Origin of the sequence: Pseudomonas sp. Z8(2022), assembly GCF_025837155.1 — a bacterium.
Taxonomy (GTDB): domain Bacteria; phylum Pseudomonadota; class Gammaproteobacteria; order Pseudomonadales; family Pseudomonadaceae; genus Aquipseudomonas.
On sequence record NZ_CP107549.1, the window covers coordinates 2,083,781 to 2,138,694 of the forward strand.

The following is a 54,914-nucleotide window of genomic DNA, read 5'->3' on the forward strand; positions in this document are numbered from 1 at the left end:
GTGGCGGCACGAACATCTGCAGCTTCACCGGCTCGCGCGGCGTCGCCTGGAACTCGACCTTGGCGTCGATGTTCCACAGATCATCGGTCTCGTCCTCGGTCACCGGGATGCCGAGAATGAAGATTTGGTATGCCGTAATCAGAACGCCCAGGGTCACCAGCAGGGTGATCAGGACTTTCAGATGCAGGTTCAGAGAGCGCATGGGAATTACTCGCCAGGGGTTGCGTCGTCGGTGCAGTCGGGTTTGCCGGCCGCGTATTTAAGGCTTGGATCGACCATGGCCTCGAAGTGCTTGAGCGCTTCGGAGCCAATCAGAAGCGGGTATTGGAATGCGCTTCGGTCGGTCAAGTTCACTTCGATAGTGCGCAGGGTCTGTCCCATGCACAGTTCAAGGTCGATTACCGGGCGTGCGGTGTAGGTCTTGTCTTCATCGGGATCGATGTCGCCCGCGCGCCGCTTGATCTTGCTGATGCGCGCCAGCGGACGTTCGATGGTCTGCTCGTTGGCGCCATTGATGGCCAGCACGAAACGCACCCAGGTTTCTCCGTCACGCTTGAAGCGCTTGATGTTGCGAGCACTGAGGGATGCGGTCTTGGCCCCGGTGTCGAGCTTGGCCGCTACCTGCAGGTCGAGCTCTTCTATATGAATGTACTCGTTCAGGCCATAGATCGACTTGCCCAGGGCCAGAGCCGGGCAGGACAGCGTCAGCAGGCAGAGCAACGAGCAGAAGGGTTTCAGTCTCATGTGTCCTTGAGGGGGTATTGCCAGGGGCGGGTGAGCGACAGCGTATGGCGGCATCCTGCCATGTAACTGTCTGTCGGGAAGTCTAGCAGGCATGGCAAAAGGCATAAGCCGGGCTTGAGTGCGCGGATTCTACCATGGGGATTTTCCGTGCTGACAGCGGGTTATGTAGCTTTATGCAAGTTGGCTCAAGTCTTACCTGAGTGGCTGCGCAGAAAATATTGTCGACAATACTTTGGTCTGCTTTGACGAGGGTGGCTTTATGGCGTAGTTTTGTCGGCATTGATCATTGCTGGTGTCGACAATCATGCTGCTCGAATCAGATGTAACCGCCACGCCGCAGGTGGATTCGGAGACGCTCTCCGAGCATGTCTTCCGTTTGATCCAGGCTGCCATCGTCAAGGGCGAGATTGCTCCGGGCAGCAAGATCTCCGAGCCGGAGCTGGCGCGAACCTACGGCATCAGTCGTGGGCCGCTACGCGAGGCGATCCATCGCCTGGAAGGGCAGAAGCTCCTGGTGCGCGTGCCGCATGTGGGGGCGAGGGTGGTGTCGCTCAATCATGCCGAATTGATCGAACTCTACGAGATTCGCGAGTCCCTCGAAGGCATGGCCTGTCGTCTGGCTGCCGAGCGCATGAGCCAGGCCGAGATCGACGAGTTGCGCCGGGTGCTGGAGCTGCACGAGCAGGACGCGGCATTCAAGGCCGGGGTCGGCTATTACCAGCAGGAAGGCGACTTCGACTTCCACTACCGGATCATTCAGGGCAGCGGCAACCGTACCCTGGCCAAGCTGCTGTGTGACGAGTTGTACCAGCTGGTGCGCATGTACCGCCTGCAGTTTTCCGCGACGCCCAACCGGCCGCGCCAGGCCTTTGCCGAACACCACCGCATTCTCGATGCCATCGCCGACCGTGACGGCGAACTGGCCGAACTGCTGATGCGCCGCCACATCGGCGCCTCCAAGCGCAATATCGAGCGCCACTACCAGGAAGCGCTCGCCACTCCCGCCACGACACGAGGTGAGTCATGACTCAGAACACCGCCGGCCAGCGTTTCCGCCAGGCCCTTGCAATCGAGACCCCGTTGCAGGTCATCGGCGCGATCAACGCCAACCATGCACTGCTGGCCAAGCGCGCGGGCTTCCGTGCCATCTACCTGTCCGGCGGTGGCGTGGCTGCCGGTTCCCTGGGCCTGCCGGATCTGGGGATCAACACTCTGGACGACGTGCTCACCGATGTTCGCCGCATCACCGATGTCTGCGACCTGCCGCTGCTGGTGGACATCGACACCGGCTTCGGCCCCAGCGCCTTCAACATCGAGCGTACCGTCAAGAGCCTGATCAAGGCCGGCGCTGCTGCTGCTCATATCGAAGACCAGGTCGGCGCCAAGCGCTGCGGTCACCGTCCCGGCAAGGAAATCGTTTCCACCGAGGAGATGGTTGACCGCGTCAAGGCTGCCGCCGATGCCAAGACCGATCCGGACTTCTTCCTTATTGCCCGTACCGATGCCATCCAGGCCGAGGGCGTGGACGCCGCCATCGAACGCTGCAAGCGTTATGTCGAAGCTGGTGCCGATGGCATCTTCGCCGAGGCCGCCTATGACCTGCCCACCTACGAGCGCTTCGTCAAGGAACTGAACGTACCGGTGCTGGCCAACATCACCGAATTCGGTTCCACGCCGCTGTTCACCCGTGATGAGCTGGCCTCGGTCGGCGTGGCCATTCAGCTCTATCCGTTGTCGGCCTTCCGTGCGGCGAACAAGGCAGCGGAAAGTGTCTACACCTCGATTCGTCAGAATGGTCACCAGAAAGACGTCATCAATTTGATGCAGACCCGAGTCGAGCTGTACGACCGTATTGGCTATCACGCCTTCGAGCAGAAGCTCGACGCGCTGTTTGCCGCCGGCAAGAAGTAAAACAAGAACAAGGATTCGAGGAGATAACCATGAGCGCCACCGAAACTACCCCGGGCTTCAAGCCGAAGAAATCCGTCGCCCTCTCCGGTACCGCCGCCGGCAACACTGCGCTGTGCACCGTCGGTCGTACCGGCAATGACCTGCACTACCGGGGCTACGACGTACTGGATTTCGCCAATCGCTGCGAGTTCGAGGAGATCGCCCACCTGCTGGTGCATGGCAAGCTGCCCAACGTCGCCGAACTGGCCGGCTACAAGGCCAAGCTCAAGGCCCTGCGCGGCCTGCCGGCCGGGGTCAAGGCGGCGCTCGAACAACTGCCTCCGTCGGCGCACCCGATGGACGTGATGCGCACAGCCGTGTCCGTGCTCGGCTGCCTGGCGCCGGAAAAGGATGACCATAACCATCCGGGCGCCCGCGATATCGCCGACAAGCTGATGGCGTCCCTCGGCTCGGCACTGCTGTATTGGTACCACTACAGCCACAACGGCAAGCGCATCGAGGTAGAAACCGACGATGACTCCATCGGCGGTCACTTCCTTCATCTATTGCACGGCGAGAAACCACGCGAGTCCTGGGTGCGTGCCATGCACACCTCGCTCAACCTGTACGCCGAGCACGAGTTCAACGCTTCGACCTTCACTTCGCGAGTGATCGCCGGCACCGGCTCGGACATGTATTCCTGCATTGCCGGCGCCATTGGTGCGTTGCGCGGGCCCAAGCACGGCGGCGCCAACGAGGTGGCCTTCGAGGTGCAGAAACGTTACGACAACCCGGACGAAGCCGAGGCCGACATCCGCGAGCGGGTAGGGCGCAAGGAAGTGGTGATCGGCTTCGGTCATCCGGTCTACACCGTGGCCGACCCACGCAACAAGGTGATCAAGGAAGTGGCCCGTGAGCTGTCCGTGGAGCAGGGCAACACCAAGATGTATGACATCGCCGAGCGCTTGGAAAGCGTGATGTGGGAAATCAAGAAAATGTTCCCCAACCTCGACTGGTTCAGCGCCGTGAGCTATCACATGATGGGCGTGCCCACCGCCATGTTCACTCCGCTGTTCGTCATCGCCCGTACCGCCGGCTGGTCCGCTCACGTCATCGAGCAGCGTATCGACGGCAAGATCATCCGCCCGAGCGCCAACTACACAGGCCCCGAGGACCTCAAGTTCGTGCCGCTCAAGGACCGTAAATAAAATGAACGACACCGTGAACAGCCAATACCGCAAGCGCCTGTCCGGCACTGCGCTGGATTACTTCGATGCCCGCGAGGCGGTCGAGGCGATCCAGGTCGGCGCCTGGAACAAACTGCCCTACACCTCGCGCGTACTTGCCGAGCAACTGGTCCGTCGCTGCGATCCGCAGGACCTTACCGCTTCGCTGGAGCAACTGGTCTATCGCAAGCGTGACCTGGACTTCCCCTGGTACCCGGCACGTGTGGTCTGCCACGACATTCTCGGGCAGACCGCGCTGGTCGACCTGGCCGGCCTGCGCGACGCCATCGCCGAGCAGGGCGGTGACCCGTCCAAGGTCAACCCGGTTGTGCCGACCCAGTTGATCGTCGACCACTCCCTGGCCGTAGAAGCACCGGGTTTCGACCCGGATGCCTTCGAGAAGAACCGCGCCATCGAGGATCGCCGCAACGAGGATCGCTTCCACTTCATCGACTGGACCAAGACCGCGTTCAAGAACGTCGACGTGATCCCGGCCGGCAACGGCATCATGCACCAGATCAACCTGGAGAAAATGAGCCCGGTGATCCAGGCGCGTGGTGGCATCGCCTTCCCCGACACCTGTGTCGGCACCGACTCGCACACCCCGCACGTCGACGCCCTGGGCGTGATCGCCATCGGTGTGGGCGGGCTGGAAGCCGAGACGGTGATGCTGGGGCATCCGTCGATGATGCGGCTGCCCGATATCGTTGGTGTCGAGCTGAGCGGCAAGCGCCAGCCCGGCATCACCGCCACCGATATCGTTCTGGCGCTGACCGAGTTCCTGCGCAAGGAGCGAGTGGTGGGGGCCTACGTCGAGTTCTTCGGCGAGGGCGCGGACAGCCTGTCCATCGGCGACCGCGCGACCATCTCCAACATGTGCCCGGAATACGGCGCCACCGCCTCGATGTTCTATATCGACGGCCAGACCATCGACTACCTCAAGCTCACCGGCCGCGAGCCGGAGCAGGTGGCGCTGGTAGAGAATTACGCCAAGACCCTCGGTCTGTGGAGCGATTCCCTGAAAACTGCCGAGTACGAGCGCGTGCTGCGTTTCGACCTGGGCAGCGTGGTGCGCAACATGGCCGGCCCGAGCAACCCGCATCGCCGTCTGCCGACCTCGGCGCTGGCCGAACGCGGCATTGCCGACGAAGCCAAACTGCAGGCCGGCAAGAGTGAGGAAGCCCAAGGGCTGATGCCCGATGGCGCGGTGATCATCGCTGCCATCACCAGCTGCACCAACACCTCCAACCCGCGCAACGTCATCGCTGCCGGTCTGGTTGCGAAGAAAGCCAACGCGCTGGGCCTGCTGCGCAAACCCTGGGTGAAGACGTCGTTCGCGCCAGGTTCCAAGGTCGCCAAGCTGTATTTGCAAGAAGCTGGTCTCTTGCCCGAGCTGGAGAAGCTCGGCTTCGGCATCGTCGCCTACGCCTGCACCACCTGCAACGGCATGTCCGGTGCGCTCGATCCGAAGATCCAGCAGGAAATCATCGACCGCGACCTGTACGCCACTGCCGTCCTGAGCGGCAACCGCAACTTCGACGGGCGCATCCATCCCTACGCCAAGCAGGCCTTCCTGGCTTCGCCGCCGCTGGTAGTCGCCTACGCCATCGCCGGTACCGTGCGCTTCGACATCGAGCAGGATGCGCTGGGCTTCGATGCCGATGGCAAGCCGATCACCCTGAAGGATCTGTGGCCGAGCGACGAGGAAATCGACGCCATCGTCGCTGCAAGCGTCAAGCCGGAGCAGTTCAAGCAGATCTACATTCCCATGTTCGATCTGGGCTCGGTGGAAGAGGCCAAGAGTCCGCTTTACGACTGGCGCCCGATGTCCACCTACATTCGCCGCCCACCGTACTGGGAAGGCGCGCTGGCTGGTGAACGCACCCTGCGCGGCATGCGCCCGCTGGCGATCCTGCCGGACAACATCACCACCGACCACCTGTCGCCGTCCAACGCCATCCTGGCAGACTCGGCTGCCGGTGAGTACCTGGCGAAAATGGGCCTGCCGGAAGAGGACTTCAACTCCTACGCCACCCACCGCGGTGACCACCTGACCGCACAACGCGCCACCTTTGCCAACCCGCAGCTGGTCAACGAAATGGCCGTGGTCGATGGGCAGGTGAAGAAGGGTTCGCTGGCTCGCGTCGAGCCGGAAGGCAAGGTGATGCGCATGTGGGAGGCCATCGAGACCTACATGAACCGCAAGCAGAACCTGATCATCATCGCCGGCGCCGATTACGGTCAGGGTTCGAGCCGCGACTGGGCGGCAAAGGGCGTGCGCCTGGCAGGGGTGGAGGTGATCGTCGCTGAAGGCTTCGAGCGTATCCACCGCACCAACCTGGTAGGCATGGGTGTGCTGCCGGTGGAGTTCAAGCCGGGCACCACGCGCCTGACCCTGGGTCTGGACGGTACCGAGACCTACGACGTGGAAGGCGACATTTCGCCGCGCTGCGACCTGACTCTGGTGGTCAATCGCCGCAACGGAGAGGTGGTGCGCGTGCCGGTTACCTGTCGCCTGGATACCGCGGCGGATGTCAGCGTGTACAAGGCCGGCGGCGTGCTGCAGCGTTTCGCCAAGGACTTCCTCAGCGGCGCGGTGGCCTGATGGCTGCCTCTCCCTTTTGCTGGGAGAGGCTTGGGGAGAGGGTGGCTCAGGCAGCTCGGAGCTTTCGAGTAGACCTTCTCTCCCTGGCTCCCCTCCCGTAAGCGGGAGAGGGGCGGCAATCGCATAGCCCGGATGCAATCCGGGGCAAGGTTGAATGATTCTTCCCGGAGCATCCGGGCTACTTTCAGGACTGCACTCATGGCCCATCTGCCGCAAGTGAGAATTCCCGCCACCTTTATCCGTGGCGGTACCAGCAAGGGCGTGTTCTTTCGCCTGCAGGATCTACCCGAGTCCTGTCGGGCGCCGGGCGAGGCTCGTGACAAGCTGTTCATGCGCGTGATCGGCAGCCCCGATCCCTATTCGGCGCACATCGACGGCATGGGCGGCGCCACTTCAAGCACCAGCAAGTGCGTGATCCTGTCGAAAAGCACTCGGCCGGATCACGACGTCGACTACCTCTATGGCCAGGTTTCCATCGACAAGGCCTTCGTCGACTGGAGCGGCAACTGCGGCAACCTGTCGACGGCGGCCGGTGCCTTCGCCATTCATGCCGGCCTGGTGAATCCTGCGCGGATTCCGGAAAACGGCACCTGCGTGGTGCGCATCTGGCAGGCCAACATTCAGAAAACCATCATCGCCCATGTGCCGGTCAGCAAGGGCCAGGTACAGGAAACCGGCGATTTCGAGCTGGACGGCGTGACCTTTCCGGCTGCAGAGATCGTGCTGGAGTTCCTCGATCCGTCCGACGATGGCGAGGAGGGTGGTTCGATGTTCCCCACCGGCAACCTGGTCGATGACCTCGACGTGCCGGGCATCGGCACCTTCAAGGCAACCATGATCACTGCCGGCATCCCGACGGTGTTCGTCAACGCCGAGGACATCGGCTATCGGGGTACCGAGCTGCGCGAAGACATCAATGGCGACCCGGTGCAACTGGCACGTTTCGAGCAGATCCGCATCGCCGGTGCGCTGCGCATGGGGTTGATCAAAACGGCCGAGGAGGCTGCGACACGTCAGCACACCCCGAAAATCGCCTTCGTCAGCCCGCCGAAGGATTACCGTACCTCCAGCGGCAAGGAGGTGAAGGCCACAGATGTCGATCTGCTGGTGCGTGCGCTGTCCATGGGCAAGCTGCACCACGCCATGATGGGTACCTGCGCGGTGGCCATCGGTACCGCAGCGGCGATTCCCGGCACACTGGTCAACCTGGCTGCCGGCGGCGGCGAGCGCGAGGCGGTGCGCTTCGGACACCCGTCCGGCACCCTGCGGGTTGGTGCGCAGGCCAAGCAGATCGATGGCCAGTGGACGGTGACCAAGGCGGTGATGAGCCGCAGCGCACGCATCCTGATGGAAGGCTGGGTACGCGTGCCGGGCGGAAGCTTCTGACGTGTGAAACTAGAAAAGGCTCGAAGTTTCGAGCCTTTTTCCTTTTAAAACATAGAGTTATAGGAATTACTTGAGGCGTCTTTCAACACCTTTCTCCACCAGAATCTTGGCCGAGATTTCCTCAACCGAGAAGTGCGTGGAGTTGATGAAGGCGATGCCCTCGCGGCGGAACAGGCTCTCGACCTCGCGCACTTCGAACTCGCATTGGGCGTAGCTGGCATAGCGGCTGTTCGGCTTGCGCTCATGGCGAATGGCGGTCAGGCGATCCGGGTCGATGGTCAGACCGAACAGCTTGTCGCGGTACTTCTTCAGCGACTCGGGAAGTTGCAGGCGCTCCATGTCGTCTTCGGTCAGCGGATAGTTGGCTGCGCGGATGCCGTACTGCATGGCCATGTACAGGCAGGTGGGCGTCTTGCCGCAGCGCGACACGCCGACCAGGATAAGGTCGGCCTTGTCGTAATAGTGAGTGCGTGCACCGTCATCGTTATCCAGGGCGAAGTTCACCGCTTCGATGCGTTCCATGTAGTTGGTGTGCTGGCCGATGGAGTGCGACTTGCCTACGGAGTAGGAGGAGTGCGAGCTCAACTCCTGTTCCAGAGGTGAGAGGAAGGTAGAAAAGATATCGATCATGAAACCATTCGCGGTATCGAGGATCGCACGAATATCGCGATTGACGATGGTATCGAAGATGATTGGACGTACACCGTCCCTTTCTGCGGCGCTATCGATTTGTTGTACCATTGCGCGCGCTTTTTCGACGCTGTCGATATACGGACGCGTCAGTTTGGTGAACTGAATGTTCTCGAACTGCGCGAGCAGACTCTGTCCCAGAGTTTCGGCCGTGATGCCGGTGCCGTCGGAGATGAAGAAAGCGGTTCGTTTCATTTGCGCCAAAGGCCTTAAGCTGAGTTCGATTCTTGGCTATGATAGGCCGCGTTTTTCGCCGGCCCCACGGGGTTCGGCATTGTTACTTATTCAAGGGCAAGGCCACAATCTTGCGGCAGTTCGTCGCCAGAGTATCCAGCCCCCAAGAATCTGTATGAGGCCGGCAGGCTGAAGCGTCGCTGGATTTACACAGATTCTGAGCTTTTCCAACACTCAGTGGAGAGATCACCTTGGTAGAGTACGTAGTTTCCCTCGATAAGCTCGGCGTCCACGATGTAGAGCATGTGGGGGGCAAGAACGCATCCCTCGGCGAGATGATCAGCAACCTGGCGGGTGCCGGCGTCTCGGTTCCCGGCGGTTTCGCCACTACGGCTCAGGCCTACCGCGACTTTCTCGAACAGAGCGGCCTGAACGCACAGATCCACGCGGCGCTCGACGCGCTCGACGTCGACGATGTCAACGCCCTGGCCAAGACCGGCGCCCAGATTCGCCAGTGGGTCATGGAGGCCGACTTCCCGGCCGAGCTGGACAAGCAGATCCGCGATGCCTTCGCCAGCATGAGCGCCGGCAACGACAACATGGCCGTGGCCGTGCGTTCCTCCGCCACCGCAGAAGACCTGCCGGACGCTTCCTTCGCCGGCCAGCAGGAGACCTTCCTCAACATCCGCGGCGTGGACAACGTGATCCGCGCCACCAAGGAAGTCTTCGCCTCCCTGTTCAACGACCGCGCCATTGCCTACCGTGTGCACCAGGGCTTCGATCACAAGCTGGTCGCGCTGTCCGCCGGCGTGCAGCGCATGGTGCGTTCGGAAACCGGCACCGCCGGCGTGATGTTCACGCTCGATACCGAGTCCGGCTTCCGTGACGTGGTATTCATCACCGGCGCCTACGGCCTCGGTGAAACCGTGGTGCAGGGCGCGGTCAACCCTGACGAATTCTACGTACACAAGCCGACCCTGGAAGCCGGCCGCCCGGCCATTCTGCGCCGCAACCTGGGCAGCAAGGCGATCAAGATGGTCTATGGCGACGAAGCCAAGGCCGGTCGTTCGGTCAAGACAGTTGAAGTCGACCGCGCCGAGCGCGCGCGCTTCTGCATCACCGATGCCGAGGTCAGCGAGCTGGCCAAACAGGCGATGATCATCGAAAAACACTATGGCCGCCCGATGGATATCGAGTGGGCCAAGGACGGTGACGACGGCAAGCTGTACATCGTGCAGGCCCGTCCGGAAACCGTTAAGAGCCGCTCCAGCGCCACCGTGATGGAACGCTATCTGCTGAAAGAGAAAGGCACCGTGCTGGTGGAAGGCCGCGCCATCGGTCAGCGCATCGGCGCCGGCAAGGTTCGCGTGATCCACGATGTGTCCGAGATGGACAAGGTGCAACCTGGCGACGTGCTGGTCTCCGACATGACCGACCCGGACTGGGAACCGGTGATGAAGCGCGCCAGCGCCATCGTCACCAACCGCGGCGGGCGTACCTGCCACGCGGCGATCATCGCCCGTGAGCTGGGTATTCCGGCTGTAGTCGGCTGCGGCAACGCCACCAGCGTGCTGAAGGATGGTCAGGGCGTGACCGTATCCTGCGCCGAAGGCGATACCGGTTTCATCTTCGAGGGCGAGCTGGGCTTCGACATCCGCAAGAACTCGGTCGATGCCATGCCCGAACTGCCGTTCAAGATCATGATGAACGTCGGCAACCCGGATCGTGCCTTCGACTTCGCTCAGCTGCCGAACGAAGGTGTGGGCCTGGCTCGTCTGGAATTCATCATCAACCGCATGATCGGCGTGCACCCGAAGGCGCTGCTGAACTTCTCCAGCCTGCCGCCGGAGATCAAGGACAGCGTCGAGAAACGCATCGCCGGTTATGGCGATCCGGTCGACTTCTATGTCGAGAAGCTGGTCGAGGGCATCAGCACCCTGGCCGCTGCCTTCTGGCCGAAGAAAGTCATCGTGCGTCTGTCGGACTTCAAGTCCAACGAATATGCCAACTTGATCGGCGGCAAGCTGTACGAGCCGGAAGAAGAGAACCCGATGCTGGGCTTCCGCGGCGCCTCGCGCTACATCAGTGAATCCTTCCGCGATTGCTTCGAGCTGGAATGCCGTGCGCTGAAGAAGGTGCGGGGCGAGATGGGCCTGACCAACGTCGAGATCATGGTGCCGTTCGTACGTACCCTGGGTGAGGCTTCGCAGGTGGTGGATCTGCTTGCCACCAACGGCCTGAAGCGCGGCGAGAATGGTCTGCGCGTCATCATGATGTGCGAACTGCCGTCCAACGCACTGCTGGCTGACGAGTTCCTCGAGTTCTTCGACGGCTTCTCCATCGGCTCCAACGACCTGACTCAGCTGACTCTGGGCCTGGACCGTGACTCCGGCATCGTCGCCCATCTGTTCGATGAGCGTAACCCGGCGGTGAAGAAGCTGCTGGCCAACGCCATCGCTGCCTGCAACAAGGCCGGCAAGTACATCGGCATCTGCGGTCAGGGCCCGTCGGATCACCCGGATCTGGCCAAGTGGCTGATGGAGCAGGGCATCGAGAGCGTCTCGCTGAACCCTGACTCGGTCCTCGACACTTGGTTCTTCCTGGCCGAGGCGCAGCCCGCCTGAGATCAGTAGGCGAAGCAGAAAAGGGCGGGTGATCCCGCCCTTTTTTCTGGTTGCTCCTGATGGTCGACCCAAGCCGTCGCCAGCGATTCGAAAATCGCTCCGGCGGTTTTTTATGAGTGTCGTTTCTCTTTGTGGCGCAGCGCCATTGCGGTTTTCCGATCCATGCAAAGCAGTAGTGAGCTTTTCCCCGTTGCTCTGATCAGCGCCGAACTACGTGGCGACCTGTGTGAAGATGTCTATCTTCTCAAGCCCAACAACAGTCCGGACTCCAGCGTCGAGCTGGCCCTGACCCGGGTGGGGCAGGCGGGCGCCGAAGGCGTGCGCGGTGTGCCGGTGGTCTTGCTGCATGGCAGTTTTTCCAACCGACGTTTCTGGTATTCGCCCAAGGGCATCGGTCTGGGCGCCTATCTGGCACGCGCCGGGTTCGACGTCTGGATCGCCGAGATGCGCGGTCATGGTCTGTCCCCGCGCAACGAAGGTTATCGGGACAACAACGTGGCGCGGTACGTGCGCTATGACCTGCCCGCCATCGCAGATTTCATCGTCGAGCAGACCGGACAGCCTGCGCACTGGATTGGTCACTCACTGGGCGGCGTGATCCTGGCGGCTGCGCTGGGCGGTGGTCATCTCGAGCCATCGCGCGCGCGCTCGGCCGCGTTGTTCGGCAGTCAGATCAGCCGCACCTACTGGCCGCTGAAGGTGCCGCCGGTGGAGTGGTGTGCGCGTCTGCTGTTGCGTGCCTTTCCCTATCTGTCCGGTCGCCGCCTGAAGCGCGGGCCTGAAGACGAGCCCATCGGCCTGGCACTGGAAACCCTGCGCTGGCTCAGGCTGTTCGGACGTTTCGGTGATGGTGACCGGGACTGGTGGGCAGGCCTCGCCCAGGTGCGCGTGCCGGTTCTGGCCGTGGCGGCGGCAGACGATGTTCAGGATCCCGCCTGGGCCTGCCGCAAACTTCTGGAGCAATGCAGTGTCGCGCCAAGGCAATTTCTGCTGCTGGGCAAGGACCAAGGTTTCACCTGCGACTTCGGGCATATCGAGATGCTGGTCAGCAAGGAGGCGCAGCGCGAGGTCTGGCCCCTGACCGCATACTGGCTGCAACACCTGCAACTGCCAGGGGAGTTCGTCGAGCAGGCCTCTGCGGCCGGTGCTTGAGCTGTGGTAACCGTTTCTTCGGCGGGGGCTTGGCGGTAAGATGTGACGCATCGTGCATCGATGGTCATTTCCGGGGCTGTCGTTTGCTTGCCGTTCATTCATGTCGAAAGGAGTTCTGTCATGCACTACGTCACCCCTGATCTGTGCGATGCCTACCCTGAGCTGGTTCAGGTCGTCGAGCCCATGTTCGCCAACTACGGTGGCCGCGATTCCTTCGGCGGGCAGATCGTCACCATCAAGTGCCACGAGGACAATTCGCTGGTGAAGGAGCAGGTCGATCAGCCTGGCCAGGGCAAGGTCCTGGTCGTTGACGGCGGCGGCTCGCTGCGTCGGGCGCTGCTGGGCGACATGCTCGCCGAAAAGGCGGCCAAGAACGGCTGGGAAGGCATCCTGGTATACGGCTGCATCCGTGACGTCGATGTCATCGCGCAGACCGATCTCGGCGTGCAGGCGCTGGCCAGCCACCCGATGAAGACCGACAAGCGTGGCATTGGTGACCTGAACGTGCCGGTCACCTTTGGTGGCGTGACCTTCAAGCCGGGTGAGTACCTGTATGCCGACAACAACGGTGTCATCGTCTCCCCGCAAGCGCTGAAAATGCCGGAATAAACCGATGCAGGATCAGGATTCGGCGCTGCTGCATGCCTTCGTGCTCAATGGCCGTGGTGGTGCGCGCAGCATCAGCCGCGACGAGCTGGACAGTCTTCAGCTAGGCGAGCAGGAGAGTCTGTGGCTGCACTGGGATCGTGGTCAGGTGCAGGCGCAGCACTGGCTTCGCGAAAGCAGCGGGCTGGACGAATTCAGTTGCGATCTGCTGCTGGAGGAGAACACCAGGCCGCGTTTTCTGGCGTTGCCGGACAACGAGATGCTGATCTTCCTGCGCGGCGTCAATCGCAACCCAGGCGCCGATCCGGAGGACATGGTATCGGTGCGCATCTTCGCCGATGCCCGCCGGGTGATCTCCCTGCGTCTGCGCCCGCTGCTGGCAACCGATGCGCTGATTGCCGATCTGCTCGCGGGCGTCGGGCCGAAAACGGCATCGGAGCTGTTGCTCGAGCTGGCGAGTCATCTGACTAGTCGTGTCGATGATCTGGTTACCGAGCTGAGCGAGCTGCTCGATGATCAGGAAGACCTTCTCGATGGCGATGAGCGTTATCGTCCCGATCATGGCCTGATGTTGCAGGTGCGGCGGCGTGCGGCCAGCCTGCGCCGTTTTCTCGCCCCGCAGCGCGACCTCTACGCGCAGCTGGCACGCAATCATCAGCCCTGGTTCGCCGAGGATGCTGGTGACTACTGGAACGAGCTGAACAACCGCCTGACCCGCTATCTCGAAGAGCTGGAGCTGATCCGCGAGCGCGTCGGTCTGGTGCTGGAGGCCGAAAGCCGGCGCCTCGGTGAGCGCATGAATCGCATCATGTATCGCTTCACCGTAATCGCCGGGCTGTTTCTGCCGCTGAGTTTCATCACCGGGCTGCTGGGTATCAACCTCGGCGGCATTCCGGGCGCCGAAAGTCCGATCGGTTTCTTTGTCGCCTGCGGCCTGATGGTCGTGCTGGCGGTAGGACAATTGCTGCTTTTTCGCCGCTGGCGTTGGTTGTGATGTGTGACTCATCCGCTGGCTACTGCGTCTAGCCGTGACATCCCGTGAGGTGCGCATGCACGATCCATTCGAAGAGTCTCTACGCGATTTGCTCAAGTCTTCGCCGTCCAGCCACGACGATGATGCTTGCCTGCACCGGGTTCTCAAGACCGCCAACCGTCAGGTCGGTGCTGGTGATCTGTTCAGCCTGATGGGGCACTGGGCGCAGGCCCTGATGATCGCTCTGAATAACGGTTCGGCGCATGTCGCGCCGGTATCCCGCCGTACCCAATCCTCTGCTTCTGCTGATAAGGCCGACTGAAATGGAACTCGATCCCTGGACCCAAAGCCTGATCTCCGCGATGACCGCACTGTGGACCAAGGTTGCCGGATTCATTCCCAACCTGTTCGTTGCGCTGGTGCTGGTGCTGCTCGGCTTCGTTGTCGCCAAGCTGCTCGACACCCTGCTGTCCAAGCTGCTTGGCAAGGTAGGTCTGGATCGCCTGATGACCGGCACCGGCCTGACCAAACTGCTGGCCCGCGTCGGCATTCATGCCTCGGTCTCGACCCTGATCGGCAAGATCGTCTACTGGTTCGTGCTGCTGATCTTCCTGGTTTCCGCCGCTGAATCGCTGGGGTTGCAGCGCGTTTCCGCGACCCTCGACGTACTGGCGCTGTATCTGCCCAAGGTATTCGGCGCGGCGCTGGTGCTGCTGGCCGGTGTACTTCTGGCGCAGCTGGTCAGCAGCCTGGTGCGTGGCGCCGCTGATGGAGTAGGTCTCGAGTACGCCCATGGCCTGGGTCGCGTGGCGCAGGGGCTGGTGATCATCATCAGCATCTCCGTGGCCATTGGCCAGCTTGAGGTCAAGACCGATCTGCTCAACAACGTCATCGCCATCGTGCTGATCTCCGTCGGTCTGGCAGTGGCGCTGGCGCTGGGTCTGGGCAGCCGTGATATCGCCAGCCAGATCCTCGCCGGCATCTATGTGCGCGAGCTTTATCAGGTCGGGCAACAAGTGCAGGTTGGTGATGTCGAAGGCCAGATCGAGGAAATCGGCACAGTGAAGACCACTCTGCTGACCGATGCCGGTGAGCTGGTATCGGTGGCAAATCGGGTATTGCTCGAGCAACGCGTGAACAGTCGCTGACGCCAATCTGTTATTTTATGCAGCTGCCCGACAGGCGTGACTTGTCGGGCACTTTTCGTCCTGACCGTCGGCCCGACTCGTTTTGAACAAAGCTCAAGCCCAGCCCACGCGCTACGACCCCCGCGAGCTCACCGATGAAGAGCTGGTGGCGCGCGCCCATGACGAGCTGTTTCACATCACTCGTGCTTATGAAGAGTTGATGAGACGCTACCAGCGGACGCTATTTAACGTATGTGCGCGTTATCTGGGGAACGAAAGGGATGCTGACGATGTCTGTCAGGAGGTGATGCTCAAAGTTCTATATGGCCTGAAGAACTTCGAGGGTAAGTCCAAGTTCAAGACCTGGCTTTACAGCATTACCTACAACGAATGCATTACTCAGTATCGAAAAGAGCGGCGCAAGCGTCGACTGATTGACGCCTTGAGTCTGGATCCGCTCGAAGAAGCTTCCGACGAGAAGACACCCAAAGTCGAGGAGCGAGGCGGTCTGGATCGGTGGTTGGTTCACGTCAACCCGATTGATCGCGAGATTCTGGTGCTACGTTTTGTCGCAGAGCTCGAGTTTCAGGAGATTGCCGACATCATGCACATGGGCTTGAGCGCAACGAAGATGCGCTACAAGCGAGCATTGGACCGGTTGCGGGACAAATTTTCGGAAACTGCCGAAACTTAGTTCAGCATTCCGACCACTAAGGGAGTGGCGAACCCTGATAAAATCGCCAACAAGTTGCCGACTGAAGTTACCGGCGACTTATTAACCATCAAGATGGGGATTTAACGGATGAAAGTAAAAAACACCTTGGGCGTAGTCATTGGCTCTATTGTTGCCGCAACCTCCTTCGGCGCGCTGGCGCAAGGCCAAGGCGCTGTCGAGGTGGAGGGCTTCGTCAATCGCTACTTCACCGACGTTCAGCGTGATTACGCGCACAACGAAGGCAACCTGTTCGGTGGCAGCATCGGCTACTACCTGACTGACGACGTCGAACTGGCGCTGTCCTACGGCGAATACCACGATCTGCGTGGTGAAGGCGCTGCCGGCAGCAAGAACATCAAAGGCAACCTGACCGACCTGAAGGCCATCTACCACTTCGGTCAGCCGGGTGTTGGCCTGCGTCCGTACGTTTCTGCCGGCTTCGGCCATCAGAGCATCGGCGACGCCAACAGCGGTGGTCGTAACCACTCCACCCTGGCTATCGCTGGCGCTGGTGCCAAGTACTACTTCACCGAAATGTTCTACGCCCGTGCCGGCGTTGACGCTCTGTACAACATCGACCAGGGCGACACCGAGTGGCAAGCCGGCGTGGGTGTTGGTCTGAACTTCGGCGGTGGCAGCAAGCCTGCTCCGGCTCCGGTCGTTGCTGCTGCACCCGAGCCGATGCCTGAGCCTGCTCCGGAGCCGGCACTGGAAACCGTTCGCGTTGAGCTGGACGTCAAGTTCGACTTCGACAAAGACCGCGTCAAAGAAGAAAGCTACGGCGACATCAAGAACCTGGCTGACTTCATGAACCAGTACCCGCAGACCACCACCACCGTTGAAGGTCACACCGACTCCGTCGGTTCTGACGCTTACAACCAGGGTCTGTCCGAGCGTCGCGCCAATGCTGTACGTAACGTGCTGGTCAACCAGTACGGTGTAGACGGCAGCCGTGTGAACGCTGTTGGCTACGGCGAGAGCCGCCCGGTAGCCGACAACGCCACCGACTCCGGCCGCGCCATCAACCGTCGCGTTGAAGCCGAAGTGGAAGCCCAGATCAAGCAGTAATGCTTCTGGCGCTGTAAGAAAAACCCGGCCTCGGCCGGGTTTTTCTTTTCCGGGATAAAAAAAGCCCGCTTGCATCAGCGGGCAGGCAAGCAGAACCGGATTGCTCAGGCGTGCAGAAGGCGGGGTACGGCAACCTCGCTGCTGGCGCGGGCGACTTCGCCGATCACCAGTATGGCCGGGCTCTTCAGCGCAAATGCTGCAGCGGCGTCCTGCATCGCCGCGAGGCTACTGCGGCACTCGCGTTGCTCAGGCAGCGAGGCGTTCTCGATCATCGCCACCGGCATCTCGCCGCTCATGCCGCCGGCAAGCAGGCCGCTCTGGATATCCGCCAGCCTGGCCACGCCCATATACACCACCAGCGTCGTACCGCTTTGCGCCAGGGCGGACCAGTTCAGCGAGCTGTCGTCCTGGGTATGGGCGGTGACCAGGGTTACCCCTCGGGCCACACCGCGCAAGGTCAGAGGGATGCCGCAGTTGGTGGCCCCGGCCAGGCCAGCGGTAATGCCGTTGACCATCTCTACCTCGATACCCCGCGCACCGAGCCAGTCGGCCTCTTCGCTGCCGCGGCCGAAGATGCATGGATCACCGCCTTTCAGGCGCACCACGCATTTGCCCTGGCGTGCATAGCGCAGCATCAGACGATGGATAAAGGCTTGCGGCGTGGAACGACAGCCGCCGCGCTTGCCGACCGGGACGACGCGTGCACCGGGGCAGTGTTCGAGCACAGCCGGGTTGACCAAGTCGTCGATCATGACGATTTCGGCCTGATTCAGCGCCTTGACCGCCTTGAGAGTCAGCAGTTCGGGATCACCAGGGCCAGCACCTACCAGCCAGACTTTTGCACTCATATCGGGTTCCTTCAGGCGTTGGCGACAATTGGCTGGCTAGCCAGCAGACGTTTGATTTCGGGAACGCAGGAGCCGCAGCTGGTGCCGCACTTGAGTTCCTGCTTGAGGCCGTTCAGATCCAGGCCGCGTTCGATGCCGGCACATACCGCGCTTTCGCTGATGTTCAGGCAGTTGCACAGAGTCTTGCTGCGGGCGTTGGTACCGACATTGCCTGGCGGCATGGAGAGGGGGGCCAGCAGCCAGCGGCGCAGATCGGCGTCGGCCTGGCCATCCTGCCACAGGTTCTTCAGCCACTCGCTGGCAGCAGTTTCACCGGCCAGACGGATGCTGACGATACGACCCTGTTCGATGCGCACTCGCTTGCCCACTGTGCGCCGCGGATCGTCATAGGCCAGTACCGGACCGTCTTTCAGACGCAGGTGTTGGTCGATCTGCGCCAGCAGCTCGGGCTGCGGCGCTACGGCACTGGCGGCACGGATCAGCAGAGCAGGGCGCTCGCGGCCGGTGAGTGTGAGGCTGGCGTAGGCAAACTCCTCGAACAACGGGCGCAGCGCTTCGAAGCGCTTCTGCACCTCACCTTCGACCAGGGCAAACAGCTGCCAGTGCAGCTCGACCTTGTCCACCTCGACCCCGGCATGCTTGAGCTCCGGCTGCCTGGACAGCGGGTCGAAGGCCGGCTGTGTCAGCACATTGGTGCCCAGGCCCTTGAGAAAGCGGTCTCCCCAGTGCATCGGCAGCCAGGCCTGGCCCGGGCGCACCGATTCGTCGGCCTGCACCGGCAGGATCAGGCTGCCACGGCGGCTGCGCAGTTTGACCAGATCGCCGTCCTGCAGCCGGCGACGACGCAATTCGTCGGGATGCAGTCCGAGCACCGCGGCTTCGACATGGCCGAACAGGCGTGCGGCGGTGCCGGTGCGACTCATGCCGTGCCACTGGTCACGCAGGCGCCCGGTGTTGAGGGTGAGCGAATAGCGTGCGTCGCGCTTTTCCTGCGGCGCGCGGTACGGATCGGCGTGAAACAGGGCACGCCCGCTGGCAGTGGGGAAGCAACCGTCGGCGTAGAGCCGTGCGGTGCCCTGGCGCGCGCCAGGCGCAAACGGCCATTGCTGGGGGCCCTGGTCATCCAGCAGCGCGTAGCTCAGCCCCGAAAGGTCGAGGTCGCGCTGGGCGGTCAGGTGCTTGTATTCCTCGAACAGCGACTCGCTATCGGCGAAGTCGAACAGGCTGGGCAGGCCGGGGCGGAGCAGTTTTTCCAGGCGACGGGCAAAGTCGCAGGTGATCGACCAGTCGGGCCGCGCCTCTGCGGGCGCTGGCACGGCGCGGCGCACATGGCTGACGCGGCGCTCGGAGTTGGTTACCGTGCCTTCCTTCTCGCCCCAGCTGGCAGCGGGCAGCAGCAGGTCGGCGTAGCGGCAGGTCTCGGTGGTGAAGAAGGCTTCCTGCACCACCACGAAGGGGCAGGCGGCCAGGGCCTCGTGCACCTTGTTCTGGTCGGGCAGGGACTGGGCCGGGTTGGTGCAGGCTATCCACAGTGCCTTGATGCGGCCGTCGTGCACCGCATCGAACAGCTCGATGGCGGGCAGACCGGGCCTCTCCGACAGGGCGTCGACTCCCCAGTAGGCGGCGACTTCGGCGCGGTGTTGGGCATTGCCGGCCTCGCGGTGCCCGGGCAGCAGGTTGCTCAGGCTGCCGGTCTCGCGACCGCCCATGGCGTTAGGCTGGCCGGTCAGGGAAAAGGGACCGGCGCCGGGCCTGCCAATCTGCCCGGTGGCCAGGTGCAGGTTGATCAGGGCGCTGTTCTTGGCGCTGCCAGACGAAGACTGATTGAGCCCCATGCACCACAGCGAGAGGAAGGAGGGCGCTCGGCCGATCAGTTCGACGCAGCGCTGCAGATCGTCCAGGCTGATGCCGCAAAGGTCGGCGGTGACTGCCGGGCTGTAGTCGCGCACCAGCTTCTTCAGTGCCTCGAAGCCTTCTGTGTGGGCGTCGATATAGGCGCGGTCGATCCAGCCTTCCCATAGCAGGATATGCAGGATGCCGTGGAACAGCGCGACGTCGGTGCCGGGCAGGATCGCCAGGTGCAGGTCGGCCAGCTCGCAGGTGTCGGTGCGTCGTGGGTCGATGACGATCACCTTCATCTCCGGGCGGCGGGCCTTGGCTTCTTCCAGGCGACGGAACAACACCGGGTGGGCATAGGCCATGTTGGAGCCGGCGATCAGCAGGCAGTCGCTCTGCTCGATATCCTCGTAGCTGCAGGGCGGGGCGTCGGCACCGAGGCTGCGCTTGTAGCCGACCACCGCCGAGCTCATGCACAGACGCGAGTTGGAGTCGATATTGTTGGTGCCGACCAGGGCACGGGCCAGCTTGTTGAAGGCGTAGTAATCCTCGGTCAGCAGCTGGCCGGAGATGTAGAACGCGACGCTGTCCGGGCCGTGCTCGCGGATGGTCTCGACGAACACTGCAGCAGCGTGATCCAGAGCGCTGTCCCAATCCGTACGCGAACGGGCCAGGTCCTTGCCCAGACGCAGTTCGGGATAGAGTGCACGAGCGTCGAGGTCGCCGGTCAGGTGCAGGGTCGAACCCTTGCTGCACAGCTTGCCGAAGTTGGCCGGGTGGTTGGGATCGCCGGCAACGCCGAGGATCTTCTCGCCGTCGTGCTCGATCAGCACGCCGCAGCCCACGCCGCAGTAGCAGCAGGTGGAGGCGGTGACTTGAGTGGGGGCCATGTTCGGAACTCCTAAAGGCCAATGCGTCCGGCAGCAGGCCGCGAGCCTGCCGCCAGTCGGCTCAGGCGCACTTCGCGGCAGCGTTCAGGGCCAGCAGCACGCGGCCGTTCTCCACGCGGGCGTGGTGCCGGTGGGCGCAGCCGACGTCCGGCGCCACGGCTTCCCCTGATTCCAGCTCGATCTGCCAGTTGTGCAGCGGGCAGGCCACACGCTTGCCGTAGATCAGTCCCTGGGACAGCGGGCCGCCCTTGTGCGGGCAACGATCATCGAGGGCGAAGACCTCGTCTGCAGCGGTGCGGAAGATGGCAATGTCGCCCTTGGGGCCGCTGACGATGCGCGAGCCGAGGACGTTGATTTCGTCCAGGGCGCAGATATCCAGCCAGTTCATACGGTGGCCTCCTCGATTTGCACGACCCTGATGGTGTCGAACTCTTTCTTCAGTTGTGGCGTCTCAAGGCGCTCCTTCCACGGATCCTGTTCGAACGACAGGGCGTAGTGCAGGCGAGCGGCCAGGGCCTTGCGGTTGGCTTCGTTTTCCAGCACCGCCTTCTTGATGTGCTCCATGCCGACGCGCTGCATGTAGTGCACGGTGCGCTCCAGATAGAACGCCTCTTCGCGGTACAGCTGGAGGAAGGCAGCGTTGTATTCGCGCACCTCTTCGGCGGTCTTGACCTTGACGAAGAACTCGGCCACCTCGGTCTTGATCCCGCCATTGCCGCCGATATAGATCTCGAAGCCGGAATCCACACCGATGATGCCGACGTCCTTGATGCCGGCTTCGGCGCAGTTGCGCGGGCAACCGGAGACCGCCAGCTTGACCTTGTGCGGCGACCACATGTTGAACAGGTCGTGCTCCAGATCGATGCCCAGCTGGGTCGAGTTCTGCGTGCCGAAGCGGCAGAACTCGCTGCCCACGCAGGTCTTCACCGTGCGGATGGACTTGCCGTAGGCATGGCCGGAGGGCATGTCCAGATCCTTCCACACACCCGGCAGATCCTCCTTGCGGATGCCCAGTAGGTCGATGCGCTGGCCACCGGTGACCTTGACCATGGGCACCTTGTACTTGTCGGCGACGTCGGCGATGCGGCGCAGCTCGGACGGATTGGTCACGCCGCCCCACATGCGCGGAACCACCGAGTAGGTGCCGTCCTTCTGAATGTTGGCGTGAGCACGTTCATTGATCAGGCGCGACTGAGGATCGTCCCTGGCTTCGCCCGGCCAGGTGGAAATCAGGTAGTAGTTCAGCGCCGGGCGGCAGGTCGCGCAGCCGTTTGGTGTGCTCCAGCTCAGGTACTCCATGGTCTGTGCCATGGACGTCAGGTGCTGTTCGCGGATCGCCTTGCGGATCTGTCCGTGGTTGAAATCGCTGCAACCGCAGATGGCCTTCTCGCTCTTGGGCTTGACGTCAGCTGCGCCGCCGACGGTGCTGATCAGGATCTGCTCCACCAGGCCGGCACAGGACCCGCAGGAGCTGGCGGCCTTGGTGTGCTTCTTGACCTCGTCGACCGAAAACAGGCCGTTTTCCTGAATCGCCTTGACGATGGTGCCCTTGCAAACGCCGTTACAGCCGCAGATTTCCATGCTGTCCGGCATGTTGGCGGTCTTGTCTGCGCCCTGATGGCCGACGTCGCCGATGGCGCCTTCGCCGAACATCAGGTGGTCGCGAATCTCGCTGACATTCTGGCCCTCGCGAATCTGCCGGAAATACCAGCCGCCGTCGGCGGTGTCGCCGTACAGGCAGGCGCCGACCAGCACGTCATCCTTGATCACCAGCTTCTTGTATACGCCGCCGATGGGGTCGGAGAGGGTGATGGTCTCGGTGCCCTCTGCACCCATGAATTCGCCGGCGGAGAACAGGTCGATGCCGGTGACCTTGAGCTTGGTCGAGGTCACCGAGCCCTGGTAGCGCGAGTAGCCGAGCTGGGCCAGATGGTTGGCGCAGACCTTGGCCTGTTCGAACAGCGGCGCCACCAGGCCGTAGGCAATGCCGCGGTGGCTGGCGCACTCGCCGATGGCGTAGACGCGCGGGTCATAGGTCTGCATGGTGTCGTTGACCAGAATGCCGCGGTTGCAGGCGATGCCGGCCTGTTCGGCCAGTTCGCTGTTGGGGCGGATACCGGCGGCCATTACCACCAGATCGGCGGGAATCACCTCGCCGTCCTTGAACTTCACCGCACAGACGCGACCCTCGCCGTTGTCCAGCAGCTCGGCGGTGTGCCTGGGCAGGAGGAACTTCAGGCCGCGGTCTTCCAGGGATTTTTGCAGCAGCTCGCCGGCGGTACGATCCAGTTGCCGCTCCAGCAGCCAGTCACCGATATGCACCACGGTGACGTCCATGCCACGCAACTTGAGGCCGTTGGCCGCCTCCAGGCCGAGCAGACCGCCGCCGATGACCACCGCATGCTTGTGAGTCCTGGCGGTGTCCATCATGGTCTGGGTGTCGGCGATGTCACGGTAGCCGATCACCCACTGCAGGTCCTTGCCCGGAATCGGCAGGATGAAGGGATTGGAGCCGGTAGCGATAAGCAGGCGGTCGTACTCGGCCTCGCTGCCATCGTCGGCGATCACCAGACGCTTGGTACGGTCGATCTTGACCACCTTGCGCCCGAGCAGCAGCTTGATGCCGTTGTCCGCATACCAGTTCAGATCGTTGAGCACGATCTCTTCGAAGGTCTGCTCGCCGGCCAGTACCGGCGAGAGCAGGATGCGGTTGTAGTTGGGGTGCGGCTCGGCGCCGAACACGGTGATGTCGTAGAGATCGGGGGCCAGCTTGAGCAACTCTTCAAGGGTGCGCACACCCGCCATGCCGTTGCCGATCATTACCAGCTTGAGTTTTTGCATGCCGGCATCTCCTGAAAATCACGGTAGAAAAAAACAAAAAAGGCGTCCCGCTAGTCACCTAGCGAGGACGCCTTTGTCCAGGTCCCGTTCTGTCGGGAAGTGCGGTCTTCTTCGTTGAAGGCCGCGCTTTATTTGTGCCTGAGGCAATGCAGAGCTTGTGCCAACTCCGCCCGACTAAGATTTCTCGGGCTTTTCAGCCAATTCTTCCTATCTGGCGAGTGCACTCGTGCACCTTGGCGAGGCCTTCTGCGCCGCTTTGGTGCGGGCCGGGCTACTTGAACAGCAGAACGGCCAACAGCAGGTTGAGCAGCAGCGATACCAGTGCCACCGTGCGCCAGACCCGCAACGGCTCGCGCTCAAGCAGTGGCCGCGGATGGCTGCTCAGCGACTGGCGCTCGCCGCTTTCCAGGGCCAGCAACCATTCCTCGGCAGTCTCGAAGCGCTGCGCCGGATTGGCGGCCACAGAGCGGTTCACTATCTCATCGAGCCAGACCGGCAGATCCGGGCGGTAGCGGCTGGCCGGGGTCGGCTGGCCGAAACGCGGATGCTGGAAGGCTTCGATCTCGCCATAGGGATAGTGGCCAGTGAGGAGCTGATAGAGCGTCACGCCGGCGGCATAGAGATCCTGCTGCGCGCTGGGCGGGCTGCCGGCGAAGGCTTCCGGAGCGATGTAACTGGGCGTGCCGGGCAGGCTATGGGGGGCGTCGCGGCTGAGGCCCGGGCAGTAGGCCAGGCCGAAATCGAGGATGCGCAGTTCGCCATCGTCACCGAGCAGAACGTTCTCCGGCTTGATGTCGCGGTGCAGGATGTTGCGTCGGTGCAGCAGGCCTATGGCCTTGATCAGCCGCGGCACCAGGTCCTGCCAGTCTGCCAGACCCAATGGGCCTGCTTGTCGAAAGAGTGCTGCCAGGGTCTGGCCGGCGTACTCTCGCTGTACGTAATACAGGTGCTGGCGCTGCGGCAGTGGGTGCAGTTCGGGGAAATGTCGGCCAGCGACGCGCCGCAGGAACCATTCCTCCTGCAGCAATGCCGGGCCGGCCTGCTCCTCGTCGACACCACTGGCTGGCAGTGTCTTTAGCAGCCAGGGCTGGGCATTGGCGTCACGTACCCGGTAGATCATCGACTGGCGGGATTCGCCGAGCAGTCTTTCGACCTGCCAGCCCTCGAATTCCTGGCCAGTGCGCAGCGGTGGCGGCAGTGGCCAGTACGCCAATTGAGCCAGGGCGTCGGCCAGCGCTGCTTCGGGGAGTTGCTCGACACACACCAGCAGCGCGCTGGCGTTGTCCTGGCTGCCGGCATGGTGCGCCTCGGCCACCAGCGCCTGGCAGATCGCTGAGGCGTCCTGATCCTGTTGCAGCAGCTCGCCGATGCGTTTGTCGCTGAGGCAGGACCAGACGCCGTCACTGACCAGCAGAAAGCGGTCGCCGATCTGCAGCTCGCCGTCGCGGTAGTCCACCACCAGGTGCTGGTCGAGGCCCATGGCGCGCTTGAGTACGTGCTGCATGCCCGGCTGTTCCCAGACATGGTCCTCGGTCAGGCGCAGCAACTGGCCGTCGCGCCACAGGTAGGCGCGGCTGTCGCCGACATGCGCCAGGGTGTAGCGGCGGCCGCGCAGCACCAGGGCGGTGAGGGTGGTCAGCAGCGGCAGGCCACCGCCATTGGCTTGCAACCAGCGGTTATGCGCGACCAGTACACGGTCCAGGCTTTGCTGCACCGGCCAGGTTTCGGGCGTGGAGTAATAATCCAGAGCCAGTGCCTGCAGTGTCGCGCGCGCCGCCAGAGCCCCGTCGGCGCACTGGCTCGCACCATCGGCCAGGCCCAGCAGGTATCCCTTGCTGGCAGCCAGGGCGGGCGCCGGGGTGACCACGCGCAAGGCATCCTGATTCTCGCTGCGCGGGCCGGTGGCGCTGGTTTCGCCGATGCTCAGTTGCAGGGCCATGATGCGCGTTCCATCGATCGTGGTTTGACCCCATTGTTATGGGGCGTAGGTGGCGCCGTGCTCATCAGGTTTGAAGTTAGAGCACGGGTGCGCCTGGCGCACCCTGTGACGACGCATCGTCCGCAGTCCGATCACACCCGCGCATCGGTGACCGCGGCGCTGCCCCAGGTGGTGCGCCAGCGCTGCTTGACGCCGTACAGACCGGCCCAGGCCAGCACGCCGAGACTGGCAAACAGCCACAGGCCGAGCTGGTAGTCACCGCTGTGCTGCTTGATCGCGCCGAGGCCGGCAGCAAGGAAGAAGCCGCCGATACCTCCGGCCATGCCAATGAGTCCGGTCATCACGCCGATCTCCTTGCGAAAGCGCTGAGGCACCAACTGGAACACCGCGCCATTGCCGGCACCCAGGCCGAGCATGGCGGCGACGAACAATGCCAGCGCGGCGCTCGAGCTGGGCAGGTTGAAACCGACCATGGCGATGCACAGCGAGGCGATGGTGTACATCATCAGCAGCGAGCGGATGCCGCCGATGCGGTCGGCGAGGGCGCCGCCGAGTGGTCGCAGCAGGCTGCCGGCAAAGACGCAGGCCGCGGTGTAGTAACCGGCGGTGACCGGATTGAGCCCGTACTGGTCGCTGAAATAGCCGGGCAGGGCGCTGGCCAGGCCGATGAAGCCACCGAAAGTGACACTGTAGAAGAACATGAACCACCAACTGTCGCGGTCACCAAGGGCCTTGAGATAGTCGCCGAAAGCCTTGGGTTTGGGGCGCTGCGGCGCGTTCCTGGCCACCAGGGCAAAGATCACCAGCGCCGCCAGCAGCGGGATCAGCGCCCAGCCGAACACATTCTGCCAACCGGAGAGCGCAGCCAGTCCGGGCGCGAACAGCGCCGCCAGCACGGTGCCGGAGTTGCCGGCGCCAGCGATGCCCATGGCTTTGCCCTGGTGCTGCGGCGGGTACCATTGCGAGGCCAGCGGCAGCGCCACGGCGAAGGCAGCGCCGGCGAAGCCGAGGAACAGGCCGAACAGCAGCGCCTGCTCATAGCTGCCGATACCGATCTGCCAGGCGCTGAACAACGCGATGATTACCACCACCTGGCTGAGCAGACCGGCTGTCTTCGGCGACAGGCGGTCGGCAAGAAACCCCATCAAAAGACGCAGCACGGCACCGGCGAGAATCGGTGTGGCCACCATCAGACCGCGTTGCTGGGCGTTGAGATCGAGATCGGTGGCGATCTGCACGGCCAGCGGGCCGAGCAGGTACCAGACCATGAAGCTCAGGTCGAAGTAGAGAAAGGCGGCGAAAAGTGTGGGGGTATGGCCGGCTTTCCAGAAACTTGTATTCATCGATCACCTCATCAACGAGAAGGAGCCCGTCATGGCGCGACATACCGTGGTCGTGGACACGGCTGCCGCACCTGTCGGGAGGCCATGCACCTTGGTGCAGAGCCTTGCGGCCAGGGCCGCAGCAGGTTTGGGCGATTGTGGCGCCGGCCCTGTGTTGCAAGGCCCGCGTCTGCCCCAGGCGTTGGGACGAGCACAAAAAACGCCGCTTCACACAGGTCATCAAGGCCCGGTGAGGCGACGTCTTTGTCGTGCGGAAGGTGGCCGCCGTTGGCTACCCGCTGGCGGGGATCAAGCAAGTGCCGGGCCAATCGCTCAAAGGTCCTGATAATGGTCGTTGGGCAAAATCAGAGAGCGCAGGGCTGCCGCAAAACGAGGCGTTTGCGTAATGGTTGCACCCCAACTGGGCGACCGTCGACGCTCAGCTGCGCTGAGCGTCGACGGCCTCGCCTGTACGTGGGTGTCGGAAGAATTAGCAGCGCTGATGGCATGCGTCGGTAGTGGCAGGGTCAGCAGGGCGATTGCCAGCAGATTGCTCAGCAACCCGGCCTGACGGGCGCGCTGGTAGGTCATTCTCGTTCCCCCGGTTTTTCTGTTATGAGCTAGGCGTAGCAGACGAAAAGCAATGTGTCACGGAGCTGACAGCAAAAATGTGCAGATTGGTGCCGCGACGCTCCGGCGACCGCGCTGCTTGCAACTGTCAGGGCGTGCCGGAACAATCAGTCGAGCCGGTTGACCTTGGGGAACTTGGCGCTGAAGGCGTCCGGAATCGGCACCACCTTCGACTGACGATAATCGAAGAACACGAAACCGGACTTGGCCATGGCCACCAGAACACCGTCGGCCGGGCGGGTGATGCGGAAGGTGATGTCGCCGCCACACCTGTTGAAGTCCATCACGCCGACTTCGAACAGCAACTGGTCACGGGCGTGCGCTTCGGCCCGGTAGGTGGTGGCCAGGTCGCTAACGATGATGCCGGTGCCGCTACCGTCGGTTTCGCGGATACCGAATTCAAAGAGAAAACGTGCGCGCGCCTCGGAAATCATCGAGATCATCGAGTCGTTGCCCAGGTGGTTGGCACCATTGATGTCGGTGACACGCACGGTGAGATGGGTGCTGTAGCAATACTGGTCTTCGGGGAACTCGAGGGTCAGGCGTGCCATGGTCGGGCTGTCATCGGAGAAAGCGGCGATTGTATGCCGACCTGTACCTCAGCGGTGCAGGCTGTTGAGGTGATGGAAGGTGACGCGGCCACCTTCGCTGTCCGGCCCGGCGTTGTCCTGGATATAGGCGCCTGCCTTGAAGTACAGATACTGGGTATTCCAGTGACTGCTGAGCTGTCGATAGTGCGTACCTTTATCGCCCTCGCTGCTGGCCACGGCGACCCCCAGGCGACCACTGGGCGTGACGCGCAGGTCATAGCCGAAGCGTTCGCCAAGCTGAATGTTGTCGGCCAGCAGGATGTTCTGCACCTCGCTATCGCCAGGACGGGCACGCAGCAGCAGCTCCACACGACCGATGCCGCGGCGATAGTGGTACTGCACCTTGAGCAGTGGGTCGTTCTGGCTGCCCGGCACGTCAGTGCTGTGGATCTGGCCGATCACCACCTTGTTGCTGCTGGGTACCTGCTCCACTTTCAGGACGGCACTGAGATAATTGTCCGAGCTTGCGTGCTGCCAGTTATTCAGGCTGCCGTCGTGCTTGGTTTCGCGCAGCTCGCTACGGGGGTAGCGCGCATCAGCGGTGGTCGAGCCGGTTACCGGTACCCAGAAGGTCACGCTGCCATCGCTGTTGCGCCGGAAGTAGCGGCTTTCATAACCATCGTTCAGACGCTGGGTGCTGATGGTGGTGGGAGCCGGTTCGGTTGGGATCGAGAGATTCCAGGTGGTCAGATCTAGCACGGCGTTCTCTGCTTGTCGGTTAAAGGCAAAGATTCGTCCCTGCAACAGGCCAGAGGTTCCCCCGCTCCGGCCAGCGGGCCGGAGCGGTTGCCACAGCCTCAGGCGGCCGGTCGCTGCTGGCGCTGGTAGAGAAACTCCAGCACGGCGGTGCGGTAGGCGTGGTAATGCGGGTCATTGGCCAGGGCCAGACGGTCGCGTGGGCGTGGCAGGTCGACGGCGAGGATCTCGCCGACAGTGGCTGCCGGGCCGTTGGTCATCATCACGATGCGATCGGACAGCAACACGGCCTCATCGACGTCATGGGTGACCATCACCACGGTGCTGCGGGTCTGCCCGACAATGCGCAGCAACTCGTCCTGCAGGTGCGCGCGGGTCAGGGCGTCGAGGGCACCGAACGGCTCGTCCATCAGCAGCACCTTGGGTTCCATGGCCAGGGCGCGCGCGATGCCGACGCGCTGCTTCATGCCGCCGGATATCTCGTTGGGATGCTTGTGCATCGCATGGCTGAGGCCGACCATGCTCAGCGCCTGTTCGCTGCGGGCTTTGAGCTGCGCCTTGCTTTCGTGCCTGCCGAACACCTTTTCCACGGCCAGGTGGACGTTGCCGAAGCAGGTCATCCACGGTAGCAGGCTATGATTCTGAAAGACTACTGCACGCTCGGGCCCTGGGCCGTCGATCTCGCGGCCATTGCAGATCAGTCCGCCTTCGTTGGCCTCGAGCAGGCCGGCGATCAGGTTGAGCACGGTGGATTTGCCACAACCAGAGTGGCCGATCAGCGCCACGAACTCGCCGCGGGAAATGCTCAGGTTGACGTCGGCCAATGCCTGAAAGCGGCCTTTCCTGGTGTCGAAATGCTTGCTGACGGCGGTCAGCTCCACGAACTTTTCCATCGAAATTCTCCAGTTCTCTTTCGTCGCGGCCCGGATACTCCCGTGGAGCCTGGTCACGACGACACGAATTTTTCATCAGGCGATCTGTTTAAAAACAAATATATGGAGCATGTTCTTGTACTGATTTATCAGCTTGAGTAGTCGAAGCGCCTGGCGATCAGCAGCAGCGCCTGCTCCAGTGCCAGGCCGACCAATCCGACGATGATGATGGCGATGAGAATGTGCTCGACGTTGAGGTTGTTCCATTCGTCCCACACCCAGAAGCCCAGACCGATGCCGCCGGTGAGCATCTCCGCAGCAACGATCACCAGCCAGGCCACGCCGATGGCCAAGCGGATGCCGGTCATCAGGTGTGGCAGCACGGCGGGAAAGAGGATGCGCGTCAACACCTTGAACTCCGAGAGCTTGAGCACCCGGGCCACATTCAGATAATCCTGCGGCACGCTGGCCACGCCGGCTGCGGTATTGAGAATGATCGGCCAGATCGAGCTGATGAAAATCACCCAGATCGAAGCCGGGCCGGCGGCCTCGAACACCAGCAGGCCGATGGGCAGCCAGGCCAACGGTGAGACAGGGCGCAGCAGACTGATGACCGGTGCCAGCATGCCGGCCAGGAAGGCGAAACGGCCGATGGCGAATCCCAGCGGAATGCCCACCAGCGCAGCGAGGCCGAAGCCAACGCCAACCCGGCCGAGCGAGTTGAGGATGTTCCAGCCTATGCCCATGTCATTGGGGCCGTTGTCGTAGAACGGATCGCTGAACAGCACCAGCGCGGCCTGCCAAGTGCTCAGCGGTCCGGGCAGGCCTTCGCTGTAGCGTGACAGTAGCGACCAGAAGCCGATGAAGGCGAGGATGCCGAGCGCCGGTGCGATGCCGGCTTTGAGCAGGTTGCCCATGATGCTGATGCTGGGCAGCAGAGCGCGAACCGAGGTGCGTGGCTTGTGGGCTTGCGGCAAGGGTGTTTTCAGGGGCGCATTCATGTCGACCTCCTTATCAGGCTTTGATGGCGAAGGAGTCGGCGTAGGCGGTCGGATCACTGCCGTCCCATACCACACCGTCGATCAGGGTACTGCGTCGCAGCGAGCCGCTCGGTACGGTGAGCCCCAGGGCTCCTGCCGCCTCGGCGTACAGCGCGGTCTGGTTGACCTGGGTGGCCACCGCGGCGTAGTCCGGATGGTCCTTGAGCAGACCCCAGCGCTTGAACTGGGTGAGGAACCACATGCCGTCGGAGTGATAGGGGAAGTTGACGCTGCCGTCCTTGCAGAAGGCCATGGCGTGCTCGTCCTGCCAGCTGTTGCCGAGGCCGTCCTCGTAGCGGGCGAGGAAGCGTGGCTCGATCACCTGCACGGGGGCGTTGACGTAGGCTTTGCCGGCGATCAGCCTGGCCGTGCTCTTGCGGTTCTCGTCGCTGGCCTCGATGAAGCGGCTGGCGTCGAGAATGGCCATGATCAGAGCTCGGGCAGCGTTGGGATATTGCTCGACAAAGGCGCGGGGGGTGCCGAGCACCTTCTCCGGGTGATCCGGCCAGATCTGCTGGGTAGTAGTGGCGGTAAAGCCGATCTTGTCGAAGATCGCCCGCGCGCCCCACGGCTCACCGACGCAGAAGCCGTCCATGTTGCCGACACGCATGTTGGCGACCATCTGCGGCGGTGGCACAACGATGGTCTTCACATCGCTCATGGGGTTGATGCCCAGGCTGCCGAGCCAGTAATACAGCCACATGGCGTGGGTGCCGGTGGGGAAGGTCTGGGCGAAGGTCAGCGGTCTGCCGCCTTTCTTCACGTGCTCGGCCAGTTGCGCGCCGTTGCTGACGCCGGCTTCGCGCAGCTGTTTGGACAGAGTGATGGCCTGGCCATTCTGGTTAATCCCCATCAGCACCGCCATGTCCTTCTGTGGGCCGGCCAGACCAAGCTGAGCGCCGTACATCATGCCGTAAAGCACATGGGCGGCATCCAGTTCGCCGGTGTTGAGCTTGTCGCGCACACCTGCCCAGGAGGCCTCCTTGCTCGGCGTGATGCTCAGGCCGTATTTCTCGCCAAAGCCCTGAGTCGCCGCGACCACCACCGACGCGCAGTCGGTCAGGGGGATGAACCCCACTTTCAGCGCGGCCTTTTCCGGCGCGTCGGACCCGGCAGCCCAGGCTGCGCTGCGCAGCGATGCGGGGGCAGAGAGGCCGAGTGCGGCGACGCCGCCTACGGCCCCGGCCAGGGCAATGGATTGCTTCAGAAAGTTGCGGCGGCTGGTATCCGAGGGCTTGTTCGAATCACGATCGGTCATGGATCTAATCCTTGTCAGGCGCATAAACAAAAACGGCGTACGCCAGGCCACCTCGGTAAGAGATGGTGACCTGACGGACGCCGTTGTCCGTGATCCTCGGCCCGCCGCCGTTGGCGTGCTACGCAGGATGCTGACAGGGACATAGCAAGGGACTTGCCAGCTTGCTCCCGGGGACACACAAGGGTGGTTCAACCCGCTTTTCTAGCTATGCCTATGTTTTTAAATCAACAGTTTGCGGTTATTTGATGAGATCGCCTGGAGAATTTATGGCCTCGCGCAACGCGATCAAACTGGTTTGCTGCTGAGCCAATGCCGTGCATGGGAGCGCTTGGTTGAGCGTTTTTGGTTCGTGTTGCCGGCTCAGGATGCCGGCTGCACCTGGGCTTCTTCGACATAATCGCGCAGCCAGCGCAGCACTTCGACGGCCTCCCAGCGAGCCGGATCGAACAGCGCGTAAGCCAATCCCTGATAGCCGACCACATCCAGCTGCCGGTGATAACCAGCACGCTGCAGCAGCGCTTCGATCTCGGCGAAGCAGGTGTTGAAATGCTGACGGTTAAAGGGCGTGCGGTTCTCGGTAACGATGCCTTCGAGCAGCAACTCCTCGACCATCTCACGAACACGCTCCAGCGGCATGCGGTTCACTCGGTGTTTCAGCTGCAGTACGTCCAGCATGATGCTGCTCCTGATTGCTTGGTCATTTACTGCGGAATAGGGTAATCGAAAAATACTGTACAAATAAACAGTGCTGAGTGATAGTGGCTCCATTCGGAGACAACAACCCGCTCATCCTGTGGATGGGCGCCTTGCGAGAGGGTATTGGCAATGCAACAGATGCTGATGACGATTGTGCTATTGGCCCTGCTGGGCGGCTGCGCGCAACCGCAGATCGAACGACCACAGGCCAATGGCGCCTATCTGGTGATCGAGGGCGAGCAGGCCTGGGCCGTGCTGGTGTCAGATGGTCAGCGTGTCGAAGAGGTGGGGATAGTGCTCGACGTGATCCACCTGCCAAGTCATCACTCCAACATTGCGGCCAGCTATGTGATCGAGACGCCCAATTGCGGCAAGCTGCAGTGGCTAACCGAGCGCCATGGTGCTGCCGAGGGTGAAACCACGTTGCTGCCGGTGGCCTTCAATGAACAATTGAGCCAGCCGGGCTGCGTGCTGGCCCAGGGGCTTAGCAGAGCCTGGACTGCGCTGGATTATTCCGGCTGATGCGAGTCAGGCGCGCCGAGCGTAGGGACGCTCGACGACGCGCAAAGAAAAAGCGCCGCGACCTCGACGGAAGCGGCGCTTTTTATGGGGGCTATATCGCGCGTGCTTACAGCAGGTGCTGCTTGTCCATTTCGATGGCCGCGTCGAGCGTTTCCAGCAGCGCCTTGCGCACTTTCAGTTTGGTGTTCTTGTGTGCGGTCATGTTGATCTTCTTCATCTGCTGCGCTGCAGCCTGGGCGGTGGCCAGAAGTTGCTCGGCCGGTACCACCTTGTCCAGAAAGCCGGCATCCAGGGCACCTGCAGGGTCGAACATCTCGCCATTGATCACCGAGCGATGGAAGGCCGACTTGTGCAGGCGATCACGGGCCAGTTCGATACCGACGTGGTGCATGGTCATGCCGATCTGCACTTCGTTCAGGCCGATGCTGAACGGGCCTTCGACGCCGATACGGTAATCGCTGGACAGCAGGATGAAGGCTCCCTTGGCTACGGCATGGCCAGGGCAGGCCACGATGATCGGAAAGGGGTGGGCGAGCATACGCCGCGCCAGAGTCGAACCAGCTGCTACCAAGTTGATCGCGTTCTGCGGACCTGAGGTCATCACCTTAAGGTCGTAGCCACCGGAAAGAATGCCCGGTTGCCCGGTGATGATGACGACGGCGCGATCCTGCTCGGCGCGATCGAGCGCAGCATTGAAGGCGGCGATCACGTCAGGCGAGATCGCGTTCACCTTGCCATTGCTCAGGGTGAGGGTGGCGATGCCATCTTCGAGTTGATAGCTGATCAGGTCGCTCATGGCAGTTTTCCTTGTTTGAGCCGCAGGCTGAATGTCGGCAGAAGGTACTCAGCCCAATCGCTCCGGTAAAGCGCCGTGACTGACCAGTGGGTCAGTGTTTTTGCCTATCGTGGCGATGCCTCATGGCAATTGTCGGGAGAGGAGGCCCGGCTATTAGGGTGGGCAGCGATCTGAAGGAGCTGTCCATGAACATCCTGTCCTCCATCCTTTATACAGTCGCCATAACTGGCCTGCTGCTAGGGTCGGTCGCTCTCTGCGGCACCCTCTACCTGCGCAGCCCCGCTGGGGTGTTGCTGCTGTTCGGCATGGAGCTGTTCATGTCCCTGGGTTTCCTGCTATTTGGCCACCTGCGTTTCGACGAAACGCCTGCCGACGACCCCGAGGAAACCACGTTGCGCTCTTAAGCGCATGAATCCTTTAAAAAAATTTGCCATTCGAAAAACATTCGACTACATTAGCGCACCTCGACAGGCTACACGCCAAAAACGTCGAGATCCGGTGAAGTGTCCGAGTGGTTGAAGGAGCACGCCTGGAAAGTGTGTATACGGGAAACCGTATCAAGAGTTCGAATCTCTTCTTCACCGCCACTTTCGCAGTACCTAAAGCCCTGAAAGCTGAGAAGTTTTCGGGGCTTTTTGCTTTTCAGCTTCCGGCAGGTGTCGAAGAAGTGTCGAAAAGCGGATTCAAGGTCAATGCATCCTGCAGATGGTCCGGCGACAGGTGCGCATAGCGCATGGTCATTGCCAGAGACGTATGCCCCAGGATCTTCTGTAGCGTCAGAATGTTCCCGCCCCGCATGACGAAGTGACTGGCGAAGGTGTGCCGCAGTACGTGCGTGGCCTGGCCGGCCGGGAGCTTGATCGAGGTCTTTTCCAGTACACGGCTAAAGGTCAGCATGCAGTTGGTGAACAGACCGTGCCGCTTGAAGTAGACGTGTAGTGCCTTCTCCAGTGCGTTATCGATAGGAATCGACCGGGTTCGCTTCGACTTGGTGTTGGCAAAGGTCACCATGCCGTTTCGCACTCGTTCAGGTGTCAGCGCCTGGGCTTCTCCCCATCGGGCACCCGTACTCAGACAGACGCGAGCGATCAGGCCGAGGGCAGGGCTTGTCGTGCGGGCATCCAGTGCTTCGAGCAGTTCCTGGATCTGGCAGGTAGAAAGGAACGAGATAGGACGTTCCTGCAAACGTAGCGGGCGAACCTTGGCCAACGGGTTCGGATAGTCGATATCGCCCAGTCGGTGCAGCTCGTTGAACATGGCTTTCAGGTAGCCGAGACGGTTGTTCAGCGTCTTGCCCTGGATGCCAGCCTTGAGCAGTGCGCTTCGCGTTTCACAGAAGGCGTTGCCGGTGAGCTTGACCGCGATGGGATCGCCCAGGTCTTTAGCGAGGTTCTGCAAGGTGCGGAGGATCGCAGCACCGTCAGCCAGGGCATGGCCGTGCAGCTCGTGATACCGGGCGCAGAGTTCGGAGAGGCGGCGACGGTCTTTCGGTTTTGGCGTCCACGCTGGCGAGTCTATGCAGTTGGCCCGGCAGGTGGCTTCGAAGCGCTGAGCCTCACCCTTGGTTTTGAAGGTCTTGCGGAAACGGCGGCCCTTGATGGGTTCGACATCGACTTTCCAGCGACCGTCAGGCAGTTGCTCGACAGCCATCAGACAGCACGCCCCCAACGCACATGCCGTTCTTCAAGGATGCCCTTGATGTGCTTGTACAACCCGTCTTCATCCATGCCCTTGGCGGCATAGTGGTCGCGGATCACCGGCCAGCACTCCCAATCCTTGAGCCGGTGAAATGCTCGCCTAGCGCCCACTCGCTCCCGTGCCAGCAGGCTGACGAAGTTTCCCAGGAACAGCTCGACGTTTTTGCCGGAGAAGCCCCGCGAGGTCTTGTATTGGCGCTTGTACTCGGTTTCATCCACCAGGGAATCGACCGGCAGATCCACGCGCACGTCTTCACGGATCAGCGTCCAGATGGGTTCGAAGTAGCCGGGGCGAGCCAGTAGCTTAAATTGGCGCAGGCCATAGCGCCACAGGCCGTCGAGGTGCGGTGCGAAGGCGGCATAGCTGTTGGTTTCGATGGTCTGGCCGGTCAGCAGATCGAACGAGCCTGAGGCGAATTGCTGGATCACCGAGTGGTGGTAACGCAGCTCGACACGCCAGACGTCTTGCTCCGGGTTGTAGTTATCGGGGTCGGCTTCATCGAAGCTGTCGCGACGCCTCCAGACGCCTTCCCAATAGTCGAGCTTGTCGATGGCCCGGGCCTGTTCGGTTTTGTTGTAGATCGCCAATTGAACACCACCGGCAGAGCCGAACATGTAGGTTTCGCCACGTCCGTAGACGCTGCTTTTGGTGTCCCAGGTGATTTCCTTGATGCCGGAAATATCACGGGCAGCACGCGCACGACAGTGCATGCGGGCGACCAGATCAGAAGGGGGCGTCCAACCTTGCAGGTCTAGCGCGAGGTGAACCGCGCATTGGTTGCGCTCGACGTTGGTCAGGACGTGGCTGGCGTAGTAGTCCATGCGCTCTTGCAGGCGCTCGGGGCAGAACTGGTCGATGGCATGCGGAGATACCTCGATTTTCAGGTGTGGCCCGATGTTCTCGATTTTTGCGTTGAAGTTCTTCACCAGCAGGATGATGCCCAGGTCAGCATTCTGGAGCTTGTACTGGTAGCCAGAGTCCTTGCTGACACGCCCGGAGTGCCAGCGCTGGCCAGCGAAATCGACGATGCTCCCCGGCTTGTCGAACAGACACATGATTTCCGGGCGGATCAGACCGCGATACAACTGGCGGACAGTATCGACACTGCAGGCCAGGATTCGAACTTTCGACAGGTCGGTGATACGAGCGGTTGAGCTATCGAAGAACAGGCGACCGGTCGGAGTCACTTGGAACTCATGATTTACCCGGATCAGGTCTTTAACTGCCATTTTTCAAATGCTCCAAATAGTGCTGAATTGAAACGTTTAACCTTGGTTTATCTGACGTGTTACAGGGGCGTCAGCGCCGGCGCGGCGGCGCACACGCGCGCTCGTGCCTCGCACGCAACCACGCCGCCGCGCATGGCGTTCCGTTGCTGCTTGCTCACAGGGCACCCTGATAGCCGCTCAGCGACGGCCATGCAGCGCCTACCGGTGCGTTAGCGCTGGCAGAAGGGGCAGGGCGCGAGGGCTGGTTTGGGGGAGGCTGTTGCTCTGGCTGTGTCTGAGCAATCTGGCCGTTCGGATCGGGCAGGTGATCAGGCTTTGCAGGATCGAACGCGCCTTCTTCGACGTAGGCCATGCAGGCTTCGAAGGACACCACCGCTCGGGTGCCCTGTTGGGTGTTGCAGCGACAGCCGTAGACCTTCCCGTCGCGGTAGCCGAGGGTGAGTCGCTTGTGGTTCCTGGCCACCATTTCAGGGTCGGTCGAGTACATGCAGGACAGGCGTGGATAGGTGACGGGCCGGGTGATTTCGTCGTAGATCGGCGCCGAGCTGGGTACATCGGGCAGGCGCGGCACCCGCATGGCTATGTACTCTTCAGGCGATAGGGGCGCGCTGTTGTTCGGGGCTGGCTGTTGCGCCACGGGTTCGCCGGTCGGTGACGTGGCGCGCGTCTGTTCGACGGGGTCGGCCTGGGGCTTGGGCGGGGCTATGCGCCGTTCATAGATGCCATAGCCAAAGTAGGCGATGCCGATGATGCAGGCGATAAAGACGAACAGCGCCCGAGGCGGCTTGAACTTCATGTGATGTTCAGAGCCTTCAGCCACGGACTGGTACACGCCGAAGTACTTCTTATCGAGCAGGATGCGCGTGGCCTGGCCGTCGCTGAAGTCGTTCTTCTTCTCGACGTCCATGTTCACGCGCTCGAACTCCCAGCGCTTGATGACCTTGCCCTTGTGGCCTCGCACGTAGTGGATATGCGAGTTGCACAGCTTGCGGAAGTGGGTGTCGATCAGGCCGGGGTTCTGGGTGATGCAGTGCAGCTCATGGCCGCGATGGCGCATGGTTTCCAGGGCGCTGGCGTAGGCAGGCACGGCAGATCCAGCAGGACGCACCCGGAAGAAGGTCTGCGCTTCGTCGATGACGATCATCGCGTTCTGCGGCAGTTCGTACCATTTCTGCGGATCGTCGAACTCTTGCCAGACCGCCTCCAGCACTTCGGCGTTCGGGTCGAAGCCGCGGATGTTGTGGTAGTAGACCGGGCGGCCTTCTTTCGCGGCTTTGGCGTCTACTTCCTTGATGGTGTTGAGGGTCTTGCCGTTGCCCTGCAGACCCGTGCGCAGGACGAACATCAGCCACCTGCCTTGTTCAGCAGGGCGAGGCTGGTGATGGTGCCGGTGACGCGATCCATACCGGCCAGCATCAGGCGGGCGATGATGGCGGCAATGATGATGTTGATCGCTACATCGACCTTGGCCATGCCGAGGATGGCCGCGACCGGTGGCGGGATGGCACCGAACAGGCCTTTGACGTAGCCGTCTACGGTGTCGATCAGCTGGCCGATACCGACATAGGCGACATAGGCAAAGCCCAGGGAGGCCAACGCCCGGAAGACCAGCCCGGAGACGATGGAGCCGAGGAAGGTGGCAAGCAGTGGTAGTAGTGGCATATCAAGACCCCTTGATTCCGCGTCCGATGGAGACTGCAAAGAAGATCGAAGCCAGGGCGACAATCAGCGGGCCGATGGCTTGGGCGAAGCGGCAGGCGGGTTCCCAGCTAAACGAGTAGCTGCGCCCCATGACGGAAAAGCTCTGAGGAGACGGGCAGGACTGCGGCAGCCAGCGGCCTTTGTTTACGGCTTCGGTAAACAGGCCGCTGACGGCGATGGGCTTCTCTTCAAGCTGGTAGTCCTCGCCGGCCAGCTCGCTCTCAATGTCGCGTTTGATCTGTTCGTCGTATTGCCATTGGCAGATCTGGTTCTTGTTGGCGCGCAGGATGGCGCACTGGATGACGTCGCCAGTGCACTTCAACTCGGTGTCACAGGCTTCACCCTCAACGCCGGGCTTGATGCACTGGTTCGGGTCCGTCTTGGGGTCGCAGTCATCATTACCTTTGCATTGATTGGGATCGGTCTTGGGATCGCAGTCGCCACCACCCGCACCCTTGCATTGATTCGGGTCGGTAGCGGGGTCGCATTCGTCATCCCCGGAGCCATCGCCGTCTCCATTCCCGTCACCTTCGCCATCTCCGTCGCCGTTCTCACCATCGCCGTCTTCGCCGTCACCATCATCGGGTGGACAGACTTCGCCAGTGCTGGGGTCGCAATCCTCGGGCGGCTTCGGTACGCAGGTAGTACCCGACCACACATGATCGTCACCGCAATCTGGGGGCGGGTCAGTTGGATCGGTAGGATCTGTCGGATCAGTCGGAGGCGTGCCGCCGGTGGGGTTATCGCCCGGTTGGCATTCAGCGCCGGTGTACTTGCCTACCCCCCAGCAAACGCCGGTTTCAGCCCCTTCCGATACCGGGGCACATTGCGAGGTGCCGAGTTCGATACGGCAACCGGCCTCACAACCATGTTCGATAGGACCGAGGCCGTTGAGGTCGGGACGCAGCATTGACCAGGTGGTGTCCTGGCCTGCCTTGGATTCGCATTGAGAGGGGGCTTCACACCCACCCGTTTGAGGGTTGTAGTTTTGCCCCTCGCAGCCATCACCTCGCCGTTGAGCTGAGTTGCTCCACCGACCATACGGCTCAAGTTGACCACTATAAGGGTTGCGATTGAATCCGAGTGTCTCGCACGTAAAGGACGTGTCACTGACCTTGATGGTTTTGTGTTCGAGCTTTTCATAACTGGCGGAATGGATGGCCGCGTAATATTGATGGTTCGCAGCACAAGCGGACACCGCACTTGGGTAGCGGGTGTTTGCCGGCTCGGGGAAGGAGACGACCCAGTAATAGACTTCAGCCTGGGCTGAAGACACCCCACCGAACAGCACGCCGAGCAGGACAAACAGTGCAGTGATAATCCGTGGCAATCCACCCTGGCGCATCTCACACCCGCCCAAAAAACAAAGCCCAGAACGCCATGACGATGATGATGGTGGTCAGCATGTTGGCGTCCATGAAAAGCCCTTATGTGAAAAAGCCCGATAACGAGTTACCGGGCTGGTTGGTTGCAGCCGGCCTTACAGCGCGCGGCGGATGAACTTGAAGGCGGCGATGGCGATGATCACGCCGAGGACGATGCCCGCGACCTCGACGCCATCGGTCTGCGCATCAGTGAGGGCAGTGGTCACGCCGGACGGCAGGGCTGCATGGGCTTGCTGTACGGCCAGCAGGCCAACAGCGGCGGAAGCACCGAGCGAGCGGCGCAGGGTTTTCAGGTGTTGCATGGGTGTGTCTCCTACAGGTTGAGTGCCTTTTTCAGCACGAGAGCGCCGAAGACGATGGCGAACAGCACCAGGGCGTGTTCGCGGATCTGCGCATGGTCTTCAGCGGTTAGCCCGGTCGGGCTTATCTCACTGAGCGCGACGGTGGAGAGGGTGCCGACACAAACCGGGGTCTGGCCTGCGCTCTCCCATACGCCGTCGCACACAATGAAATTCATGGCGCCCCCTTACTCCGCCTGGCTGGGGTCGCGCAGAACCTCAGCCAGGTCGGTGCAGTCGGGGCAGATGACGAGGGCGGGCGCCTTGTTCAGATCGGGCAACAGGTCGGGCTGAGGGGCGGACTGGTTGTAGAGCTGGCCCATGGGCTGCCCACAGCAGTCGCACAGCACGCGATCAACGATCAGCACGGCGGCGCCCTCCCGTTAGGCCTTGGCCGCGTCCGGTTGAGCACCGGTCGGCTTGGGCTGTTGTTGGGAGCCTTGCGGGGCGGCAGGCTTGCCGGCCTGAGCGGGCTTGGCCGATTCGACGTGCAGGACGATGAACTTGCCGGCGTTCTTGGAGCCGCGTTCGATCTCGACGGTTACGCGGGCGGTTTCCAGCACGTCGAGGCCTTTGCAGGCGTTCCACACTTCTTCGCGGACGTCTTCGGAGACTTGCATCGAGAGCAGCGAAATACCCACGTCCTTTTCGCCGTCCGGTTCGTCGCCCAGGTACAGCTTCACCAGATCCACGTTGTCGAACTTCACGCGCTCAGCGCTGATGAATGCCAGTTCCATAGTGGTGCGTGCCATGTTGTGTTTCCTCGCTTGGTTGCGCCTTATTGCGCGGGTTTGCCTTTCAGCAGGCCGAGCGGGTCCACACGGGCAAACTTCGCGGTTTTTGCCCAGGTGGGGTTCTCGACTTGCCGAGGTTTTCAGTTAGCGCCGCTGGTACAGCGGGTTTGGTTCAACACCAAGGGCTTTGCCCTTGTCATCCCACTCTTGCCGCCGAGGGCTCGGGAGCGCGGGGCGGTGAAGCTGCCCCACACTCACGAGCGGAGGCTATTTAAGGTGGTGGGCGTTCAAGGGTGCGCTCCGCCCGTGCTTCCGTTCGCCGGATCGGTGAAGCGTGATCCGACGAGCCGGGAGCGCGGCCCTTGACCTGTTCAGCATCGGCGGCGTTGGACAGATCGCTGGGGGCGCACTGGTGAACGACCTTGGCCATTGCCTGATAGAAGTAGTCATCTACGGTCTCCAGCAACGAAACTGCTTGCCACGTACCGAACACGCAGCCGACAGCAAAACCGATAAAGCCCCAAGGCGCGGAATGCCAGAGCAGGGCGACCAGATAGCGGCCGAGGTGGAAAGAGACGGTCATGCGATCACCCCTAGAACGGAAACTCGTCCGTTGGTACGGAGGTGGCGGTTTGATAGGCAACGCTCCAGAACGCTGGCGGTCGGCGCGGTGGCTTGTGTTTCGCGCAGATGAAAGCCGGCTTCACTTGCCAACGTCCGGTCAATAAGTCCCTTAAGACGTGCACGGGGCGGCAATGGCTGCATGGTGTGGACGGGCAGGCTTCGGGTTGAACCATCGCGCGTCGGGACCAGCACACAGAGCAGTCGCAGTTGTCGGCGTGCGGCTGGCGAACGTACTGGCTCAGGCTTTTCATTGGCCGACACCTCTGGCTTTACCTGGGCGAAACTGGCTTGCAGGCGGGTGACAATTTCGGCGTTCAGGGAGCGGTTAGCCTGTTTGGCGGCTTGCTCTACCTGGGCGCGAAGGGCTGGCGGCATACGCAGCTTGAATTGCGGGTCAGTGCGGCTCATTTACTCACCTCCGGCTTTGCATTGAGGCGAAGGCGCTTGCAGGCCGCGCAGTTGTCCGGGCCATCGTCTTTAAGGTCGTAGAGATGGCCCGTATAGAGCCAATGACCACAGATGGATCGCGCATCAACAAAGTAGTGGGCTTTGCGTGCCAGCGCAGGGAAGCCCCAACCAGCTTTGTGAGTCGTCATGCCGTCCACTCCTGTTCCAGCAGCCAGGAGCGGAGCAGGGCGCTATTGACCATGCGACGCTTGCCTAGCTTTACGGTGGGGAGAACGCCTTTCATTGCCCAGGCACGTGCGGTGCCGTAGCTAAGGCCGTTTCGGTCGGCCCAGGACTCGACGGTTTCCACGTCCTGTTGCGGGCCTATCAGCTTCGAAGGTTCCAGCTCTTCCAGTTCCATGCTCGTTCCGTCACTATTCGTGTCATTAGGACAAAATGTCCTAACGACAAATTATTTGTCGTCGTCAGCAATCCTAATGACAAAATATTTGTCTATCAAATAATTTGTCATTGCTTTTTAGAGCATTTTGGAATGATCGAGGAGAGGCTTAGAACTCTTGTCCGCCACATCGGCGCATCGAGGCTGGCTCAGGTAACTACGATCAAAAATCGTCGTAGATGGCAGACGGTGGCCACCGAGATGAAGGTGAAGACCCGAATCGAGGATCTAGAAGAGCTACTCAAAGCCTTCCCTCAATACGAGCTATGGCTCTGGAAAGGTGAGGTAGATCCTTCTAGAGGCCAGGTTTCACCTGGATATGAAGACGCCGATTCAAACTTGCACGATCAAAGCGCGGGATAGCGATTACAGAAGAAGTGGCCAAGCGCTGGTTTAGGCGTGGCAAGTAGATAGGGATATAAGCAATGGCAAGATTTCTCAATACAAGCGCAACAAACTATTTTCTGGAAGAGCTGATCAAGAATGCCAAGGAAAGGCTGGTTCTCATAAGCCCATTTCTCAAGCTAAATGATCGAATAAAAGAACTTCTTATAGATAAAGATCGATTAAAAATCGATGTGCGCATTGTGTACGGTAAGAGCGAGCTTCAGCCGGAAGAGATACGATGGCTGAATGAGCTGGCATATGTACGAACTAGCTTCTGCAAAAATCTACATGCAAAGTGCTATTTGAATGAAGAGCTGTGCATTATTGGTAGCCTGAATTTGTATGAGTTTAGCCAGGTTAACAATAACGAAATGGGCGTACTGATTGAGCGCGGCTCAGATATTGAGCTGTATAAAGATGCCTATGAAGAAGCGCAGAGAATAATCAGGATCAGCGAAGAGGTTAGGATCAGTCTTGAGCGAGTCAGCAATGACTCCGAGAAGGATGAGGATGGCTCAGATGACGAGAAGACGACCAAGCTAACCTCTTCGAAACTAGGGCAGCGATACAAGCTAAAGGCAGCAGAGTTCCTAGAGAAAATGGTCGAGTTGGAATATCTAGAGTTGAATGGCGGCAAGCATCAACTAACAAAGAAAGGTGTGGATATTGGTGGTGAGCTCAAAGTAAGCCCGAAGTTTGGCGCTTATTTTTTGTGGCCTGAAGATATGAAATTGTAATTTTGTCATTTCTCATGCGGGAAATTAAGGCAAAGGTGCGGCTATAGGCTGCACCTTCCAAAATAGTCGTTAGCAATGAGCATATCAGGCTTTGTACTTCTCGTAAGCGTCTAGATACAGGCGGTCTGACTCATCGCGAAACTGACTACGCTTTTGGTGGAGATCCAAGAGTTTTTCACTAATGCTCTTATATATAATCTGGTGCGCTTGATTTTTTAGTTCTACATCGTTGTATTCATCTATCTCGAATCCGTCCTCCAAGGCTGAGTTAACTAATCTCAACAGGACAGTCTTGTCAATTTTATCGATGCTTTCATATCCACCGTCGGCAGTTGCAAAGTAGCCTTGGCTGTTCTCAATTTTTAATATTTTCATACCCATTCCTTCTGTCCACATAAGCGGCTTCACCCGCTTCTAGTGAGTCCATGGTTGCTTGAAAGTTATTGATTCTTTTGCCATCAGTAGATATTAGCTCTTTGTCAGATGGGTGGCCCGAATATCTTCTGTAAATGATTCCATCTTTGCTGGCTTCTTTGGAAGTAAAGATAATGTAATCTGCCTTGATGGAAGCTCCAACTACACTATTGTGCGTAACAATGATGACAGGCATGGTTTTAGATATCTCTTTTAACATTTGATTAACTTCACTCTTTAAGAAAAGGTTGTCAAAAGAGGATTCAGGCTCGTCTATCAATAGATAGTCGTAATTTTGAGCATTTTTTATTTCTTGCAATAATCTGAACTCTGACCTTTCTCCTCCGGAGACTTTGAATCCATCCTTGTTTAATATTTCATACTCGATACAGGTGAAATACTTGTAGAGCTCAGAAGGAGCGAGTTGTTCGTTGTCTTTCAGCGCGGCAAGGTACTTATACGGCTGGCTGTATGATTCAAATGCATTGCTAAATGCAATGTTGCGGCCGCTTGCAGTTTTGACTTCTCCGGGCCTGGCAAATGCTCGCTGTTTCCCTACAACCTTGAATCCTTGAAAGCTCTCTTCGAATATTATTTTCTCCCGCTGTATGAATTCGGTGATTTCAGTAAATCTTTTGATCTTTTTGCGATCATACATGACCTGATAAAGGTCAACGTCTTTAATTTGGGTGGCAGAGGTTCTTAGCTGAAGTTTGTTCCTAATATCTTTGATAGTGTCATTGGTGAGGTTTCTTTTCTTTCTTTCGTAAGCTTTAGTCCAAAGAAGCTCTATTAACTCACAAGCCAGTGCCTTTAGTGAGCTAATGTTGATATGCTTGTCTATAATGTTTCTATATTCAATGTTTTCAATTAGTTGGATAGTGGACTTTATAAGGTCACTAAGAGCTAGATCTTCACCAACTTCATATAGCGTCTCGTTGAATAGCGCTACCTTAGAGAAAGCGTCAAATTTCTGTACTTCCTCAGCTGATTTTAAAAGGCTTTCTAAATAGTCTGTAACTTTGCGTTGATTGACTTCTATGTCAATGTTTATGACGTCATCAATAACCGATTTGAATGGTGCTAGATGGTTGTCAGCAAATATGCTTTTTTGGCGAGCGATATCAGCATTGAATTCCTTCTCATATTCTGTGTCATCTCTTTGCACAAGAGAGAATTGGCGGATATATTTTACATTTTCGTAGTCATCATTAATTTGGGATAACGTTACAGTTTTTCCAGAGGAACGAGAGCCTAGAATAATGTTCAGTCCAGTGGATAGTTTTTGGCCGTCCTCAAATATCTGGAAAAGGGAATTCCCATCTGATTCTGATAAGGCTACTTTTGTTCTGTCGAGAAGGCTGAACTTTAGGGACTTTAAAGAGAGGTCGCCGCAATCGACGTAGGTCTGCCTCGTTGGGAATTTCTTAAGGCTGTCAGATATGCGGAGGTCGCTAAATATTACGGGTGTAAGTTCGGTGTTGTCTTTGGCTAAGCGAACAAATTTTTTAGGGCTGTCAACCTCGCCTGTAGAGATGAACTCCCTGAGTTTCTTTATTGTTTCTGTGTGAAGGGAAGGTCTCTTGTCGTAGTGAGGGATTACCAAATATTTATTTAGGTCGCCGAATATCTGAATGAGATCGCTAGTGCTTATAAAGTCTCCAACTTTTGTTATCTTGCTTGATACAAGGTTTGACTTAAGTTGGAATTCTTCTAGGTTTTCATTTTCAGATATTATGAGTATGTGGCCGCTTTCGAGATTTATTTCGATTCCTGGGAAAACTATGCAATCTAGTGTTTCTGATATTTCATTGAATTGACCGAGGTCGAACATGTCGTGATTGGTTATTGCAATAGCGTCAAGCTCGGCTGAAACAACATATTCTCTAAGTTTGTCCAGTGAGAAATTAAAGTGCGAATCACTGAATGTAGGTATGGTGTGCATGTGGAGGTCGATTTTCTTCAATTTTCACTCCATAAATAATCAGAAGAAAATACTGTCGCAGTATGCTCCATAACCGCGGCGTGCAGCCTGAAAGGAACGGAGACTTACTTGACTAGCTTGGAGGTGACTTATGCTTCTCGCTTCTGAATGGCGCTACTGAGTCGTCGCTTTCTTTCACAAACATTACCACCTAGAAAGCAAAGCTAAGGGGGTAGAAGGCTAAATGTCTAGCTGTGCTACCAAAAAATGTCGAAATTAAATGAGGCGAGTAGGCGATGGGAGTAGGAAGCCCGTCCCGAGATGGTTTGTAAGGTACTGGAGCGCGGCTTGAACTAGCTTTCTTGAGTGGTGCTGAGCCACGTAGGTAGATCTTTCATTTCGTGCAGAACCCGCCAAACATCAATGTGGGTGTCTTGTTCAACGTAGAACACAAGGTAGGGATAGCGCTGGAGTGGCCAGGAGCGCAGGCCGGGCAGATCCAGTTCATGGGCGTAGCGTGCAGAGCCGGAGGCAGGGTGGCGGCTGATCTGCTTGTAGGCACGCTCCAGGGCATCAACGAAACCTAGCGCGGCTTTCTCAGCCTGTTCTTCAAGGTAGTAGGCAATGGCGTTGTCTATGTCTCGGTTAGCTAACTCACGCGGGATGACGAGCTTTTGCTTCATCCTTGGGCGTTCCGCACGCGGGCACGGAGCGATTCGAAGTAGTCAGCATCGGCAGGGGCGGCGGGAGCGGATGCAGCACCGGCAAGCAGCAGGCCACGCAGGTGTTGGCGGTCTTGATCCTTGCGAATCAATTCGCGGACGTATTCGCTGCTGGTGCCGTAACCGCGCTGGTTCACCTGTTCATCGACGAAGCTCTTGAGGGTGTCCGGCAGGGAGATATTCATGGTGCTCATTGGGCGTGCCTCTTGCCAAATTTTGCCAAAGTCTACACCCGTTGGCTTACACGATGGAATGGTGTGAGCAGAGGCACGCAACCGAAGGCGAGACTATCTCAGGGGGCGGAGTCTTTCTTCTCTGGGCGGAGCAGTGACGATAGCCGAGCTGCAATCAGTTCGGACTCAGCCAGCAATTGGACGGACTCTTGTTCCCAGACAGGGACCAGGCCTTGCAGGTCTTGTTCTTGATTAGCCCGCAGGCACCACTGATAGCGGTCATGCCAATCGCCAAGCACTGACTGCATCTGCTTGAGTGCTTGAAAAGTGGCAGACGGCAGCGGTGACAGGCGTGGGAAGGCTTCAGCGCAATAGCGAAGACGTTTGGCGAGCAACCTTAGTTCGTGCGGATCGTGGTTGGTGTTGCCAAGCGCAGACATTAGCTGTCGAGACTGCTTGGTAATCTGGTTGACGATCCTGATGGCGAGGTTGTCGAAGTCGCCTTCTCGCTGAGCCGCACGAAACTCGTCAGGCCATAGATCAAGGCGCGTAAAGAGTCGCTCAAGCTCAGGGGAGGCGAGTATGTCTCTGTAATGCGAACGAAGCCGACCCAAACGAGCACTGCAACCAGCAGCAAGACCACGCCGGCCAAGCTCAGCAGCAAGAACTTCAAGGTCGCGGACGGGTGTGGTGATCTGGCCAACCTCTGATGCTGCATGGCGAAGCGGTACAACAGCCGGATGCCGCCTTAGAGGATGGAGAAGACTGCGAACACGGCGCACAGCAATGCGCAGGTCATGTAGTGCTTCGGGGTCGCTATCAGCCTCTAGACGAGCCTTGCAGGCGTAAAGGTTGACCTGCAGAACGAGCACTTGAGAAAGCATCTGATCGACAAGCGGCATGGACCACATCCTGTAAGAGTCATCGCCAGGGGCGGTTCAATATCATCACAGAATGCAGGTGTTTCAGCGAGAGGGGGAGGGATGGGCAAAGGGTCACTAAATGTTGACTGATAGGGCGCGCTTGGCGGATGGGTCGAATACCTCGTCGCGAAGAATGCGGAGGTCTACGGCGTCTTGGTTCAAGCGGTGAATCAGTCGAAGCATGTGCTGGCGTAGCACCTCGTCTCGGGTGTTCTCTGCAGCTCGCATCAGGGTGAAAGCGGCGTCTTCGTTGTTGGTTGCGATGGAATCCAGCGTCTTGCGTACATTGCGAATCAAGGTGAAACCCTCGGTTTAGACGGCCTGCAAGGTACTGAGCGAATGTTTCTAAAATATTGCAACGAATCAGCGAGCGGACGGATGGACACTGGAAAAAAACTGGCTATTGTCATGAATCTGCAATGCGGTAGAGCGAGAGTGTGAGTGCACTCCATGCAAGTTGGTGCAGCTCATACTTCTTAGGCAAGGCCAACCGTATGGTTGGTCTTTTTTTTGCCAGATTTTTGCAACCTAGACCATTGTGTTATGGAGGCAGCATGGATATTTCGATTGAGAAATCTGATGGCAGAGAGTCTGAGCAGTGGGTCGTTAGTGCAGGTTCGTTGACCTTGTGTTTCAGGGATCAGAGGTCCGCCATGGAGTTTTCTAGCAAGCTGAAAGAACGAGTGGAGTCGCCTCATTCGCTGCCTGTGATCGAGTCAGAGGCATTTGCGCAGGTAGAAAAGCTCAGCTGCGTAAGCTGACCACACGGCTCATGTGTCGAAAAAGTGTCGAAATCATAGAGCCTGATAGCGACGAATCGAGATGGTGAGGGTAGCGCAAAGCCCGTATTGAGCGGGTTTGGCACGGAATGACACGATACCGAAACGGGTTCGAATCTCTTCTTCACCGCCACTTTCGCAATACCTAAAGCCCCGAGAGCTGAGAAGCTCTCGGGGTTTTTTGTTTCCAATTTTTATTCCTCTCTGTTGCCCTAATCGCATGCGGATGCGTACGTCCGGCTGGCGGATTTCTTCGCAGTCGAGCTGGAGCCATTGGCAATGTCCATTGTCACTATCGAAACCACTGATTTTTGTCTGGCCAGCCGGCGGCCTAGAGTTGGCTCAACAAATTCAGTTGATTTGGAGGTCGTCATGCCCCGTATCGATGTGGTTTCCCTGGTGGGCAGCGCTGTACCTCCTCAGTTGAGGGCCAATGGTCGTATGGTCTGCTGGCTGCTGTTGATCGATGGCCAGCCCGTGGCCGGTCCCTTCGTTTCCCGCGAGGCGGCTTTGGCATGCCAAGCCGTCTGGCTACTCAGCAGTGGCATTCGCCGTGAGGGCGATTCATTGCTGGCTTGATTCATCGTTTTACCCCGCGCCTGCTCCAGCGCTCCCCTTGGCCCGCCTCAGGCGGGCTTTTTCTTGTCTGCCGGGTAGAATGGCGAACATTTGCTAAAAGGGGCGCAGCGTGGCCAGGTGGGACATTTTCTGCAGCGTGGTGGACAACTACGGTGATATCGGTGTCACCTGGCGGCTGGCCCGGCAACTGGTGGCTGAGCAGGCCCACTCAGTGCGACTGTGGGTCGATGAGCTGGACGCGTTCGTGCGTTTGTGCCCTGACGCAAGCATTGGCGCCGAGTGTCAGTACCAGGCCGGCGTAGAGGTCCGTCAGTGGCGTGAGCCGTTCCCTGTGGTTGAGCCTGCCGAGGTGGTGATCGAGGCTTTTGCCTGTCAGTTGCCGCCTTCCTATATAGAAGCAATGGCCCGCGACGGTACGAAGCCTTTGTGGCTGAACCTGGAATATCTCAGCGCCGAGGTATGGGTCGCGGGCTGTCATGGGCTGCCGTCACCGCAGCCGGGGGGCTTGCAGAAGTTCTTCTTCTTTCCCGGGTTCGTAGCGGGTACGGGGGGATTGTTACGCGAGGCCGATTTGCTAACGCGACGACGCGCCTTTCAGGGCGATATGTCGGCGCAGCAGGCATTTCTGCGTTCGCTGGGCGTGACGCGTCAGGCTGGTGCGCGGCTGATTTCCTTGTTCGCTTACGAGAATCCTGCGCTGGCAGGCTGGCTGGATGCGCTGGTGGCTGACTCGCAGCCCACTCAGCTGCTGGTGCCTCAAGGCAAGGTCCTCGGCGATCTGCAGCGCTGGTTCGGTGAGACGCAACTGGCGCCAGGTGATCAGCGTCATCGCGGCAATCTGCAGATCCACGTTCTGCCTTTCGTCGCTCAGGACGATTATGACCGCCTGTTGTGGTGTTGCGATCTCAATGCCGTGCGCGGCGAGGATTCCTTCATTCGCGCGCAGTGGGCGGGGAGGCCGTTGCTCTGGCACATCTATCCGCAGGAAGAAGGGGCGCACTGGGACAAGCTCGAAGCTTTTCTTGCGCTCTATAGCCCTGAGCTGCCGCCGGAAATTTCGGCCGCGCATGCCGCCTTGTGGCGCGCGTGGAATGCGGGGAGGGAAATGGAGCAGGCCTGGTCTGACCTGCAAAGCGCATGGCCGACACTGCAGCGACATGCCGAGCGCTGGTGCGATATACAGGCCGATCGGCCGGACCTTGCCACAGCGCTGGAACAGTTTTATCTAAATTGGCTATCATACGCGGCCTAGATTTCTGTACCTCCCGCATATTTCGGATATCCGCATGAAAACTGCACAAGAAATGAGAGTCAACAGCGTGGCCCTGATCGACGGCCAGCCGTGGCTGATTCAGAAGGCCGAGTTCACCAAGTCCGGTCGTAACAGCGCCATCGTCAAGATGAAGCTGAAGAACCTGCTCAACGGCTCCAAGACCGAGACCGTCTACAAAGCCGACGACAAGATGGAGCCGGTGATTCTCGAGCGCAAGGAAGTGACCCTGTCCTACATCAGCGGTGACGACTATGTGTTCATGGATCCGGAGTACAACTCCTACGAGCTGCGCGCCGAAGACCTGGAAAGCGTTCTGCCGTTCATCGAAGAAGGCATGACCGACGTCTGCGAAGCCGTGTTCTTCGAAGGCAAAGTGATCTCCGTTGACCTGCCGACCACCATCGTGCGTCAGGTTGTCTACACCGAGAACGCTGCTCGTGGTGACACTTCCGGCAAGGTGATGAAGCCTGCCAAGCTGCGCAACGGTACCGAGATCAAGGTTGCCGAGTTCGTCGACATCGACGACTGGATCGAGATCGACACCCGTGACGGTTCCTACAAGGGCCGCACCCAGGCGCCGCAAGCCTGAGCTTGAGCGTCATGAAGAACCCGGCCTCGCGCCGGGTTTTTTGTGCCCGTTTTTCAGCTTCATCCCGGATTTACTGCTGTGGGGCCGCGAGGTTCGCCTGAAGCGCCTGATCCCAGGGTGGCGGGAAACCGAAACGCTGCTTGAGAAAGCTCAGCAGCAGGCGTGTACGTGGGCTGGCTTCGCGCTCCAGGCGTAGGGCGTAGATGTTCACCGGCTCGGCCGCCGGAAGGCCATGTTCGCAGAACAGCGGAATCAGCTCTCCACGTTGCAGGTGCTCGCTGCTCATCCAGGTCGGCAGGTGAGCCACGCCCAGACCGGCGAGGGCGCTGAACAGCAGGGTTTCGGCGTTGTTGCTGGTCTGGCGCAGACGTTTGGGTTTGCACAGCTGCAGCTTGCCATCGACTTCGAAACGCCAGGCATAGGGTGGTGCGAGGCTGTCCCAGTCGAGGCCGTCGTGTTGCTCCAGCTCCAGCGGGCTTCGCGGAATACCGCGCCGGCGCAGGTAGTCGGGGCTGGCGCAGACGATACGAGTCATCGAGGCCAATGGTGTTGCGACCAATCGGCTGTCGGGCAACGGGCCGATGCGCACGACGATATCCACTTCGCCCAGGTGCTCGCCTTGCAGGTCGATGAAGCTGTCGATCAGACGCAGTTGTACGTCGAGACCGGGATTGGCGCGCAGGAAGTCGGCAATCGCCGGGGCAAGATGACGACGGCCGAAGGGCGAGGGCGCGTCGATGCGGATCAGACCTTCCGGTGCGCTGCTCAGCGACACCGCCTCGGCCCGCGCCAGGTGTAGCTCGGCGAGAATGCGCCGGGCTCGCTCGGCGAAGGCCAGACCTGCAGGAGTGACACGTACTGCGTGGGTGGTTCGGCTGAACAGGCTGCTGCCCATGGCGCGTTCCAGCGCGTCTATGCGCCGGGCCACCGCCGAAGGCGTGAGGGGATGGCGTCTTGCAGCGGCAGAGAAGCTGCCGGTTTCCAGCACGTCGAGGAAGAGTTCCAGCTGGTCGGTCAGGGCATCGGGATTCATGAGAGTTTGCTTATGCGGAATCAGCAAAGCCATTTTGCGCTGTTGTGCGTTTCCGCGCTAGCCAGCACTCAGTAACATGCGCGCACTGTTCGGAGGTGCCATGAATCTGTTCGACCTGTTGCTGAATCTGTTGCTGGGGCTGGGCCTCGGAACGCTGGGTGGCCTCTTCGGGATCGGCGGCGGTCTGATCGCCATTCCGGTGCTGGGTATCGTTTTCGGGTTGGATCAGCAATTGGCGCAGGGGACCGCGTTGGTCATGGTGGTGCCGAACGTGATGTTGGCTATCTGGCGCTACCACCAGAGAAACCGCATCGATCTTCGGCATGCCCTGCTTCTGGGTGTCACCAGTTTCTTCTGCGCGTGGCTGGCTTCGCTGTATGCCGTGGAGTTGGACTCGCGCACCATGCGCTGGGCGTTCGTCGGTTTTCTGTTGGCGCTGGCGGCCTACAATCTGTTGCGCATGCTGATGGCTCAGGCGCCTGTCAGCGGCGAACTGCGTCACCACTGGGGCTGGTTTGGCGTACTGGGCGGGGTTTCAGGTGCCATGGGTGGTCTGTTCGGTGTCGGAGGCGCGGTGGTGGCCACGCCGGTGCTCACCAGTGTGTTCGGCACTACCCAGGTGGTGGCGCAGGGGCTGTCGCTGTCACTGGCGTTGCCCAGCACGGGGGTGACACTGCTGACTTATGCGTTGCACCAGCACGTCAACTGGTGGATGGGCATTCCGCTGACCGTCGGAGGCCTGCTCAGCATCAGTTGGGGCGTGCGCCTGGCCCATTCGCTGCCTGAACGCCTGCTACGCAGTATGTTCTGCGGCTTTTTGCTGCTCTGTGCGCTGCTGCTCGCACTGGAGTCGAGCGGCGGCCTATAGGCGGAAACCTTCGACGATGTGATCGGCCAGGCATTCGGTGACGGGTGACTGGCTGCCCTCGTTGCGCAACAGGACGATGCTGGTCAACGGTAGCAAGGGCAGACCTTCAGCTTCGCCGAGGATGCGCAAATCCGGGGTGATCAGACTTTGCAGTTGCGCGGTGACGGCCAGACCGGCGCGCACCACGGCGAAGAGCGCCGACAGGCTGGGGCTGGTGTAGGCGATGCGGTAGGGCCGGCCAATGGCGTCCAGCGCGTTGCAGGCCCACTCGCGGCAGAAACAGTCGGCATTGAACATGGCCAGCGGCATCGGGTTCTGTTCATGCGGGGCAAAACCCTGGGCGACGGCCCAGGCGAAGCGTTCCTGGCGCAGCAGTTGGCCGATCTCCTTGCCGGGCTGGCGGGTGACGATGGTCAGGTCGAGATCCTGGCGCAGCAGCAACTGACCGGAAGGCTCGCAATGCACCTCCACCTGCACCAGCGGGTAGGCCTGGGCGAAGCGCGAGAGAATCTCCGGCAGAAAGCGCATCACGTAGTCGTCCGGCGTGCCGATGCGCACGGCACCGACCATATGCGGTTCGCGCAGGGTGTTGAGCACTTCGCCGTGCAGCTTGAGGATGCGCCGGGCATAGCCCAGCAGCACCTGGCCCTCTGGCGTCAGCCGCACCTGGCGGCCGTCGCGTTCGAATAGCTGGCGCTGTACCACGTCATCTTCCAGGCGCTTCATCTGCATGCTTATGGCCGACTGGGTGCGATTGACCGTCTCCGCAGCGCGGGTGAAACCGCCGGTGTCGGCGATGGCAACAAAGCTGCGCAGCAGTTCGGTATCGATACTGGCGTGGTAGGCCATTCATCAATCCTCAAGATGGATTGCATAAGAAACATTCGTTGGATTGATCTTAAGCCTGGACTGAGACTGACGCCAACCCCACAGGGAGGGCGAAAAGATGAAAGGTCAGAAAGGTTACGCGCTGGCTAATGCCATCCACTTCGAACGTCTGCCGTCATTGGCTGGACTTTGGCGTATGCTGCGGCGCTGGCGCCAGCTGGCTCGTGAGCGGCAGCAGTTGGCGCGGCTGGATGACATGGCACTGAAGGATCTGGGATTGTCCCGGGCCGATGTGTTGCAGGAAGCGGAACGGCCGTTCTGGGATGACCCGCTGCGAAAGTGAGTGGCAACGACTGGAGTTTTTGAATGACCGCGGTACGCAAGGGCGCCGATTTTTTTCTGTTCCAGCTGATGCTGTTGTTGTGCGCCATCTGGGGTAGCCAGCAGGTGGCGATCAAGCTGGCGGCCGACGATATCGCGCCGATGCTGCAGGTAGCCCTGCGTTCCGGCATCGCCGCGCTGCTGGTCGGCCTGCTGTTGGCGTGGCAACGCGGCTGGCGCGAATGGCTGGGCTGTACCTGGCTGGCCGGTGTGTTGGCGGGCGTGCTGTTCGCACTGGAGTTTTTCTTCATTGCGCTGGGTCTGCGCCATACCACGGCTTCACACATGGCGGTGTTTCTTTATACAGCGCCGATCTTCTCGGCGCTGGGGCTGCACCTGATGCTGCCCAGCGAGCGTCTGCGCCGCCTGCAATGGTTGGGTATTGCGCTGTGTTTCGGCGGCGTGGTGATGGCTTTCGGCGTGGGCGGTAACTGGGCCCAGATTGATGCCGGCATGCTGCTTGGCGATGCGCTGGGGCTGTGCGCAGGTATGGCCTGGGGCATGACAACAGTGGTGGTACGTGGCTCGCGTCTGTCGGAAGCGCCGGCCGGGCTGACGCTGTTCTATCAGCTGGCAGTGGCCTTCTTGCTACTGCTCGGCTACGCGCTGGTGGTGGTCGATCTCGGCCAACTGCGTTGGACTCCGCTCGCCATCGCCAGCATTCTGCTGCAGGGCGTGGTGGTGTCGTTCTTCACCTACCTGGTGTGGTTCTGGCTTTTGCGCCGTTATCTGGCGTCGAACATGGCGGTGTTCTCGTTCATGACGCCGCTGTTCGGGGTGACCTTCGGCGTGCTGGTGCTGGACGAGCCGCTGACGCTGAACTTCGTCATCGGGGCCGTGCTGGTGCTGTCGGGTATCGCCCTGGTCAGCAGCGAGGCCTGGCTGCGTCGGCGCCTGGCAGGCTGGCGTGGCATAGCGCAGCAGCCCTGATCTTTTCGTTTGCACGGAGGCTGAACAGTTGTCCGTATATCACCTGGCCCAGCTGAACATTG

At 60.2% G+C, this 54,914-nt stretch carries 60 protein-coding genes, 1 tRNA gene and 2 pseudogenes (2 of these 63 running past the window's edge); 24 read left to right on the forward strand and 39 right to left on the reverse strand.

The features are described 5' to 3' along the window. A protein-coding gene (locus tag OEG79_RS09860; RefSeq protein ID WP_264148541.1) for an inactive transglutaminase family protein crosses the window boundary here: on the reverse strand, positions 1–202 show its 5' end (the start). 1,325 nt of this gene lie to the left of the window's left edge; 202 of the gene's 1,527 nt are visible here — the first part of the coding sequence; it begins with the start codon at positions 200–202; its stop codon lies beyond the left edge, outside the window. Between the two features lie 5 nt (positions 203–207). Then, a complete protein-coding gene (locus tag OEG79_RS09865; protein ID WP_264148542.1) occupies positions 208–744 on the reverse strand; it encodes an ATP-dependent zinc protease in 537 nt (178 codons plus the stop codon). Positions 745–1,048: 304 nt separating this feature from the next. Here OEG79_RS09865 and OEG79_RS09870 point away from each other — a divergent pair, with 304 nt between their 5' ends. From OEG79_RS09870 to prpF, 5 genes are all read left to right on the forward strand, one after another. Continuing rightward, positions 1,049–1,771 carry a GntR family transcriptional regulator gene (locus OEG79_RS09870; protein ID WP_264148543.1) on the forward strand — a complete coding sequence of 241 codons (723 nt, stop codon included), beginning with the start codon at positions 1,049–1,051 and terminating at the stop codon, positions 1,769–1,771. Further along, positions 1,768–2,655 carry a methylisocitrate lyase gene (prpB, locus tag OEG79_RS09875; RefSeq protein ID WP_264148544.1) on the forward strand — a complete coding sequence of 296 codons (888 nt, stop codon included), beginning with the start codon at positions 1,768–1,770 and terminating at the stop codon, positions 2,653–2,655. The genes OEG79_RS09870 and prpB overlap by 4 nt, the downstream gene beginning before the upstream one ends. A 29-nt stretch (positions 2,656–2,684) precedes the next feature. Beyond that, positions 2,685–3,842 carry a 2-methylcitrate synthase gene (gene prpC / locus OEG79_RS09880; protein WP_264148545.1) on the forward strand — a complete coding sequence of 386 codons (1,158 nt, stop codon included), beginning with the start codon at positions 2,685–2,687 and terminating at the stop codon, positions 3,840–3,842. A 13-nt stretch (positions 3,843–3,855) separates the two neighbouring features. After that, positions 3,856–6,465, forward strand: a complete 2,610-nt coding sequence (gene acnD, locus OEG79_RS09885) for a Fe/S-dependent 2-methylisocitrate dehydratase AcnD (RefSeq protein WP_264148704.1) — start codon at positions 3,856–3,858, stop codon at positions 6,463–6,465. 198 nt (positions 6,466–6,663) lie between these two features. Then, positions 6,664–7,851, forward strand: a complete 1,188-nt coding sequence (gene prpF, locus OEG79_RS09890) for a 2-methylaconitate cis-trans isomerase PrpF (protein ID WP_264148546.1) — start codon at positions 6,664–6,666, stop codon at positions 7,849–7,851. A gap of 66 nt (positions 7,852–7,917) precedes the next feature. Here prpF and OEG79_RS09895 read toward each other — a convergent pair whose 3' ends face one another. Beyond that, a complete protein-coding gene (locus tag OEG79_RS09895; protein ID WP_264148547.1) occupies positions 7,918–8,736 on the reverse strand; it encodes a pyruvate, water dikinase regulatory protein in 819 nt (272 codons plus the stop codon). A gap of 82 nt (positions 8,737–8,818) precedes the next feature. Continuing rightward, positions 8,819–9,020 (reverse strand): annotated as a pseudogene (locus OEG79_RS21280) (hypothetical protein). On the opposite strand from OEG79_RS21280, the gene ppsA reads away from it, so the two are divergent. From ppsA to OEG79_RS09935, 8 genes are all read left to right on the forward strand, one after another. Further along, the gene (ppsA, locus tag OEG79_RS09900) at positions 8,967–11,339 is read left to right on the forward strand and encodes a phosphoenolpyruvate synthase (RefSeq protein WP_264148548.1); all 2,373 of its coding nucleotides are present in this window, start codon (positions 8,967–8,969) and stop codon (positions 11,337–11,339) included. The pseudogene OEG79_RS21280 and the gene ppsA sit on opposite strands and share 54 nt — an antisense overlap. Before the next feature lie 162 nt (positions 11,340–11,501). Continuing rightward, positions 11,502–12,491 carry a lysophospholipase gene (locus OEG79_RS09905; protein ID WP_264148549.1) on the forward strand — a complete coding sequence of 330 codons (990 nt, stop codon included), beginning with the start codon at positions 11,502–11,504 and terminating at the stop codon, positions 12,489–12,491. Between the two features lie 120 nt (positions 12,492–12,611). Further along, complete coding sequence (gene rraA, locus OEG79_RS09910) at positions 12,612–13,100, forward strand: ribonuclease E activity regulator RraA (protein ID WP_264148550.1); 489 nt, start codon at positions 12,612–12,614, stop codon at positions 13,098–13,100. A gap of 4 nt (positions 13,101–13,104) precedes the next feature. Then, positions 13,105–14,091 (forward strand): zinc transporter ZntB, encoded by a 987-nt coding sequence (locus tag OEG79_RS09915; RefSeq protein WP_264148551.1) that lies wholly within the window; start codon positions 13,105–13,107, stop codon positions 14,089–14,091. A 49-nt stretch (positions 14,092–14,140) separates the two neighbouring features. Further along, positions 14,141–14,392 carry a CrfX protein gene (locus tag OEG79_RS09920; RefSeq protein WP_172825358.1) on the forward strand — a complete coding sequence of 84 codons (252 nt, stop codon included), beginning with the start codon at positions 14,141–14,143 and terminating at the stop codon, positions 14,390–14,392. Position 14,393: 1 nt separating this feature from the next. Next, complete coding sequence (locus OEG79_RS09925) at positions 14,394–15,218, forward strand: mechanosensitive ion channel family protein (protein ID WP_264148552.1); 825 nt, start codon at positions 14,394–14,396, stop codon at positions 15,216–15,218. A gap of 82 nt (positions 15,219–15,300) precedes the next feature. Next, the gene (gene sigX / locus OEG79_RS09930) at positions 15,301–15,891 is read left to right on the forward strand and encodes an RNA polymerase sigma factor SigX (RefSeq protein ID WP_264148553.1); all 591 of its coding nucleotides are present in this window, start codon (positions 15,301–15,303) and stop codon (positions 15,889–15,891) included. A 108-nt stretch (positions 15,892–15,999) separates the two neighbouring features. Next, positions 16,000–16,980 (forward strand): OmpA family protein, encoded by a 981-nt coding sequence (locus OEG79_RS09935; RefSeq protein ID WP_264148554.1) that lies wholly within the window; start codon positions 16,000–16,002, stop codon positions 16,978–16,980. A 104-nt stretch (positions 16,981–17,084) separates the two neighbouring features. Here the strand turns inward: OEG79_RS09935 and cobA are convergent, their stop codons facing one another. The 13 genes from cobA to OEG79_RS10000 form a co-directional block, all read right to left on the reverse strand. Further along, a complete protein-coding gene (gene cobA / locus OEG79_RS09940; protein WP_264148555.1) occupies positions 17,085–17,828 on the reverse strand; it encodes a uroporphyrinogen-III C-methyltransferase in 744 nt (247 codons plus the stop codon). Positions 17,829–17,839: 11 nt separating this feature from the next. Further along, positions 17,840–20,554: a nitrate reductase gene (locus OEG79_RS09945; RefSeq protein ID WP_264148556.1), complete on the reverse strand. Its 2,715-nt coding sequence runs from the start codon at positions 20,552–20,554 to the stop codon at positions 17,840–17,842. 61 nt (positions 20,555–20,615) lie between these two features. Beyond that, complete coding sequence (nirD, locus tag OEG79_RS09950; protein WP_264148557.1) at positions 20,616–20,942, reverse strand: nitrite reductase small subunit NirD; 327 nt, start codon at positions 20,940–20,942, stop codon at positions 20,616–20,618. Beyond that, the gene (gene nirB / locus OEG79_RS09955; protein ID WP_264148558.1) at positions 20,939–23,395 is read right to left on the reverse strand and encodes a nitrite reductase large subunit NirB; all 2,457 of its coding nucleotides are present in this window, start codon (positions 23,393–23,395) and stop codon (positions 20,939–20,941) included. The genes nirD and nirB overlap by 4 nt, the downstream gene beginning before the upstream one ends. Before the next feature lie 271 nt (positions 23,396–23,666). Further along, on the reverse strand, positions 23,667–25,334 hold the full coding sequence (locus OEG79_RS09960; RefSeq protein ID WP_264148559.1) for a bifunctional protein-serine/threonine kinase/phosphatase: 1,668 nt from the start codon (positions 25,332–25,334) through the stop codon (positions 23,667–23,669). Positions 25,335–25,465: 131 nt separating this feature from the next. Continuing rightward, complete coding sequence (locus tag OEG79_RS09965) at positions 25,466–26,677, reverse strand: nitrate/nitrite transporter (protein ID WP_264148560.1); 1,212 nt, start codon at positions 26,675–26,677, stop codon at positions 25,466–25,468. Positions 26,678–26,989: 312 nt separating this feature from the next. After that, positions 26,990–27,247 (reverse strand): hypothetical protein, encoded by a 258-nt coding sequence (locus OEG79_RS09970; protein WP_264148561.1) that lies wholly within the window; start codon positions 27,245–27,247, stop codon positions 26,990–26,992. A gap of 146 nt (positions 27,248–27,393) precedes the next feature. Further along, positions 27,394–27,837, reverse strand: a complete 444-nt coding sequence (locus OEG79_RS09975) for a thioesterase family protein (RefSeq protein ID WP_264148562.1) — start codon at positions 27,835–27,837, stop codon at positions 27,394–27,396. Positions 27,838–27,885: 48 nt separating this feature from the next. Beyond that, positions 27,886–28,575, reverse strand: coding sequence for a polysaccharide lyase family 7 protein (locus OEG79_RS09980; protein WP_264148563.1), 690 nt, complete (start codon positions 28,573–28,575; stop codon positions 27,886–27,888). 98 nt (positions 28,576–28,673) lie between these two features. Beyond that, positions 28,674–29,465 carry an ABC transporter ATP-binding protein gene (locus tag OEG79_RS09985; RefSeq protein WP_264148564.1) on the reverse strand — a complete coding sequence of 264 codons (792 nt, stop codon included), beginning with the start codon at positions 29,463–29,465 and terminating at the stop codon, positions 28,674–28,676. Between the two features lie 128 nt (positions 29,466–29,593). After that, positions 29,594–30,445 carry a nitrate ABC transporter permease gene (gene ntrB / locus OEG79_RS09990; protein ID WP_264148565.1) on the reverse strand — a complete coding sequence of 284 codons (852 nt, stop codon included), beginning with the start codon at positions 30,443–30,445 and terminating at the stop codon, positions 29,594–29,596. A 13-nt stretch (positions 30,446–30,458) separates the two neighbouring features. Further along, the gene (locus OEG79_RS09995) at positions 30,459–31,742 is read right to left on the reverse strand and encodes a CmpA/NrtA family ABC transporter substrate-binding protein (protein WP_264148566.1); all 1,284 of its coding nucleotides are present in this window, start codon (positions 31,740–31,742) and stop codon (positions 30,459–30,461) included. Between the two features lie 360 nt (positions 31,743–32,102). After that, on the reverse strand, positions 32,103–32,417 hold the full coding sequence (locus OEG79_RS10000) for a transcriptional regulator (RefSeq protein ID WP_264148567.1): 315 nt from the start codon (positions 32,415–32,417) through the stop codon (positions 32,103–32,105). A 150-nt stretch (positions 32,418–32,567) separates the two neighbouring features. Here OEG79_RS10000 and OEG79_RS10005 point away from each other — a divergent pair, with 150 nt between their 5' ends. After that, entirely contained in the window at positions 32,568–32,960 is a 393-nt protein-coding gene (locus OEG79_RS10005; RefSeq protein ID WP_264148568.1) for a hypothetical protein, read from the forward strand. A gap of 106 nt (positions 32,961–33,066) precedes the next feature. On the opposite strand, the gene OEG79_RS10010 is transcribed toward OEG79_RS10005, so the two are convergent. Then, positions 33,067–33,756, reverse strand: a complete 690-nt coding sequence (locus OEG79_RS10010; RefSeq protein WP_264148569.1) for a crotonase/enoyl-CoA hydratase family protein — start codon at positions 33,754–33,756, stop codon at positions 33,067–33,069. A 185-nt stretch (positions 33,757–33,941) separates the two neighbouring features. Here OEG79_RS10010 and OEG79_RS10015 point away from each other — a divergent pair, with 185 nt between their 5' ends. Together OEG79_RS10015 and OEG79_RS10020 are read left to right on the forward strand one after the other, a co-directional pair. Then, positions 33,942–34,160: a hypothetical protein gene (locus OEG79_RS10015; RefSeq protein ID WP_264148570.1), complete on the forward strand. Its 219-nt coding sequence runs from the start codon at positions 33,942–33,944 to the stop codon at positions 34,158–34,160. A gap of 93 nt (positions 34,161–34,253) precedes the next feature. Beyond that, positions 34,254–34,343: transfer RNA gene (locus OEG79_RS10020), tRNA-Ser, on the forward strand. Between the two features lie 55 nt (positions 34,344–34,398). Here OEG79_RS10020 and OEG79_RS10025 read toward each other — a convergent pair. The 14 genes and pseudogenes from OEG79_RS10025 to OEG79_RS10085 all read right to left on the reverse strand — a co-directional run bounded on the left by OEG79_RS10025 (position 34,399) and on the right by OEG79_RS10085 (position 42,273). Next, entirely contained in the window at positions 34,399–35,406 is a 1,008-nt protein-coding gene (locus tag OEG79_RS10025) for a tyrosine-type recombinase/integrase (RefSeq protein ID WP_264148571.1), read from the reverse strand. Beyond that, a complete protein-coding gene (locus tag OEG79_RS10030) occupies positions 35,406–36,683 on the reverse strand; it encodes a hypothetical protein (protein ID WP_264148572.1) in 1,278 nt (425 codons plus the stop codon). The genes OEG79_RS10025 and OEG79_RS10030 overlap by 1 nt, the downstream gene beginning before the upstream one ends. A 154-nt stretch (positions 36,684–36,837) precedes the next feature. Continuing rightward, positions 36,838–38,028 (reverse strand): zonular occludens toxin domain-containing protein, encoded by a 1,191-nt coding sequence (locus OEG79_RS10035; protein ID WP_264148573.1) that lies wholly within the window; start codon positions 38,026–38,028, stop codon positions 36,838–36,840. Beyond that, on the reverse strand, positions 38,028–38,345 hold the full coding sequence (locus OEG79_RS10040) for a DUF2523 domain-containing protein (RefSeq protein ID WP_264148574.1): 318 nt from the start codon (positions 38,343–38,345) through the stop codon (positions 38,028–38,030). The genes OEG79_RS10035 and OEG79_RS10040 overlap by 1 nt, the downstream gene beginning before the upstream one ends. Before the next feature lies 1 nt (position 38,346). After that, positions 38,347–39,729, reverse strand: coding sequence for a virulence factor TspB C-terminal domain-related protein (locus tag OEG79_RS10045; protein ID WP_264148575.1), 1,383 nt, complete (start codon positions 39,727–39,729; stop codon positions 38,347–38,349). 135 nt (positions 39,730–39,864) lie between these two features. Then, positions 39,865–40,071, reverse strand: coding sequence for a major capsid protein (locus OEG79_RS10050; RefSeq protein ID WP_264148576.1), 207 nt, complete (start codon positions 40,069–40,071; stop codon positions 39,865–39,867). Positions 40,072–40,082: 11 nt separating this feature from the next. Then, positions 40,083–40,286 (reverse strand): hypothetical protein, encoded by a 204-nt coding sequence (locus tag OEG79_RS10055; protein WP_012018527.1) that lies wholly within the window; start codon positions 40,284–40,286, stop codon positions 40,083–40,085. 9 nt (positions 40,287–40,295) lie between these two features. Continuing rightward, complete coding sequence (locus OEG79_RS10060) at positions 40,296–40,475, reverse strand: hypothetical protein (protein ID WP_241351298.1); 180 nt, start codon at positions 40,473–40,475, stop codon at positions 40,296–40,298. Between the two features lie 15 nt (positions 40,476–40,490). Next, positions 40,491–40,859, reverse strand: a complete 369-nt coding sequence (locus tag OEG79_RS10065) for a hypothetical protein (protein ID WP_264148577.1) — start codon at positions 40,857–40,859, stop codon at positions 40,491–40,493. Between the two features lie 253 nt (positions 40,860–41,112). Then, on the reverse strand, positions 41,113–41,424 hold the full coding sequence (locus OEG79_RS10070; protein ID WP_264148578.1) for a hypothetical protein: 312 nt from the start codon (positions 41,422–41,424) through the stop codon (positions 41,113–41,115). A gap of 10 nt (positions 41,425–41,434) precedes the next feature. Beyond that, positions 41,435–41,716: a lysogeny maintenance protein PflM gene (gene pflM, locus OEG79_RS10075; protein WP_318840882.1), complete on the reverse strand. Its 282-nt coding sequence runs from the start codon at positions 41,714–41,716 to the stop codon at positions 41,435–41,437. 82 nt (positions 41,717–41,798) lie between these two features. Then, positions 41,799–41,873: pseudogene (locus OEG79_RS21200) on the reverse strand (Arc family DNA-binding protein); the annotation flags it as partial. Further along, positions 41,870–42,061, reverse strand: a complete 192-nt coding sequence (locus tag OEG79_RS10080) for a hypothetical protein (protein ID WP_264148579.1) — start codon at positions 42,059–42,061, stop codon at positions 41,870–41,872. The pseudogene OEG79_RS21200 and the gene OEG79_RS10080, both read right to left, overlap by 4 nt. After that, a complete protein-coding gene (locus OEG79_RS10085; RefSeq protein WP_264148580.1) occupies positions 42,058–42,273 on the reverse strand; it encodes a DNA-binding protein in 216 nt (71 codons plus the stop codon). Before OEG79_RS10085 ends, OEG79_RS10080 begins: the two co-directional genes overlap by 4 nt. A 464-nt stretch (positions 42,274–42,737) precedes the next feature. Here OEG79_RS10085 and OEG79_RS10090 point away from each other — a divergent pair, with 464 nt between their 5' ends. Further along, positions 42,738–43,436, forward strand: coding sequence for a phospholipase D family protein (locus tag OEG79_RS10090; RefSeq protein ID WP_264148581.1), 699 nt, complete (start codon positions 42,738–42,740; stop codon positions 43,434–43,436). Between the two features lie 84 nt (positions 43,437–43,520). On the opposite strand, the gene OEG79_RS10095 is transcribed toward OEG79_RS10090, so the two are convergent. The 5 genes from OEG79_RS10095 to OEG79_RS10115 all read right to left on the reverse strand — a co-directional run bounded on the left by OEG79_RS10095 (position 43,521) and on the right by OEG79_RS10115 (position 47,571). Next, positions 43,521–43,811 (reverse strand): hypothetical protein, encoded by a 291-nt coding sequence (locus OEG79_RS10095; protein WP_264148582.1) that lies wholly within the window; start codon positions 43,809–43,811, stop codon positions 43,521–43,523. Beyond that, positions 43,792–45,816 (reverse strand): phosphotransferase, encoded by a 2,025-nt coding sequence (locus OEG79_RS10100; protein WP_264148583.1) that lies wholly within the window; start codon positions 45,814–45,816, stop codon positions 43,792–43,794. Before OEG79_RS10100 ends, OEG79_RS10095 begins: the two co-directional genes overlap by 20 nt. A gap of 311 nt (positions 45,817–46,127) precedes the next feature. After that, complete coding sequence (locus OEG79_RS10105) at positions 46,128–46,457, reverse strand: type II toxin-antitoxin system RelE/ParE family toxin (RefSeq protein WP_264148584.1); 330 nt, start codon at positions 46,455–46,457, stop codon at positions 46,128–46,130. Next, positions 46,454–46,690, reverse strand: coding sequence for a type II toxin-antitoxin system ParD family antitoxin (locus tag OEG79_RS10110; protein ID WP_233685779.1), 237 nt, complete (start codon positions 46,688–46,690; stop codon positions 46,454–46,456). Before OEG79_RS10110 ends, OEG79_RS10105 begins: the two co-directional genes overlap by 4 nt. Positions 46,691–46,788: 98 nt before the next feature. Next, the gene (locus OEG79_RS10115) at positions 46,789–47,571 is read right to left on the reverse strand and encodes a CHAD domain-containing protein (protein ID WP_264148585.1); all 783 of its coding nucleotides are present in this window, start codon (positions 47,569–47,571) and stop codon (positions 46,789–46,791) included. A gap of 1,172 nt (positions 47,572–48,743) precedes the next feature. On the opposite strand from OEG79_RS10115, the gene OEG79_RS10125 reads away from it, so the two are divergent. From OEG79_RS10125 to efp, 3 genes are all read left to right on the forward strand, one after another. Then, complete coding sequence (locus tag OEG79_RS10125; RefSeq protein ID WP_264148586.1) at positions 48,744–48,950, forward strand: hypothetical protein; 207 nt, start codon at positions 48,744–48,746, stop codon at positions 48,948–48,950. Between the two features lie 109 nt (positions 48,951–49,059). Then, positions 49,060–50,202, forward strand: a complete 1,143-nt coding sequence (earP, locus tag OEG79_RS10130) for an elongation factor P maturation arginine rhamnosyltransferase EarP (RefSeq protein WP_264148587.1) — start codon at positions 49,060–49,062, stop codon at positions 50,200–50,202. Positions 50,203–50,236: 34 nt separating this feature from the next. After that, positions 50,237–50,812 (forward strand): elongation factor P, encoded by a 576-nt coding sequence (gene efp / locus OEG79_RS10135; protein WP_264148588.1) that lies wholly within the window; start codon positions 50,237–50,239, stop codon positions 50,810–50,812. Positions 50,813–50,882: 70 nt separating this feature from the next. Here efp and OEG79_RS10140 read toward each other — a convergent pair whose 3' ends face one another. After that, positions 50,883–51,845: a LysR family transcriptional regulator gene (locus OEG79_RS10140; RefSeq protein WP_264148589.1), complete on the reverse strand. Its 963-nt coding sequence runs from the start codon at positions 51,843–51,845 to the stop codon at positions 50,883–50,885. Positions 51,846–51,945: 100 nt separating this feature from the next. On the opposite strand from OEG79_RS10140, the gene OEG79_RS10145 reads away from it, so the two are divergent. Then, entirely contained in the window at positions 51,946–52,713 is a 768-nt protein-coding gene (locus OEG79_RS10145; protein WP_264148590.1) for a sulfite exporter TauE/SafE family protein, read from the forward strand. On the opposite strand, the gene OEG79_RS10150 is transcribed toward OEG79_RS10145, so the two are convergent. Beyond that, a complete protein-coding gene (locus tag OEG79_RS10150; protein WP_264148591.1) occupies positions 52,708–53,562 on the reverse strand; it encodes a LysR substrate-binding domain-containing protein in 855 nt (284 codons plus the stop codon). The two genes, OEG79_RS10145 and OEG79_RS10150, sit on opposite strands and share 6 nt — an antisense overlap. 97 nt (positions 53,563–53,659) lie before the next feature. Between OEG79_RS10150 and OEG79_RS10155 the strand changes: the two genes are divergently transcribed. The 3 genes in view from OEG79_RS10155 to OEG79_RS10165 are tightly spaced (at most 28 nt apart) and all read left to right on the forward strand, a layout consistent with a single transcriptional unit that may run on beyond the window. Further along, positions 53,660–53,884 carry a DUF1127 domain-containing protein gene (locus tag OEG79_RS10155; RefSeq protein ID WP_264148592.1) on the forward strand — a complete coding sequence of 75 codons (225 nt, stop codon included), beginning with the start codon at positions 53,660–53,662 and terminating at the stop codon, positions 53,882–53,884. A gap of 23 nt (positions 53,885–53,907) precedes the next feature. After that, entirely contained in the window at positions 53,908–54,852 is a 945-nt protein-coding gene (locus OEG79_RS10160; protein ID WP_264148593.1) for a DMT family transporter, read from the forward strand. 28 nt (positions 54,853–54,880) lie between these two features. After that, on the forward strand, positions 54,881–54,914 hold the start of the coding sequence (locus OEG79_RS10165; protein ID WP_264148594.1) for a DUF3291 domain-containing protein. It continues 203 nt past the right edge of the window; the window shows 34 of its 237 coding nt (coding positions 1–34); the start codon lies at positions 54,881–54,883; its stop codon lies beyond the right edge, outside the window.

Coding starts and splice junctions, on each gene's coding strand:
- OEG79_RS09870 (WP_264148543.1), top strand. CDS start 1,049: ATGCTGCTCGAATCAGATGTAACCGCCACGCCGCAGGTGGATTCGGAG.
- OEG79_RS10140 (WP_264148589.1), bottom strand. CDS start 51,845: ATGAATCCCGATGCCCTGACCGACCAGCTGGAACTCTTCCTCGACGTG.
- OEG79_RS10095 (WP_264148582.1), bottom strand. CDS start 43,811: ATGAAAATATTAAAAATTGAGAACAGCCAAGGCTACTTTGCAACTGCC.
- OEG79_RS09935 (WP_264148554.1), top strand. CDS start 16,000: ATGAAAGTAAAAAACACCTTGGGCGTAGTCATTGGCTCTATTGTTGCC.
- OEG79_RS09895 (WP_264148547.1), bottom strand. CDS start 8,736: ATGAAACGAACCGCTTTCTTCATCTCCGACGGCACCGGCATCACGGCC.
- OEG79_RS09985 (WP_264148564.1), bottom strand. CDS start 29,465: ATGGAAAAGTTCGTGGAGCTGACCGCCGTCAGCAAGCATTTCGACACC.
- nirD (WP_264148557.1), bottom strand. CDS start 20,942: ATGAACTGGCTGGATATCTGCGCCCTGGACGAAATCAACGTCCTCGGC.
- prpC (WP_264148545.1), top strand. CDS start 2,685: ATGAGCGCCACCGAAACTACCCCGGGCTTCAAGCCGAAGAAATCCGTC.
- OEG79_RS10085 (WP_264148580.1), bottom strand. CDS start 42,273: ATGGAACTGGAAGAGCTGGAACCTTCGAAGCTGATAGGCCCGCAACAG.
- OEG79_RS09905 (WP_264148549.1), top strand. CDS start 11,502: ATGCAAAGCAGTAGTGAGCTTTTCCCCGTTGCTCTGATCAGCGCCGAA.
- OEG79_RS10145 (WP_264148590.1), top strand. CDS start 51,946: ATGAATCTGTTCGACCTGTTGCTGAATCTGTTGCTGGGGCTGGGCCTC.
- cobA (WP_264148555.1), bottom strand. CDS start 17,828: ATGAGTGCAAAAGTCTGGCTGGTAGGTGCTGGCCCTGGTGATCCCGAA.
- OEG79_RS09975 (WP_264148562.1), bottom strand. CDS start 27,837: ATGGCACGCCTGACCCTCGAGTTCCCCGAAGACCAGTATTGCTACAGC.
- OEG79_RS10150 (WP_264148591.1), bottom strand. CDS start 53,562: ATGGCCTACCACGCCAGTATCGATACCGAACTGCTGCGCAGCTTTGTT.
- OEG79_RS10090 (WP_264148581.1), top strand. CDS start 42,738: ATGGCAAGATTTCTCAATACAAGCGCAACAAACTATTTTCTGGAAGAG.
- OEG79_RS09960 (WP_264148559.1), bottom strand. CDS start 25,334: ATGGCCCTGCAACTGAGCATCGGCGAAACCAGCGCCACCGGCCCGCGC.
- OEG79_RS09970 (WP_264148561.1), bottom strand. CDS start 27,247: ATGACCTACCAGCGCGCCCGTCAGGCCGGGTTGCTGAGCAATCTGCTG.
- OEG79_RS10040 (WP_264148574.1), bottom strand. CDS start 38,345: ATGCCACTACTACCACTGCTTGCCACCTTCCTCGGCTCCATCGTCTCC.
- prpB (WP_264148544.1), top strand. CDS start 1,768: ATGACTCAGAACACCGCCGGCCAGCGTTTCCGCCAGGCCCTTGCAATC.
- OEG79_RS10125 (WP_264148586.1), top strand. CDS start 48,744: ATGCCCCGTATCGATGTGGTTTCCCTGGTGGGCAGCGCTGTACCTCCT.
- OEG79_RS09865 (WP_264148542.1), bottom strand. CDS start 744: ATGAGACTGAAACCCTTCTGCTCGTTGCTCTGCCTGCTGACGCTGTCC.
- OEG79_RS10025 (WP_264148571.1), bottom strand. CDS start 35,406: ATGGCTGTCGAGCAACTGCCTGACGGTCGCTGGAAAGTCGATGTCGAA.
- nirB (WP_264148558.1), bottom strand. CDS start 23,395: ATGCAAAAACTCAAGCTGGTAATGATCGGCAACGGCATGGCGGGTGTG.
- OEG79_RS10035 (WP_264148573.1), bottom strand. CDS start 38,028: ATGTTCGTCCTGCGCACGGGTCTGCAGGGCAACGGCAAGACCCTCAAC.
- OEG79_RS10010 (WP_264148569.1), bottom strand. CDS start 33,756: ATGAGCGACCTGATCAGCTATCAACTCGAAGATGGCATCGCCACCCTC.
- efp (WP_264148588.1), top strand. CDS start 50,237: ATGAAAACTGCACAAGAAATGAGAGTCAACAGCGTGGCCCTGATCGAC.
- OEG79_RS10030 (WP_264148572.1), bottom strand. CDS start 36,683: ATGGCAGTTAAAGACCTGATCCGGGTAAATCATGAGTTCCAAGTGACT.
- OEG79_RS10115 (WP_264148585.1), bottom strand. CDS start 47,571: ATGCCGCTTGTCGATCAGATGCTTTCTCAAGTGCTCGTTCTGCAGGTC.
- OEG79_RS09945 (WP_264148556.1), bottom strand. CDS start 20,554: ATGGCCCCCACTCAAGTCACCGCCTCCACCTGCTGCTACTGCGGCGTG.
- rraA (WP_264148550.1), top strand. CDS start 12,612: ATGCACTACGTCACCCCTGATCTGTGCGATGCCTACCCTGAGCTGGTT.
- OEG79_RS10045 (WP_264148575.1), bottom strand. CDS start 39,729: ATGCGCCAGGGTGGATTGCCACGGATTATCACTGCACTGTTTGTCCTG.
- OEG79_RS10015 (WP_264148570.1), top strand. CDS start 33,942: ATGAACATCCTGTCCTCCATCCTTTATACAGTCGCCATAACTGGCCTG.
- OEG79_RS10155 (WP_264148592.1), top strand. CDS start 53,660: ATGAAAGGTCAGAAAGGTTACGCGCTGGCTAATGCCATCCACTTCGAA.
- OEG79_RS09965 (WP_264148560.1), bottom strand. CDS start 26,677: ATGAATACAAGTTTCTGGAAAGCCGGCCATACCCCCACACTTTTCGCC.
- pflM (WP_318840882.1), bottom strand. CDS start 41,716: ATGAAAAGCCTGAGCCAGTACGTTCGCCAGCCGCACGCCGACAACTGC.
- prpF (WP_264148546.1), top strand. CDS start 6,664: ATGGCCCATCTGCCGCAAGTGAGAATTCCCGCCACCTTTATCCGTGGC.
- OEG79_RS09995 (WP_264148566.1), bottom strand. CDS start 31,742: ATGACCGATCGTGATTCGAACAAGCCCTCGGATACCAGCCGCCGCAAC.
- OEG79_RS09915 (WP_264148551.1), top strand. CDS start 13,105: ATGCAGGATCAGGATTCGGCGCTGCTGCATGCCTTCGTGCTCAATGGC.
- OEG79_RS10070 (WP_264148578.1), bottom strand. CDS start 41,424: ATGACCGTCTCTTTCCACCTCGGCCGCTATCTGGTCGCCCTGCTCTGG.
- OEG79_RS10110 (WP_233685779.1), bottom strand. CDS start 46,690: ATGAGCACCATGAATATCTCCCTGCCGGACACCCTCAAGAGCTTCGTC.
- OEG79_RS10050 (WP_264148576.1), bottom strand. CDS start 40,071: ATGCAACACCTGAAAACCCTGCGCCGCTCGCTCGGTGCTTCCGCCGCT.
- OEG79_RS10000 (WP_264148567.1), bottom strand. CDS start 32,417: ATGCTGGACGTACTGCAGCTGAAACACCGAGTGAACCGCATGCCGCTG.
- OEG79_RS10055 (WP_012018527.1), bottom strand. CDS start 40,286: ATGAATTTCATTGTGTGCGACGGCGTATGGGAGAGCGCAGGCCAGACC.
- OEG79_RS10080 (WP_264148579.1), bottom strand. CDS start 42,061: ATGACGACTCACAAAGCTGGTTGGGGCTTCCCTGCGCTGGCACGCAAA.
- OEG79_RS10160 (WP_264148593.1), top strand. CDS start 53,908: ATGACCGCGGTACGCAAGGGCGCCGATTTTTTTCTGTTCCAGCTGATG.
- OEG79_RS09925 (WP_264148552.1), top strand. CDS start 14,394: ATGGAACTCGATCCCTGGACCCAAAGCCTGATCTCCGCGATGACCGCA.
- ntrB (WP_264148565.1), bottom strand. CDS start 30,445: ATGAATGCGCCCCTGAAAACACCCTTGCCGCAAGCCCACAAGCCACGC.
- OEG79_RS10005 (WP_264148568.1), top strand. CDS start 32,568: ATGCAACAGATGCTGATGACGATTGTGCTATTGGCCCTGCTGGGCGGC.
- OEG79_RS10065 (WP_264148577.1), bottom strand. CDS start 40,859: ATGGCACGCACCACTATGGAACTGGCATTCATCAGCGCTGAGCGCGTG.
- OEG79_RS10105 (WP_264148584.1), bottom strand. CDS start 46,457: ATGAAGCAAAAGCTCGTCATCCCGCGTGAGTTAGCTAACCGAGACATA.